The sequence below is a fragment of the Pseudoalteromonas sp. Ps84H-4 genome (genome assembly GCF_024124645.1).
In the GTDB taxonomy this organism is placed as follows: Bacteria; Pseudomonadota; Gammaproteobacteria; order Enterobacterales; family Alteromonadaceae; genus Pseudoalteromonas; species Pseudoalteromonas lipolytica_C.
Window position 1 is genome coordinate 57,672 of sequence record NZ_JAMXSK010000008.1, and the last position, 57,671, is coordinate 115,342.

Annotated in this window: 47 protein-coding genes, 7 tRNA genes and 1 other RNA gene (2 of these 55 cut by a window edge); 36 read left to right on the forward strand and 19 right to left on the reverse strand. The window is 41.5% G+C overall.

Annotation, left to right across the window (positions count from 1 at the left end):
- Positions 1-412, reverse strand: the 5' portion of a protein-coding gene (locus NH454_RS09245) for an energy transducer TonB (RefSeq protein WP_138558656.1). Its footprint begins 236 nt before the window's first position; 412 of the gene's 648 nt are visible here — the first part of the coding sequence; the start codon lies at positions 410-412; its stop codon lies beyond the left edge, outside the window.
- A gap of 117 nt (positions 413-529) precedes the next feature.
- On the opposite strand from NH454_RS09245, the gene NH454_RS09250 reads away from it, so the two are divergent.
- Complete coding sequence (locus tag NH454_RS09250) at positions 530-1,036, forward strand: DUF3087 domain-containing protein (protein WP_135925851.1); 507 nt, start codon at positions 530-532, stop codon at positions 1,034-1,036.
- Positions 1,037-1,045: 9 nt separating this feature from the next.
- Entirely contained in the window at positions 1,046-1,495 is a 450-nt protein-coding gene (locus NH454_RS09255) for a low molecular weight protein-tyrosine-phosphatase (RefSeq protein ID WP_253038834.1), read from the forward strand.
- Between the two features lie 29 nt (positions 1,496-1,524).
- Here NH454_RS09255 and NH454_RS09260 read toward each other — a convergent pair whose 3' ends face one another.
- Positions 1,525-2,595, reverse strand: a complete 1,071-nt coding sequence (locus NH454_RS09260; RefSeq protein ID WP_253038835.1) for an energy transducer TonB — start codon at positions 2,593-2,595, stop codon at positions 1,525-1,527.
- 331 nt (positions 2,596-2,926) lie between these two features.
- Between NH454_RS09260 and ribA the strand changes: the two genes are divergently transcribed.
- From ribA to csrA, 6 genes are all read left to right on the forward strand, one after another.
- The gene (gene ribA, locus NH454_RS09265; protein ID WP_135925848.1) at positions 2,927-3,553 is read left to right on the forward strand and encodes a GTP cyclohydrolase II; all 627 of its coding nucleotides are present in this window, start codon (positions 2,927-2,929) and stop codon (positions 3,551-3,553) included.
- A gap of 78 nt (positions 3,554-3,631) precedes the next feature.
- The gene (locus NH454_RS09270; RefSeq protein WP_138558654.1) at positions 3,632-4,426 is read left to right on the forward strand and encodes a BPSS1780 family membrane protein; all 795 of its coding nucleotides are present in this window, start codon (positions 3,632-3,634) and stop codon (positions 4,424-4,426) included.
- Complete coding sequence (locus tag NH454_RS09275) at positions 4,426-4,878, forward strand: regulatory protein RecX (RefSeq protein ID WP_135925846.1); 453 nt, start codon at positions 4,426-4,428, stop codon at positions 4,876-4,878. The genes NH454_RS09270 and NH454_RS09275 overlap by 1 nt, the downstream gene beginning before the upstream one ends.
- 17 nt (positions 4,879-4,895) lie before the next feature.
- A complete protein-coding gene (gene alaS, locus NH454_RS09280) occupies positions 4,896-7,496 on the forward strand; it encodes an alanine--tRNA ligase (RefSeq protein ID WP_135925845.1) in 2,601 nt (866 codons plus the stop codon).
- A 6-nt stretch (positions 7,497-7,502) separates the two neighbouring features.
- Positions 7,503-8,720 carry an aspartate kinase gene (locus NH454_RS09285; protein ID WP_253038836.1) on the forward strand — a complete coding sequence of 406 codons (1,218 nt, stop codon included), beginning with the start codon at positions 7,503-7,505 and terminating at the stop codon, positions 8,718-8,720.
- 93 nt (positions 8,721-8,813) lie between these two features.
- Entirely contained in the window at positions 8,814-9,005 is a 192-nt protein-coding gene (gene csrA, locus NH454_RS09290) for a carbon storage regulator CsrA (protein WP_036970495.1), read from the forward strand.
- Between the two features lie 26 nt (positions 9,006-9,031).
- Here the strand turns inward: csrA and NH454_RS09295 are convergent, their stop codons facing one another.
- The gene (locus NH454_RS09295; protein WP_199526247.1) at positions 9,032-9,499 is read right to left on the reverse strand and encodes a YcxB family protein; all 468 of its coding nucleotides are present in this window, start codon (positions 9,497-9,499) and stop codon (positions 9,032-9,034) included.
- Positions 9,500-9,623: 124 nt separating this feature from the next.
- Between NH454_RS09295 and NH454_RS09300 the strand changes: the two genes are divergently transcribed.
- Positions 9,624-10,547, forward strand: a complete 924-nt coding sequence (locus tag NH454_RS09300) for a hypothetical protein (RefSeq protein ID WP_253038838.1) — start codon at positions 9,624-9,626, stop codon at positions 10,545-10,547.
- 736 nt (positions 10,548-11,283) lie between these two features.
- Here NH454_RS09300 and NH454_RS09305 read toward each other — a convergent pair.
- Together NH454_RS09305 and NH454_RS09310 are read right to left on the reverse strand one after the other, a co-directional pair.
- Entirely contained in the window at positions 11,284-11,475 is a 192-nt protein-coding gene (locus NH454_RS09305) for a hypothetical protein (protein WP_135925841.1), read from the reverse strand.
- Positions 11,476-11,526: 51 nt separating this feature from the next.
- Entirely contained in the window at positions 11,527-11,700 is a 174-nt protein-coding gene (locus tag NH454_RS09310) for a DUF1328 family protein (protein WP_064485886.1), read from the reverse strand.
- A gap of 532 nt (positions 11,701-12,232) precedes the next feature.
- On the opposite strand from NH454_RS09310, the gene NH454_RS09315 reads away from it, so the two are divergent.
- The 4 genes from NH454_RS09315 to NH454_RS09330 all read left to right on the forward strand — a co-directional run bounded on the left by NH454_RS09315 (position 12,233) and on the right by NH454_RS09330 (position 15,702).
- The gene (locus NH454_RS09315; RefSeq protein ID WP_135925840.1) at positions 12,233-12,481 is read left to right on the forward strand and encodes an OadG family transporter subunit; all 249 of its coding nucleotides are present in this window, start codon (positions 12,233-12,235) and stop codon (positions 12,479-12,481) included.
- A gap of 15 nt (positions 12,482-12,496) precedes the next feature.
- Positions 12,497-14,269 carry a sodium-extruding oxaloacetate decarboxylase subunit alpha gene (gene oadA / locus NH454_RS09320; protein ID WP_138558651.1) on the forward strand — a complete coding sequence of 591 codons (1,773 nt, stop codon included), beginning with the start codon at positions 12,497-12,499 and terminating at the stop codon, positions 14,267-14,269.
- Between the two features lie 10 nt (positions 14,270-14,279).
- Entirely contained in the window at positions 14,280-15,410 is a 1,131-nt protein-coding gene (locus tag NH454_RS09325; protein WP_135925838.1) for a sodium ion-translocating decarboxylase subunit beta, read from the forward strand.
- Between the two features lie 115 nt (positions 15,411-15,525).
- Complete coding sequence (locus NH454_RS09330) at positions 15,526-15,702, forward strand: hypothetical protein (protein ID WP_165385086.1); 177 nt, start codon at positions 15,526-15,528, stop codon at positions 15,700-15,702.
- Between the two features lie 163 nt (positions 15,703-15,865).
- Here NH454_RS09330 and NH454_RS09335 read toward each other — a convergent pair whose 3' ends face one another.
- Positions 15,866-17,182, reverse strand: coding sequence for a peptidoglycan DD-metalloendopeptidase family protein (locus NH454_RS09335; protein ID WP_135925837.1), 1,317 nt, complete (start codon positions 17,180-17,182; stop codon positions 15,866-15,868).
- Positions 17,183-17,580: 398 nt separating this feature from the next.
- On the opposite strand from NH454_RS09335, the gene tyrS reads away from it, so the two are divergent.
- The gene (gene tyrS / locus NH454_RS09340; protein ID WP_135925836.1) at positions 17,581-18,780 is read left to right on the forward strand and encodes a tyrosine--tRNA ligase; all 1,200 of its coding nucleotides are present in this window, start codon (positions 17,581-17,583) and stop codon (positions 18,778-18,780) included.
- Positions 18,781-18,839: 59 nt separating this feature from the next.
- Here tyrS and ampE read toward each other — a convergent pair whose 3' ends face one another.
- The 4 genes from ampE to folE2 all read right to left on the reverse strand — a co-directional run bounded on the left by ampE (position 18,840) and on the right by folE2 (position 22,224).
- Positions 18,840-19,790, reverse strand: a complete 951-nt coding sequence (ampE, locus tag NH454_RS09345; protein WP_253038840.1) for a regulatory signaling modulator protein AmpE — start codon at positions 19,788-19,790, stop codon at positions 18,840-18,842.
- A gap of 1 nt (position 19,791) precedes the next feature.
- The gene (mtnN, locus tag NH454_RS09350; protein ID WP_135925834.1) at positions 19,792-20,499 is read right to left on the reverse strand and encodes a 5'-methylthioadenosine/S-adenosylhomocysteine nucleosidase; all 708 of its coding nucleotides are present in this window, start codon (positions 20,497-20,499) and stop codon (positions 19,792-19,794) included.
- 123 nt (positions 20,500-20,622) lie between these two features.
- The gene (locus NH454_RS09355) at positions 20,623-21,222 is read right to left on the reverse strand and encodes a DUF2726 domain-containing protein (RefSeq protein ID WP_135925833.1); all 600 of its coding nucleotides are present in this window, start codon (positions 21,220-21,222) and stop codon (positions 20,623-20,625) included.
- An 81-nt stretch (positions 21,223-21,303) separates the two neighbouring features.
- Entirely contained in the window at positions 21,304-22,224 is a 921-nt protein-coding gene (folE2, locus tag NH454_RS09360; protein ID WP_253038842.1) for a GTP cyclohydrolase FolE2, read from the reverse strand.
- Positions 22,225-22,399: 175 nt separating this feature from the next.
- On the opposite strand from folE2, the gene arcB reads away from it, so the two are divergent.
- Complete coding sequence (arcB, locus tag NH454_RS09365) at positions 22,400-24,727, forward strand: aerobic respiration two-component sensor histidine kinase ArcB (RefSeq protein WP_253038844.1); 2,328 nt, start codon at positions 22,400-22,402, stop codon at positions 24,725-24,727.
- Positions 24,728-24,733: 6 nt separating this feature from the next.
- Here arcB and arcA read toward each other — a convergent pair whose 3' ends face one another.
- The 5 genes from arcA to trmB form a co-directional block, all read right to left on the reverse strand.
- A complete protein-coding gene (gene arcA, locus NH454_RS09370) occupies positions 24,734-25,450 on the reverse strand; it encodes a two-component system response regulator ArcA (RefSeq protein ID WP_054551295.1) in 717 nt (238 codons plus the stop codon).
- 105 nt (positions 25,451-25,555) lie between these two features.
- Positions 25,556-26,077, reverse strand: coding sequence for a YfiR family protein (locus tag NH454_RS09375; protein ID WP_138558647.1), 522 nt, complete (start codon positions 26,075-26,077; stop codon positions 25,556-25,558).
- Positions 26,077-27,699: an ATP-binding protein gene (locus NH454_RS09380; RefSeq protein ID WP_135925829.1), complete on the reverse strand. Its 1,623-nt coding sequence runs from the start codon at positions 27,697-27,699 to the stop codon at positions 26,077-26,079. The genes NH454_RS09375 and NH454_RS09380 overlap by 1 nt, the downstream gene beginning before the upstream one ends.
- Before the next feature lie 119 nt (positions 27,700-27,818).
- Positions 27,819-28,847: a 16S rRNA (guanine(1207)-N(2))-methyltransferase RsmC gene (rsmC, locus tag NH454_RS09385; protein WP_253038845.1), complete on the reverse strand. Its 1,029-nt coding sequence runs from the start codon at positions 28,845-28,847 to the stop codon at positions 27,819-27,821.
- Positions 28,848-28,864: 17 nt separating this feature from the next.
- Positions 28,865-29,590: a tRNA (guanosine(46)-N7)-methyltransferase TrmB gene (gene trmB, locus NH454_RS09390; protein ID WP_135925827.1), complete on the reverse strand. Its 726-nt coding sequence runs from the start codon at positions 29,588-29,590 to the stop codon at positions 28,865-28,867.
- Positions 29,591-29,806: 216 nt separating this feature from the next.
- On the opposite strand from trmB, the gene mutY reads away from it, so the two are divergent.
- Positions 29,807-30,886, forward strand: coding sequence for an A/G-specific adenine glycosylase (gene mutY / locus NH454_RS09395; protein ID WP_253038879.1), 1,080 nt, complete (start codon positions 29,807-29,809; stop codon positions 30,884-30,886).
- 15 nt (positions 30,887-30,901) lie between these two features.
- Positions 30,902-31,174, forward strand: a complete 273-nt coding sequence (locus NH454_RS09400; RefSeq protein WP_036970432.1) for an oxidative damage protection protein — start codon at positions 30,902-30,904, stop codon at positions 31,172-31,174.
- Between the two features lie 50 nt (positions 31,175-31,224).
- On the opposite strand, the gene NH454_RS09405 is transcribed toward NH454_RS09400, so the two are convergent.
- On the reverse strand, positions 31,225-33,987 hold the full coding sequence (locus NH454_RS09405; RefSeq protein WP_253038846.1) for an ATP-binding protein: 2,763 nt from the start codon (positions 33,985-33,987) through the stop codon (positions 31,225-31,227).
- Between the two features lie 344 nt (positions 33,988-34,331).
- Here NH454_RS09405 and NH454_RS09410 point away from each other — a divergent pair.
- From NH454_RS09410 to NH454_RS09455, 10 genes are all read left to right on the forward strand, one after another.
- Positions 34,332-34,407, forward strand: a tRNA-Phe gene (locus NH454_RS09410).
- A 63-nt stretch (positions 34,408-34,470) separates the two neighbouring features.
- Positions 34,471-34,546: transfer RNA gene (locus tag NH454_RS09415), tRNA-Thr, on the forward strand.
- A 35-nt stretch (positions 34,547-34,581) separates the two neighbouring features.
- Positions 34,582-34,657 (forward strand) — tRNA-Phe (locus NH454_RS09420).
- Between the two features lie 57 nt (positions 34,658-34,714).
- Positions 34,715-34,790, forward strand: a tRNA-Thr gene (locus NH454_RS09425).
- A 106-nt stretch (positions 34,791-34,896) separates the two neighbouring features.
- A tRNA-Phe gene (locus NH454_RS09430) sits at positions 34,897-34,972 on the forward strand.
- Between the two features lie 51 nt (positions 34,973-35,023).
- Positions 35,024-35,099: transfer RNA gene (locus NH454_RS09435), tRNA-Thr, on the forward strand.
- Positions 35,100-35,125: 26 nt separating this feature from the next.
- Positions 35,126-35,201, forward strand: a tRNA-Phe gene (locus NH454_RS09440).
- A 426-nt stretch (positions 35,202-35,627) separates the two neighbouring features.
- Positions 35,628-37,034 carry an efflux transporter outer membrane subunit gene (locus NH454_RS09445; RefSeq protein WP_253038850.1) on the forward strand — a complete coding sequence of 469 codons (1,407 nt, stop codon included), beginning with the start codon at positions 35,628-35,630 and terminating at the stop codon, positions 37,032-37,034.
- A 2-nt stretch (positions 37,035-37,036) separates the two neighbouring features.
- The gene (locus NH454_RS09450) at positions 37,037-38,275 is read left to right on the forward strand and encodes an efflux RND transporter periplasmic adaptor subunit (protein WP_253038851.1); all 1,239 of its coding nucleotides are present in this window, start codon (positions 37,037-37,039) and stop codon (positions 38,273-38,275) included.
- The gene (locus NH454_RS09455; RefSeq protein ID WP_253038852.1) at positions 38,275-41,355 is read left to right on the forward strand and encodes an efflux RND transporter permease subunit; all 3,081 of its coding nucleotides are present in this window, start codon (positions 38,275-38,277) and stop codon (positions 41,353-41,355) included. Before NH454_RS09450 ends, NH454_RS09455 begins: the two co-directional genes overlap by 1 nt.
- Positions 41,356-41,871: 516 nt before the next feature.
- Here NH454_RS09455 and ssrS read toward each other — a convergent pair.
- Positions 41,872-42,055, reverse strand: a non-coding RNA gene (gene ssrS, locus NH454_RS09460) — 6S RNA.
- A gap of 194 nt (positions 42,056-42,249) precedes the next feature.
- Between ssrS and NH454_RS09465 the strand changes: the two genes are divergently transcribed.
- From NH454_RS09465 to nagP, 5 genes are all read left to right on the forward strand, one after another.
- Positions 42,250-42,813, forward strand: a complete 564-nt coding sequence (locus tag NH454_RS09465) for a UPF0149 family protein (RefSeq protein ID WP_135925810.1) — start codon at positions 42,250-42,252, stop codon at positions 42,811-42,813.
- 20 nt (positions 42,814-42,833) lie between these two features.
- Complete coding sequence (pepP, locus tag NH454_RS09470) at positions 42,834-44,159, forward strand: Xaa-Pro aminopeptidase (protein WP_138558705.1); 1,326 nt, start codon at positions 42,834-42,836, stop codon at positions 44,157-44,159.
- A gap of 8 nt (positions 44,160-44,167) precedes the next feature.
- Positions 44,168-45,349 carry a 2-octaprenyl-6-methoxyphenyl hydroxylase gene (gene ubiH, locus NH454_RS09475; protein ID WP_253038853.1) on the forward strand — a complete coding sequence of 394 codons (1,182 nt, stop codon included), beginning with the start codon at positions 44,168-44,170 and terminating at the stop codon, positions 45,347-45,349.
- Positions 45,346-46,512, forward strand: coding sequence for an FAD-dependent monooxygenase (locus NH454_RS09480; RefSeq protein ID WP_253038854.1), 1,167 nt, complete (start codon positions 45,346-45,348; stop codon positions 46,510-46,512). Before ubiH ends, NH454_RS09480 begins: the two co-directional genes overlap by 4 nt.
- Positions 46,513-46,720: 208 nt before the next feature.
- Entirely contained in the window at positions 46,721-48,025 is a 1,305-nt protein-coding gene (nagP, locus tag NH454_RS09485) for an N-acetylglucosamine MFS transporter NagP (RefSeq protein WP_055198117.1), read from the forward strand.
- 634 nt (positions 48,026-48,659) lie between these two features.
- On the opposite strand, the gene NH454_RS09490 is transcribed toward nagP, so the two are convergent.
- Positions 48,660-50,810: a TonB-dependent receptor gene (locus NH454_RS09490; RefSeq protein ID WP_253038855.1), complete on the reverse strand. Its 2,151-nt coding sequence runs from the start codon at positions 50,808-50,810 to the stop codon at positions 48,660-48,662.
- Between the two features lie 652 nt (positions 50,811-51,462).
- Positions 51,463-52,308, reverse strand: a complete 846-nt coding sequence (locus NH454_RS09495) for a LysR family transcriptional regulator (protein ID WP_054560757.1) — start codon at positions 52,306-52,308, stop codon at positions 51,463-51,465.
- Between the two features lie 124 nt (positions 52,309-52,432).
- Between NH454_RS09495 and NH454_RS09500 the strand changes: the two genes are divergently transcribed.
- The 4 genes from NH454_RS09500 to gcvP form a co-directional block, all read left to right on the forward strand.
- The gene (locus NH454_RS09500) at positions 52,433-53,032 is read left to right on the forward strand and encodes a hypothetical protein (protein WP_062570363.1); all 600 of its coding nucleotides are present in this window, start codon (positions 52,433-52,435) and stop codon (positions 53,030-53,032) included.
- Positions 53,033-53,212: 180 nt separating this feature from the next.
- The gene (gene gcvT / locus NH454_RS09505) at positions 53,213-54,295 is read left to right on the forward strand and encodes a glycine cleavage system aminomethyltransferase GcvT (protein WP_199526747.1); all 1,083 of its coding nucleotides are present in this window, start codon (positions 53,213-53,215) and stop codon (positions 54,293-54,295) included.
- Positions 54,296-54,346: 51 nt separating this feature from the next.
- A complete protein-coding gene (gcvH, locus tag NH454_RS09510; protein WP_062570365.1) occupies positions 54,347-54,736 on the forward strand; it encodes a glycine cleavage system protein GcvH in 390 nt (129 codons plus the stop codon).
- 164 nt (positions 54,737-54,900) lie between these two features.
- Positions 54,901-57,671 carry the 5' portion of an aminomethyl-transferring glycine dehydrogenase gene (gene gcvP, locus NH454_RS09515; protein ID WP_235382793.1) on the forward strand. The gene runs 118 nt beyond the window's last position, so the window shows 2,771 of its 2,889 coding nt (coding positions 1-2,771); it begins with the start codon at positions 54,901-54,903; its stop codon lies beyond the right edge, outside the window.

A 57,671-nucleotide genomic window follows, 5' to 3' on the forward strand; every position in this document is an offset into this window, starting at 1 on the left:
ATTTAGGATTTATGCGTACAATTGGCGTTGCATCTCCCGTTGGTTGGTTAATGCTTTTGCTAAGCGTGTCGCCAATGTTATCGAATGTCATCGTTGGTGTTAAATCTGCTACCACAACCGTATCTGGATTATCACTCGTTGGGCGTGGCGGCGTTTTTGGTGGCATTTTAGCAACTGGTGGTGGCGGCAGTGTTTGCTTTACTTGCACTTTTGAATCTTCTGGTACTTCATAAATTTCAACCGTAATATCTGGGCCTGTTTTTACATCGGCTCTTTGCTCAGCAGAAATTAAGTACTGCATAAATGCAAATGCTGCAAAGGTCATTACACCGCCACCAATAATTGCTGCGGTTGTCTTTAAAGCTGTATTGCTGTTATTCAAGCTTGCTGAGTTTAGTGGTAAAGTATGCATAGCCGTTCCTCTTTGGATAATTGCTTTCATAGCTAAAACGGCTGGCAAATAAAAATGGGGTGAAATTTTTTTCACTTTTTATTTTTCACTAATTTTAGTGTGACTTTTTAGGTTGTTATGAAACTTATTCAAATAGATAAAGCCCGTTACCGTAAACATTTAAACCAAGTAATTATTGCTTGTGTAATTGCTTTAGCCGTTGGCAGTTTAGCCATTTCACAAACGTTAATAGCGTTATTCCCTGACCCAAGCGGTAGCCATTTTCATTGGAACCTATTAGGTGTTGTTGTGTGTAGTTTGCTGGTGGGTTTTGTGCTTAATAAATACCGCAATCATGATTACATGACTGAAATTGTCTATGTGTGGGAGCTAAAAAAAGCGCTAAATAAAATTACTCGAAAAATGCCAAAGTTAAAAGCTGCAGGGCGCGAGGGCAATGCAGATGCTTTATTAGCAATTCATTACAGCTATGCCGGTTCGCGTTTGTTATGGCAGCTTGATGACAACACCATTACCATGGATGAGTTGGCAATTAAGCAGGCAGAGCTTGATAGTGTGGCAGAAAAATACAATCTGTCACTTGATGCAGAACGTTATGATGAGTCAATCTTAAAGCAATTTTAAGGACGAATAATGAAAAAGGTTTTGATTGTTTGCTTGGGCAATATTTGTCGCTCACCCACAGCTGAGGCGGTACTTCGTAGCCGTGCCAAGGCATTGGGTGTCAATGTTAAAGTTGATTCTGCTGGCACCATTGGCTATCACCAAGGCAATCCACCTGATTCACGTTCAAAAGCAGCAGCCGAAAAGCGCGGTTATAGCTTTAAAGGGATTTATTCACGGCCTGTGACTCAAGCTGATTTTTATGAGTTTGATTTAATCCTTGCGGCCGACAAGCAAAATCTTGCTGATTTACAAGCCCAGTGTCCAGAGCACTTACAATGTAAGTTGTCGCTGTTTTTAAGTCATGGTGATGCAGGGCAGAGCGAGATCCCTGATCCCTATTATGGTGGCGATCAAGGTTTCGAAAAGGTACTCGATTTAATTGAGGATGCAGCAGATAACTTGTTAAGCAGGTTATAAAAAGGGTCGCATTGCGACCCTTCATTTTATTAGTTGATTTTAAAATCTAATTGCACCCGAGAAGTCGCAGCAATAGCTTGACCATTTTCAAACTTAGGCGCATAACGCCATTTTTTCATTGCTTTAACCGCTTCTCTTTCAAACGCAGTACCACCTTCAGAATCAACCACAGTTATGTTGTCTACAAAGCCTGACGGGGTGACTTCAAATTCCATCACGACACTGCCATCCTCCATACGTTGAGCTTTTGACATTGGGTATTTAGGTGGCACACGGTATAACGGCTCTTGTTCTTGGCTTTCTTTCCAAGGCACCATTTTCGCAATCGCTATACAATGTTTGGTTGCTTCGTCACTTTTACCTGTTTTTTCGTATAAGTGAACCAGCTTGGAATGGGCATCGAGTTCCGTTTTGTGATCAAAGTCTAGCTCTTTATCAAACACGCTTACTACATGATTTAAACGTTCAATGGCTGTGCTGTATTTACGTTGGCTTTCTGCAAATGCGGCAACCAAGAAGTCAGCGCTAATACGATCGACAGCGTTATCAGGTAAGTTTTCTTGGTAGTACTTATCGGCTTCTTCAAGATATTCCTTTGCTGTGTAATAGCGCTCGCCAGTTCCTTTGTAAGCAAGGATACGAGCAGCGGTCATTTTTGCATCAGCAACAAGTTTGGCTGAGTTTTGTTTTTCAGCAATAGCAATGACATCATCAAGATACGTATCAGCGCGCTTAGCAGAGGGAGTTGATTCTGCCATGCCGATTAATGAATCATACACTTGCACACTTAGCTTGCCGTGGTTTTTTTCGAGTATTTCGTAGGCTGTGCGATATAACTCAAAGCGTTGTTCTTGTTCGCTTTTATCTAGGCTGTTTGCATAGTTAATGGCAAGATTTGCGGTGTTGTCGGCGCTTTCGCCATAAACCTCTTTACCTAACTCAAATGCTTTTTTAGCAAGTTCGCTGCTGTCTTGTTGGTTTTCTACAGCGGCGACATAAGCGCGATAGGTGTCGTTAAATTCTTGCGCGGTCGTTTCATTGGCAATGCCTTGCTGACTAAATAGTAATGCAATGCATAAGGCAAGTGAGCTCTTTTTCATAATAATCCTTATTATTTCTGCCCAGTCTTTGGATGATAACTGATACAAGTTAATGATAATGGTTATCATAACTAGGTACAAGGTATCAAATCGCTTTAGATGCATCAATGCTTGCTTTGTGTTTATGTTTTTAGATTATTTGTTGCAGTAAAAACCCCGGCTTTCATAGTGCAAAGCTCGTATCTTCAAGTGGTTTGAGTGTATAATACTTGAATTGCTGGTAACTGCCTCAATATTAGTTATCACTCGTCGTATGTTGCATTCTTACAACCTTCAAGCTGTTGTAATCACATTTGCAGTATCGCATTTATTTTTTAATTTTGGATTTGTCGTGGCGCAAGTAAGAGCAAGAGTCCAGCTAAATGTTGGCAAAAACAGTGATATTCCTGCAGAAATCGTATCTTTTAGTGGTTTAAAAGATGGTCAAGAGCATGTGGCATTAGTATTTAATCAAGCCGACACTGAGCAAGATGTGCCATTAATTCGCATGCATTCAGAGTGTTTAACTGGCGATGTATTTCACTCGTCACGTTGCGATTGTGGTGAACAATTAAATGAGTGTATCGAAATGATGCATCAGCAAGGCGGCATTTTACTGTACTTACGCCAAGAGGGCCGTGGCATTGGTTTATACAATAAGATAGATGCTTACGTATTGCAGTCACAAGGCATGAATACTTACGAGGCGAATAACCACTTGGGTTTTGCTGATGATTTACGTGACTTTTCAGATGCGGTTTTAATGTTAGAGGCTCTTGGGCAAAAGCACGTTAAGTTAATGACCAATAACCCAAATAAACTTAAAGCACTGCGTGATGCAGGCATTGAGGTTGACTCTGTTGTGGGCACGCACGCTCATATTAAAGCAGGTGTAGTAGGCAATCGTGCTTACCTCGAAACGAAAATCAAACATGGTTCGCACATGCTTGATATTAAAAAAATTAAAAAGCCTGAATAAATTTCACAACAGGTGACTATAAACAAGTAGCGCACCCAGTTATACTCGGTGCGTTTTGTCGTTATTGAATGAGAAATTATGTCAATCGAAGTTCGTGTTTTTAAAGCTGGTGCAGGCGTAAAGTGGTTTAAAGCAGGCTGGGAAATCTTTAAGCTGCAACCGTTTACTTTTATCTTAATGCATCTGCTAATAGTGGTAATTAGCTTTTTGGCGCTAGTACTGCCTCTATTGCAAGTTGTTGGTGCGTTTGTGACGCCGTTTTTAATGGCGGGGTTTTATCAAGCTGTGCTCACAAAACAACAAGGTGGCACTATCAGCCAAGCTGATATTTTTAAGCCATTTAGCAACAAAGGAAACCGTATTGGTTTAGTGCGAGTCGCTGTGTATCAGATGGCGGCGGGTATTTTATTGGCATTACTGTCTAATTTTATCTTTGCAGATGCTTACGCTGTTATCTCGAGTCAGACTTTTGACCCTCAAAATCAAGCTCATTTGGCTGATTTATTAGCGACCATTTCTATGGGGCAAGTTGCGGTATTTTTATTGGCTATCTGTGTGTATTTAACGGCTTTTGCCTACGCAGTACCTTTGGTCTACTTTCAAAAGCAAAGCAACATGTTTGCGGTGTTAAAAACCTCTTTTATGGTATTTTATAAAAATATGGCACCACTGAGTGTGTATGGCCTTATTTGTGCCGTGTTAATGGTGATCTGTATTCCTTTATCGTTTATTCCTCTATTGGTTTTAATGCCAATTTGTTACATTAGTTTCTTCGTGTCATTTCAGGCTATTTTTATGCCGGTTGTACCAAAAAGTGATGACCAAGCTAATGCGCCTGAATCACCGTCGCAATCAGGACGTTTTGACGCGTAATGGATGATAAAGAACAAAAGTTAAAGAATTACGTACTTTGGTTACTATCTCGACAAGATTATTCGCGTCGGGATCTAACCCGAAAGTTACAGCAAAAAGAGGCGACGCCAGAGTTCACAGAGCGTTTGTTAGATTGGTGTGAGTCACACAACTTTATTAACGAGCAGCGCTATTGTGAAGGGTTTGTACGCCGCCATTTAGCAAAGTATCATGGTGCAAAACGCATTCAGAGCGAAGCGATGGCAAAGGGGATAGACCGAGCATTATTAGATAAGACGCTCGAAGAGTTCGAAATCGATTGGTTTGAACTCGCACAGGACGCATATTTAAAGAAGTTTTCAAATTCAGGTAAAGAACTCGACCAGAAAGAAAAAGCGAAACGTGTTCGCTACTTGATGTATCGAGGCTTTAATTACGAACAAATTGATTTTGCAATGCAAGCACAGCAATAAACGGGTGAGATTTTCACATGCAGCATATGACTACCGCACAGATCAGGCAACAGTTCTTAGACTTTTTTGCCTCTAAACAACACCAAATTGTTCCTTCAAGCTCGCTGATCCCGGGTAACGATGCCACGTTATTATTCAATAATGCCGGTATGGTGCAATTTAAAGATGTATTTTTAGGTGCGGAAAGCCGCCCTTATTCACGTGCAACCAGCTCACAACGTTGTGTACGTGCCGGTGGTAAACATAACGACCTTGAAAACGTAGGTTACACAGCACGTCACCATACATTCTTTGAAATGTTAGGTAACTTCAGCTTTGGTGATTATTTCAAGCAAGACGCAATTAAGTTTGCTTGGGAATTTTTAACTGAAGTTGTAAAACTTCCGCAAGAAAAGCTACTTGTTACCATTTATCACGATGACGAAGATGCTTTCAACATTTGGCATAAAGAAGTAGGTCTGAGTGAAGACCGCATTATTCGCATTGCAACTAGCGATAACTTCTGGTCAATGGGCGATACGGGTCCGTGTGGTCCATGTTCTGAAATATTTTACGATCACGGTGAGCACATTTGGGGTGGTCCTCCAGGTTCACCAGAAGAAGACGGTGACCGTTTCATTGAGATCTGGAACCTAGTATTCATGCAGTTTAACCGCCATGCCGACGGTACAATGGAGCCGCTTCCTAAGCAGTCTGTTGATACAGGTATGGGTCTTGAGCGTATCTCTGCAATTTTACAAGGCGTGCACTCAAACTACGAAATCGATTTATTCCAAGCACTCATTGCAGCTGCGGCTAAAGTGACTAACGCACAAGACTTAGATGATAAATCGTTACGCGTTGTGGCTGACCACATTCGTTCATGTGCATTCTTAGTATCTGACGGCGTTATGCCATCTAATGAAGGCCGTGGTTATGTACTACGTCGTATTATTCGTCGTGCGGTTCGTCACGGTAACAAGTTAGGCGCGAAAGGCGCATTCTTCTATAAGCTAGTTGCTGCGTTAATTGAGCAAATGGGTCAAGCGTACCCAGAGCTTGCTAAGCAACAAGAAATTATCGAAAAAGTACTACGTATTGAAGAAGAGCAGTTTGGTAAAACACTTGAGCGTGGTCTGGCAATTCTTGAAGAAAGCCTAGCAGACATCAAAGGTGATGTGATCCCGGGTGATTTAGTATTCAAGCTTTACGACACTTATGGTTTCCCTGCTGATTTAACGGCAGACGTGGCGCGTGAGCGTTTTATGACCATTGATGAGCACGGCTTCCAAGAGTGCATGGCAGTGCAACGTAAGCAAGCACAGCAAGCTGGTAAGTTTGGTGCTGATTACAACCAACAACTTAAGTCTGAAAAACACACAGACTTTAAAGGTTACGATGCAGAGCATTACACAGGTACTGTGGTTGAGCTGTTCCATGAAGGTCAATCTGTTTCTGTACTTGAAGATGGTCAAGAAGGTATCGCAATCCTTGACCGCACACCGTTCTATGCTGAATCAGGTGGTCAGGTTGGTGATACCGGTGTGTTAAAAGTTGCTGGCGGTGAGTTTGTCGTTACTAACACCACTAAGCTTGGAAATGCATTTGCGCACCATGGTCGTGTACAAGGCCGCATTGGTACAAACGACAAAGCAGAGGCAACCATTGATGCAGCACGTCGCGATAGCATCAAGAAAAACCACACTGCAACACACATTTTACACGAAACGTTACGTCAAATTTTAGGTGAGCACGTAAATCAAAAAGGCTCACTTGTTGACCCAGAGCGTTTACGTTTTGACTTCTCACACTTTGAAGCAGTTACAAAAGACGAATTACGTCAAATTGAGCGCGCAGTGAACGACGAAATCCGTCGTAACTTTGCACTTGAGACTGAACTAATGGCTATCGAAGATGCTAAAGCGAAAGGTGCAATGGCATTATTCGGTGAAAAATACGACGACGAAGTTCGCGTAGTAACCATTGGTGATTACTCAATCGAGTTATGTGGTGGTACTCACGTTAAGCGTGCAGGTGATATCGGTTTATTTAAAATCGTATCAGAAAGCGGTATCGCTGCCGGTATCCGCCGTATTGAAGCAGTAACAGGTGCTGAAGCTGTTGCTTATGTAAGTGAGCAAGAGCAACAACTAAACGATGTTGCAGCGCTAGTAAAAGGTGATAGCAGCACAGTACTTGAAAAAGTAACGGCATTACTTGAGAAATCAAAAGGCCTTGAGAAGCAAATTGCACAGCTTAACGACAAGCTAGCAAGCGCGGCAGGTGCATCGTTACTTGACTCTGTTGTTGAAGTGAACGGTATTAAGCTACTGGTTGCTGATGTTGCTGGTACTGAGTCTAAAGCACTACGCGGCATGGTTGACGACCTGAAAACGAAGATTGGTTCAGGTGTTATTGCCCTTGGCGTAGCTAATGGCGACAAAGTAAGCCTAATTGCAGGCGTAACTAAAGACCTAACAGGTAAAGTGAAAGCCGGTGAGCTTGTAAATCACATGGCTGCACAAGTAGGCGGTAAGGGCGGTGGTCGTCCTGATATGGCACAAGCTGGTGGTACTCAGCCAGAGAACCTAGCTACAGCCTTAGAAAGTGTAACTGGTTGGTTATCTGAGCGTTCTTAACCACTAGTGGCACTTATCGTCCAAAAATTCGGTGGCACCTCAGTTGGCTCAATTGAGCGAATTGAGGCCGTCGCCGACCTTGTTGTAAAAACCAAGCAGCAAGGCCATCAAGTTGTGGTGGTGCTCTCGGCTATGTCGGGAGAAACTAACCGTCTTATTCAACTCGCTAAACAAATCGATTCTCGACCAAGCGCCCGTGAGCTTGATGTACTGCTTACCACAGGTGAGCAAGTGTCTGTTTCTTTACTGGCAATGGCTATTATTAAACGTGGCCACTCAGCGGTAAGTTTGCTGGCTGATCAGGTCAACATTCGCACCGACAATATGTTTGGTAAAGCGCGTATTGAAGAGGTTGCAGCGACTCGTTTAAAGCATGAGCTTGAGCACAACCGTATTGCTATAATCGCAGGCTTTCAGGGCCGAGATATTGAAGGTAATATCACCACACTTGGCCGAGGTGGTACTGATACTTCAGCAGTTGAGATTGCGGGAGCGATTAATGCTGACGAATGTCAGATCTATACCGATGTTGATGGCGTATATACAACTGATCCGCGTATTGAACCAAATGCTCGTCGAATGAGCCATGTTACTTTCGAAGAAATGCTCGAAATGGCGAGTTTAGGTGCTAAGGTATTGCATATTCGTAGTGTAGAAGCGGCAGGAAAATACAATATACCGCTCAGAGTACTATCGAGTTTTAACCCAGATCAAGGGACCTTGATCAGTTTTGAGGAACCGGAAGTGCAAGCAAATATTGTGTCAGGTATTGCTTTCAATCGTGATGAAAGTTTGATTTATATCAATCAAATGCAATATGGGATTGAAAACCTAGCTAAAATTACGAAACTTTTTGCAGAGTTTGGTATCGAAATTGATATGATTAATCAAGTTAATCATAACTTTGAAAAAATAGACTATGCTTTTACTGTGCACACCAATGATTTTGAACAAGCATTGGAAGTTTTAACCTTAAATCAGGCTGCGCTTGGCGCAGATTCTATTAAAGGAATAAACAATGTTGCTAAGGTGTCAGCAGTAGGAGTGGGGATGAAGTCACACTCTGGAGTAGCAAGTTTATTTTTTAATGCGCTTGCCGAAGAAAACATCAAAGTCATTTTGGTGTCGACATCTGAAATTAAGATTTCAGTTCTAATAGACGAAAAATATTTAGAGCTGGCAGTACGTGCGCTGCACAAAGTTTTTTTAACTGAAAATGAATAAGATTTAGAGTTTTTACTTACTTTTAAGTCTAGATTTCATTAGAATGTTTTTGACGCGGAATCTTTTAATTTTTTGGAATATGGGAGCAAGAGAATGCTAATACTAACTCGTAGAGTAGGTGAAACCCTTATGATCGGTGACGAAGTTACAGTTACTGTTCTTGGTGTTAAAGGAAATCAAGTTCGCATTGGTGTTAATGCGCCTAAAGATGTATCAGTACATCGTGAAGAAATCTACATGCGCATCCAAGCAGAGAAATCTAACCCAAATCCGGGCAACGTTTAATCAGCGAAAGATATTTTAAGAGCCACTCATTGAGTGGCTCTTTTATTTAGTTCTGCAATAATCTCTTCATTTAGCGCTTTTTTAGACAGGTATTGCATACCTCGACTAGCTTTCAAAATATAGCCTCGCTCAGTCTCAATTATGTCTGTGATTTGTTGCCATGTTAGTTGATAGTGTTTATAGGGATTTTCGGCTTTAACACCTTCATCATCAAACACGATAGTTACTTCACTACCTGAAGCACGACTCATCATTTGTCTGGCCACCCACCATGGACGTTTATAATAAAACGATAAGCACTCCACTACGGCAAGCATTATCATAAAACTACCTAAATAATGGTTTTCTAACTGGTAAAAGGCTAGTAGGCCTAATGTTATGAGCAATGCTAACAGAGGATATTTAGGTTTAGCCTGAGATGAGTAGGGTAAAGACTCATCAAAGCACTCGTAGTAATACGGTTTATCTAATGTGTAAGTTGTAGTTAATGTCATTCGTGGGCTCACTTAATTTGCTGGCGGCAGTTTAACATTGATAGAAAAAATCTGCCGCAGTTGGTTTTCATTTAGTTGTCATTGTGAGAGCTTAAGGTATGTGTATTTTAAAGGTGTAAGCTGTATGTTTGTTAGTTCAATGTCATTAGCACTTGCAATGACTACAAATACTTTTTTGGTTATGGGCGATATGCCATACACCCCGATAGATGAAATTAATCTCGCAGAAGGCGGAAAAATTGCCAAGGCAATCGCAGCGACACCTCATGAATTTTTGATGCACTTGGGCGATATGAAATCTGGCTCACTTGCATGCACGAATAAGCTTTTGCAAACTAACAAGGCGTTACTAACATCGTTGACCGAAAAACCTTTTATTTATACCCCAGGTGATAATGAATGGACCGATTGCGACCGAGAAAAGCTATCTGTGCGTTTTGATGAGCTTGAGCGGCTAAGTTTTATAAAAGGCTTAATGTTCGACGATGCCTATACACAAAAAGCAAAGCGGCTACAGGGTTATGCGACACAAAACGAGATGCCAGAAAATGCCCGATGGCAATTTAATGGCATTGAGTTTCGTACCTTGCATATACCGGGCACCTTTAATGGTCGCTCGCAAATCTTAAAAAGTGATAAAAACGTAGCACTGGATGCCGCCGATATGCGTGATAAATACAATCTCATTTGGCTAAAGCAAGCACATGTTCATCAGGATGCTAAGGCCTATGTGTTTGGCTTTCAGGCAGATATTTACCACCCAACCAGTAAATCCGCTTGCAGTGAGTCACAGCGCGCCGATTGTGATGCCTTTAAAGTATACCGAGATGCCATCAGCGATTTTGCAAAGCATATCAATAAGCCAGTGCTCGTGATGCATGGTGATACAGGGCCATACTGTACACAACAGTTAGCGAGTAACTTAACGCGCTTAAATGTCCCCGGTGATTTTGCCGTAAGTGATGTCGCAAAAGTGAGTTTTATCGACGGCCAGTGGCATATAGCGAGTGTAACGACAAACGTGCTCCTCACTAAGGAATGTGAGTGATAACGTTGGGTAGAACGGAGACGCACTCAGAGCCATCAGCTTTCAGCCGTCAGCTATCAGATTAAAACCCAACAAGTTAGCGAGTTTGAGGCTCACGTAGGCGTGGAATTTATTTCGCGCGATGTTTCTTAAATCTACGTGTAAGTCGTAGGTCGGGCTTCAGCCCGTCACTATATCAGTGATTAAGCATGTGTCGCCATAAATGACGACCTACGTGACGTAGGTTAGAGCGGAGTGAAACCCACAAGTTAGCGAGTTTCTATGGGAAAGAGTAAAGTTGCTAACTTGAGGCTCGCGTAGGCGTGAAATTTATTTCGCGCGATTTTCTCAAATAATGCAGCTTTAAGTCGGGCTTTAGCCCGTTATGTATGAGTGATAAAACATGTGTCGCCATAAATGACGACCTACGTGACGTAGGTTAGAGCGGAGTGAAACCCAACAAGTTAGCGAGTTTCTATGGGAAAGAGTAAAGTTGCTAACTTGAGGCTCGCGTAGGCGTGAAATTTATTTCGCGCGATTTTCTCAATTAATGCAGCTGTAAGTCGGGCTTTAGCCCGTTATGTATGAGTGATAAAACATGTGTAGCCATAAATGACGACCAATATGACATAGGTTAGAACGGAGTGAAACCCAACAAGTTAGCGAGTTTCTTGACACAAGCAGTAGGCAACCTAAAGTTGCTAACTTGCATACACAAAAAAGCGGCACTAGGCCGCTTTTTTCGTAAGGTGTGATATTAGCAGTTAGTTTCTTCTGCTTTAACACCTTCTTTAACTTCTTCACATGCATCTTCAACTGCATTTTGTGTATCAGTGATTGCTTCATCTATACGCTCACCGGCTTCCTCTGCTGAGTTGTCTTCACAACCCATAATGAATAAACCTGAAAATAGGGCGATAGTAGCGGCTTTTAAAGTTGAATTTTTCATAACTAAATTCCTTGTAAATTAAATATAGGGTTAATTAAATTTTAACTTGCTTTACTTAGGTACGTTGCCTCTAAGAGCACCTGACACTAACGAAATAACAAGCAATACTAAAAAAATGAAAAAGATAATCTTAGCAATGCCTGCTGCGGCTCCAGCAATACCGCCAAAACCTAACACTGCAGCGATTAATGCAATAACTAAAAAAGTAATGGTCCAGCGTAACATAGTGGTCTCCTTGCCTAATTAATTTTTCAAATGGTCGAGTTAATTAAAGCGAGTTTTATGCCAATCATTATTGTCATTATATTTCAGTTGCTTAGCGGTTTTTGTGGGCGGGGCATGGTTATTCTTTTGGTAACTTTTACGATCAAGCGTGTAACTTATTCATAGTGATATTTTTTCATATTAATTAAATTCATTTTATATTTAGTTTTGTCTTTATTGGTAAGACCAATTTCACTCTTTGTCATGAGTTGTTACTGTAACACCTTGTTAAGCAGGGTTTTTGAACAGAACTTGCTTTTCGTCGGTTTGTTTTAATATAACTGATGGCTATATTCATTATTTTTATCATCTATAACGTAAGGTTAATTGCTGAAATAGTATGGTGTTAATTAGTTGTGCTCTATGTTATTTTGAGTTTAATTGGTTTTACCAATTTACAATAGGCTATACAAATTATTTTTGTTTGTTATTATTGCTGAATAAATATTTAACAAAAATGATTTTTTATTTTTAATCATCGAAGGGGAGTTGTATGGATATTGGTGAATTGCTCACAACTGCAGGCAGCTTAATGGTAACAGGCATGGTTGGCGTGTTTGTTTTTCTGAGCATTTTAATATCTGCGGTTATTTTAATGTCGAAAGTTGTAAGCCGATTCGATGATCCTACAAGTGTAGAGCCAACACGAACAGCAAAAATTCAACCTCAACAGGGTGTGCCTCAGGCACATATTGCCGCGATCAGCGCTGCAATTGCACAATTTCGAAATAAACAAAAATAATGGGGCAGCTTAAACATGGCTAAATTAAAACTTACAGAATTAGTATTGCGTGACGCTCATCAGTCTTTATTGGCCACGCGTATGCGCTTAGACGACATGCTACCCATGGCTGAAAAACTTGATAATGCAGGTTATTGGTCTATTGAATCATGGGGTGGAGCAACCTTTGACTCATGTATCCGTTATTTAGGTGAAGATCCTTGGCAACGTATTCGCGAATTAAAAGCGGCAATGCCAAATACTAAACAGCAAATGCTATTGCGCGGACAAAACCTTTTAGGCTACCGCCATTATGCAGACGATGTTGTCGAAAAGTTTGTAGAGCGAGCCCATAAAAATGGTGTAGATGTGTTCCGAATTTTCGATGCTATGAACGATGTACGTAATCTTGAAACTGCAATTAAAGCAGCGGTTAAAGTAGGCGCACACGCTCAAGGTACTATTTCGTACACCGTAAGCCCAGTACACACACTTGATATGTGGCTTAAACTTGCGAAACAGCTCGAAGAACTAGGCTGTCATTCTATTTGTATTAAAGATATGGCTGGTTTATTGAAGCCATATGATTGTGAGCAGTTAATCAAAGGTTTAAAAGAAACCGTCTCTATTCCTATCGCGATGCAATGTCACGCGACGACAGGATTAAGTACTGCAACTTACCAAAAAGCTATAGATGCAGGTATCGATATGCTTGATACCGCAATTTCATCTATGAGTATGACTTATGGTCATAGCGCCACAGAAACAATCGTGTCGATTGTTGAAGGCACAGAGCGAGATACCGGCCTAGATTTAAACCAACTAGAAGAAATTGCCGCTTACTTCCGTGATGTTCGTAAAAAATATGCTGCTTTTGAAGGTAGCCTAAAAGGTGTTGATGGCCGTATCTTATTAGCACAAGTGCCAGGTGGTATGTTAACTAACATGGAAAACCAGCTTAAAGAGCAAGGTGCTGCCGATAAGCTTGATCAAGTATTACTTGAGATCCCACGTGTTCGTGAAGACTTAGGCTATATTCCACTGGTTACTCCAACGTCTCAAATTGTCGGTACGCAAGCGGTACTTAATGTATTGACTGGTGAGCGCTATAAAACGATTACCAAAGAAACCGCAGGTGTACTTAAAGGTGAGTACGGTGCAACGCCGGCGCCTATGAATAAAGAGCTACAAGAACGTGTTCTAGATGGCGCAGAAGCAATTACTTGTCGTCCTGCAGATAAACTTGAACCTGAACTTGAGAAGCTAGAAGCTGAATTATTAAAAGAAGCTAAAGAGCAAGGTTTAGAGCTTGCTGATGATGTGATTGATGATGTGCTCACCTATGCATTGTTTCCTCAAATTGGTCTTAAGTTTATTAAAAACCGAAATAATCCTGATGCATTTGAAGCTATTCCTACAGGTGAAGTTGCTAAGCCAGAAAGCAAACCAGCTGCTGCAAACTCAGTAAAAGCTGAGCAATACAGCGTTAAAGTTGATGGCAAAGTTTACGATGTCGTTGTAGCACAAGGTGGTGAGCTTAAAGAGGTGACTTTAAAAGACAGTGAGTTAATTCCTCAGTCTGCTTCAGCATCTGCTGGCGAAACTTTAAACGCGCCATTGGCGGGTAATATTTTCAAAGTGAAAGTAAAGCCAGGCCAAACAGTAAACCAAGGTGATGTAGTTATCATTATGGAAGCGATGAAAATGGAAACTGAAATTCGCGCTGCACATACCGGCACGGTTGCTGAAGTTTTAGTTGCCGAAGGTGATTCTGTTGCCACTGGCGATGCATTAATCGCACTGGCGTAGGAGACAGAGAATGGATGGTCTTTTAAATCTCTGGCATGCAACAGGTATCGCTAACTTTACCTTTCCTGCCTTGATCATGATTGCGGTTGGTTGCTTATTGTTATATCTAGCAATTGCTCGTAATTTTGAACCCTTGCTATTGTTACCAATAGGCTTCGGGGCGATCTTAACGAATATTCCTGCTGCAGGCTTATCTGAACCGGGTGGACTGCTTTATTATGTGTATCACATAGGGATTGATTCTGGGGTGTTTCCACTTCTGATCTTCATGGGGGTTGGCGCGCTGACAGACTTTAGTGCCTTGATAGCAAATCCGCGTATGTTGCTGTTAGGTGCAGCTGCGCAGTTTGGTATTTTTGCTACTTTATTTGGTGCAATTCTACTTAACTTTATTCCTGGCTTTGAATTTACGCTACAAGATGCATCGGCAATTGCCATTATTGGTGGTGCGGATGGTCCAACGGCTATTTTCTTAGCATCTAAATTGGCACCAGACTTACTTGGGGCTATTGCAGTAGCGGCTTATTCATATATGGCACTAGTGCCAATTATTCAGCCACCAATTATGCGTGCACTAACAACGCAAGCAGAACGCGAAATTCAAATGCCACAACTTCGTACTGTATCGAAAAAAGAGAAGATTATTTTTCCTTTAATGGTGCTTAGTTTAACTATCTTGTTTTTACCAGCTGCAACACCGCTTGTAGGTATGTTCTGCTTAGGTAACTTGATGCGCGAATCGGGTGTGGTCGATCGTTTAAGTAACAGTGCACAAAATGAAATCATCAATATTACCACGATTTTCTTAGGCTTAGCGGTAGGTTCAAAGCTTGCTGCTGATAAGTTCTTAACTGTAGAAACTATCGGTATTTTGGTGTTAGGTGCATTAGCGTTTGCGATTGGTACAGCTTCAGGGGTGTTTATGGCAAAAGGTCTTAATAAGATCTCTAAATCGCCAATAAACCCATTAGTAGGCGCTGCAGGTGTTTCAGCGGTACCAATGGCAGCACGTGTGGTGAATAAAGTAGGTCTTGAAAGCAATCCGCATAACTTCTTGTTAATGCATGCTATGGGACCAAACGTTGCAGGGGTATTAGGAAGTGCCGTTGCAGCAGGTATTTTGTTAGCGATTGTTGGCTAAGTCGATTTACTTCCAACCGACTGGCGCAGTAATTTTACTGCGCTTTTTTTTGCCTATAGACTAGGGTCACCCTAAAGAAATTGTAGTTAAATGATAGTTGTGTAAGGAAGCCACCATGAATATCTTTATTATCTTACTATGCCTTTTTGTTGCCTTGGTTATTCTAATACCGCTACTTGAAAAGTATCAGTCTAAAATGGGGCTTGATGGTGCGACAAAATACGCAAAGTACATTTGGCCACTGGTGATGATTTCGCTAATTATTCAACTTATTTATGTTTTATTAAGGTGATAATAGCTTCTGTGTTGTGTTTTATTTCAGGCATGAATCGCGCCTGCGCAAGCTCATACTTGCTTTCAATTATTGAAGAGAATAAAGGTCATTAAGGCTGATTTTGTGGCAGGCACTAAAAAGCCGCTTCATCATTGAAGCGGCTTTTTTAATGTTTACTCAATTACTTATTTAACGCTAATTGTAACTCTCGGTTACGTTGTAATTGCGCTAAGAAGTTATCAGCAATCGGTTTAAACTTAGCTAGCTCATCACGCGGTAAAGGCTCTGATTTAGGTAGTTTGACCGTTTTCGGATTACGGTGTACACCGTTTACTAAGAATTCATAGTGTAAGTGTGGGCCAGTTACACGGCCAGTCGCACCAACCGTACCAATTTTTTGACCCTGCTTCACTTTTTGACCTGTTTTTACCAGACGTTTGTTCAAGTGAAGGTATTTAGTTACATATTGAGTGCCGTGGCTAATAAATACGTAGTTACCATTGTATTTGCTGTAACCCGCTTTAATCACTTTACCATTACCCGATGAAACTACCGGTGTACCTGTGCGAGCAGCATAATCAATACCATTATGCGGCTTAACAGTTTTAGTTACAGGGTGTAAACGGCGAGGGTTGAAGCTTGAGCTAATATATTTAAAGTTAACAGGCGCGCGTAAGAAAGCTTTCTTCATACTACGGCCTTCAGGCGTATAGAAGTTACCATCAGTATGGCGAATCGCTGTATAACGTTCACCTTGGTTTATGAATTCTGCTGCAATGATTTTGCCATCACCAATGTATTCACCATCAACATAGTGTGTTTCGTAGATTAGACCGAATTGGTCACCCTTACGAATATCATTTGCAAAGTCGACATCCCAACCAAAAATATCGGCAAAGTTCATTATTTGACGCTCGCTTAAACCAGCGGCAATACCCGATGTCCAGAAGCTGTTGCTGATTTCACCACCGGCAGACTTGCTGAGAGTTTCAATTTCTTTGCTGTCGATTGATGTATCGTAGTTACCTTCGTCATTTAATGTAACGTATAAGGTATCTGTTTTTGAAATTACATAACGAAGCTGCGCTAATGAGCCATCTTCGGCGGTTGCAAAACTTAAAATTTCACCCGGATGAATTTTTGTTAACTTGCGCGTTTCAGCGTTTGTGTTAACTAGTTTGTGCAGAGTTTGCGCTGAGAAGCCCGCGCGCTTAAAAATAAGAGCTAAATTATCGCCATTGCGAACTTCATGATCAACAAGCTCGTATTCTGGAAGTTTTGCTGCTGCTTGCTCCGAATTTAGTTCAGTTAGTTTTTCGTTATCATCAACTTTAACTTGTAATTCGTAGCGTTTACCAATTTCAAGTGCGTTTGCACTGTTATCCTTTGAGGCGGTGGCTTTTTCAGAAGGCAAAAGTGCCAAGCCGGCAATAGCAGAAACCAAACCTAGAATGAGCAGTTTGTGTTTTTTGGGGAGTTTGTGCACTACATGAACCATAACGTGCCTTTTCTGCTGTCAAGAAAATTAATTACTAATATTGCAGGATATACCTAAAATAGCGCAAATACCAGTGTTTTGTAGATTTAAACTGGCGCTAATTTGCGCTAGAATTGGCCTGCGCGTTAAACTTTTTTGGTTGAATTTGCAGCATGTGTCGTCAGTTAAACTAATTTGCTGTTAGTTAACTAAAGTACCTTCAATAAAATGCAATAACGCGGTATAAAGAACAATCATGCGCGCTGCCTGCAGGGCTGTTTCTTAAACTATTTAAGTTAGGCTTTTTTTAGTGTCACTCTTTTGATGCTAACTAGCTAAATTTTAAAGTTTTTAGCTCTATAATTATAACCCTGACAGGCCACCACGCCCCGGTAGCTGAATTTTTGGAGTAATACACAGTGGATTTACAAACCGCTCTAGCTGAGATAAAACGCGGTGCAGAAGAGATATTAATTGAAGACGAATTAGTTGAAAAACTAAAGTCAGGTAAGAAACTTAAGATCAAAGCGGGTTTCGATCCAACTGCGCCTGATCTGCATTTAGGTCATACAGTTCTTATCAACAAAATGAAAACCTTCCAAGACTTAGGTCACGAAGTGATTTTCTTAATCGGTGATTTCACCGGTATGATTGGTGATCCAACGGGTAAAAACGTGACACGTAAACCGTTAACTCGTGAAGATGTTTTAGCCAACGCTGAAACATATAAAGAGCAAGTATTTAAGATCCTCGATCCTGCTAAAACAACTGTTGCATTTAACTCTACTTGGATGGAGAACTTAGGTGCTGCAGGTATGATTAAACTGGCTGCGCGTCAAACAGTAGCACGTATGCTAGAACGTGATGACTTTAAAAAGCGTTATGCCAATGGTCAATCAATTGCTATCCACGAATTTTTATATCCACTGGTACAAGGTTGGGACTCAGTTGCATTAGAAGCTGATGTTGAGCTTGGCGGTACAGACCAACGCTTTAACTTACTAATGGGTCGTGAACTACAAAAAGACGAAGGCCAAAAGCCACAAACAGTGCTTATGATGCCACTGCTTGAAGGTACCGATGGCGTTCAAAAGATGTCTAAGTCATTAGGTAACTATATTGGTATTACTGATGAGCCGAACGATATGTTTGGTAAAGTGATGTCTATTAGCGATGAGCTAATGTGGCGTTACTATGACTTATTAAGTGCATTATCAATCGAAGAAATTGCAGCTCTTAAGCAGCGTGTTGCTGATGGTGCAAACCCGCGCGACATCAAGATTGAATTAGCAAAAGAACTGATTGCACGTTTCCACAGTGAAGAAGCAGCCGAAGGTGCTCATCAAGATTTCATCAAGCGTTTCCAAAAGAATGCATTACCAGATGAGATCCCTGAAGTGACAGTTACTATCGCTGAAGACACAGTGTTTATCACTAACTTACTAAAAGAAGCTAATCTTGTTGCAAGTACCTCAGAAGCGATGCGTATGATCAAGCAAGGTGCAGTTAAATTAAATGGTGAAGAAAAAGTAACGGATACTAAGCTTGAAGTTGCAAAAGGCACTACTCAGATTTACCAAGTAGGTAAGCGTAAGTTTGCTAAAATCACCTTAGCTTAATCAAGCTAATAGAAATAAAAAAACCAGCTACGGCTGGTTTTTTTGTGCTTATATTTTGATTAGTTTGTGAATAGGCTAATTACTTCAATCCCGACTATCAGTAGTAACCAAAATGCTTTCGCTTGGTTTAAACGATTCACTAAAGCGGCAATATCATCAGCATTTGGTAAACGGTCGGTACCTACACGCATCTTATTAAATCGCTCTTCTTGGTATAGCGCCGGACCGCCTAATTGCACTTGTAATGCCGCAGAGGTCACACTTAATAGCCAGCCTGTATTAGTTTGATAAAAGTGTCTTCCATAGTGCTTAATATAATGAATACTCTGCTTGCTGGCATTGCTTGCAGCAATCGTTAAAGCCAATAATCGAATGGGTAACCACTCTAATACAAACAGTAGTTTAGCTATGGTAGTTAAAAACGGGTTATTTGGCTTACGATTCTTACGCCATGCTTGATGTATTAAAGTGAGTAAGCGATAAACCAAAGCAAAGATAGCGCCGCCAATTATATAAAAGAAAATAACGGCAAAATAATGCCGCGCACTTTGCAGCACCAGTGACTCCATGGTGGCTTTACAAATTCCAGGAGCCGATAAACGTGAAACATCACGAGCAACAAGGCTTGTAAGTAGCTCTCTTGCTGTCGCTTTTTGATTTAGCTTAACTAATCTTGCTATCCGCAGTGATTTTTTCTCTTGGGCACGACTACTTAGTAATAAATACAAAATTAAGCCGTTTAATAGCTCAGGATAAAAAGCAAATTCTAAAAAAAGTACAACCAGTGTCACTATAACTAACACAGTGAAGGTGAATGCCAAGGTTGATGCTAAATACTGATAACTTTTGGGGTTAGAAGGGCTGTATAAACGCTCACCAAGAGCAGAAAAAATAACGCTTAAAAAGGTATTAGGATGATACCAACTAACCAAAGGAAAAAAGCGCTCAGCAATGAGCGCCACAAAAAATACAATAATGTCCAAATGGTTTTGAACAATATTTGTAATCACCTTATAAACTCACCGACGTCAGCTTCTCTAAAAGAGCAACAACCATTTTTGATGAGTTGATAGATGCAGTTTCGATATACTCTTCAAATGATTGCGGTGATTCTTTGCCTGCTATGTCAGACATTGAACGAATAACAACAAATGGTGTTTCTAATACGTGGCAAGCCTGTGCAATTGCTGCGCCTTCCATTTCAACTGCAAGCATAGTTGGGAATTCAGCGCGAGTTTTTTCAATTCGTACTGGGTCACACATGAATGAGTCACCTGTACAGATTAGACCAATCATGGTCTTAACATCACTAATTTGACTTACGCTTTGCTCAGCCGCTTCAATCAGTTTAGGGTGTGCAGCAAAGCCTGCTGGCATTTGTGGCACCTGACCGATTTCGTAGCCAAATGCAGTAACGTCTACGTCATGATGACGTACTTCTGATGAGATAACTACATCGCCAACGTTTAATGATGGCTCAAAACCACCTGCAGAGCCTGTGTTGATCACACAATCAGGGCTAAAATTATCGATAAGCAGTGTTGTTGCAACAGCAGATGCAACTTTACCAATACCTGACTGTACTAAAGTAACTTTATTACCCGCTAATTCACCAGTGTAAAATGTAAAGCCAGCCTTAGTCATAGTGCTTGGGTTTGCCATTGCTTCGCGTAAAATTTTTACTTCTGGCTCCATCGCGCCAATAATACCAACGTGCATAATATTTGATTCCTTAGATTGAATACCGAGATTATATACGCAACCAGGTATGGTTACGAGAATCAGCTAGCGGAAAAACAAAAAAGCAGACCTAAAGTCTGCTTTCGCCAAATTTATGACAGCTTATATTTCAGCAAGTGCTGTAGCTGTTGAATGTGCTTTTGCTTGTGATGGTGATAATACAGCTGGCTTAGTTACGCGATTTCGCGTTGGTCTAATTGGTGCTGCCGCAGGCTTACCAAGCTTGAACATGATTGCATCACGTACTTCTCTTGGTTGATATCCTGATTTTACTTTCATACGAATATGAGGAATACCCGCAGCTTCTAATGCGCCACTTACAAACCAATCACGCTGAGCTTTATGGCCATCGCGGTTAGTGTTGTTAACTAAATCAACAGCGGCAACAATGGTAAGTTTGTCTTTGTCGATTAGTACATAATCTAGTTGCTTATTTTTGGCTTTGGCAATAGCTGCGCGTTTAGCTTTAACAGACAAGCCTTGTTTGCAGTCAATTAAATCAATGAGTTTAACGCGACTCACGATTTTGTATTGATCGCCAACGGCACGTTCAAGAAGATGTAAAAATGCACTCTCTACTTGCGTAAAAACACTTTGCTTACGAGTGAAAGGATAAGGGTTTCCGCCTTCATCGGTAAACTTTGACGCAACAACAGAGGCTACTACGACTAAAACTAAAATTGATAATAAAGCGAATTCCATATGGTAACTCCACAACAACAAATTGACACTCAAAATAATTAGCAATTAGTGTGCCTAAGTGTGCGGAGTCACCTGAATTTTTTAAGCCGTGTAGCCGCCATCAATTCCTTTAACAGCAATTGCCACTGCATCGTGGGCATGAAGTGATTCGTAGTGGTTTATTTGTAGCCAGTAATCTGCGTAATCTTGCTCTTCGAGTAAGCCTTTAATTTTACGTGCAGCGTCTTCGCAGAACATTAGGTTTTGACCATTTAAGCGGGCAAACTCTTGCTCGTCTTCACGTTTAACGGCTGCTTGCACAGGCGTTTTAAGCTCTGCTTCTAAAGCATCAATCAAGCCAACCACATCAAAACTATCAATTTCGCTGTCGAGCTTTACTTTGACGTTTGCAATTGAGCGCTGTGAGTGTGGTGTAGCCACAATTCCATCTGTTGTGCCCAGCCATTCTAAAACAGTCTGCTTATCAATATCTTGCTCTGCAAACTTTTCGCTAAATGCATTTTGAATTAATTGTCGTGCAAGGGCCGCTGAGCATGGGCATGTTGACGAGTAGGTCACATCAACCATTAATTCAAAGCTTAATACACCTTGGTTTATTTTAGCGATTAAGTGGATAGGGTAGTTTTTCCAGCCCACTTTACCACTTAATAGTGATTTGCGGCGCAAAGGCAACTCAAATTTAAACTCGATCTGTGCTTGGTCACTTAGGTCATCATGACTACTGATAAAGGCATCAAGTGCTTGAGCAAGGGTTTGGGGATTAACTTGTTGCTCGGTTGATAAGGTATCAAGCGCCAAAAATAAACGCGACATATGAATGCCTTTGGCATCTTCTTTATGTAAATTAACAAAGGCGCGTGCTTTAGCAATTACATTTACTGGGGCTTGGTTACGAGTTTCAAAAATGAAAGGTAGTTCAATTTCACCCATGCCAACCCAGTCTAACTTACCCGTTTTTAACGCTGGGGCCGTATCAGCAATATCTGGCATTGTGGTTTGCATGGTAATACTCATTCTTTGCAATTAATAAAGCGCGATATTTTACATGAAAAAATATAAAAAGAAGTGCCATACGCGAAAAAATTATATGTTTATCGCACAATGTGAATATTTCTAAAGGATTAGTGATAAAATTAGCTATGCTGTTTTTTTCGATTATGTGCCTAAGCTTTAATATATGATTGATTCTTCTATGAGTCCGTGGGCTCGCACACTCTCAAGCTTTATTTCTAAATACGGTGAATTTAAGACCGCTGCGGCTTGCTATGCCTTATTATTAGTGATGTCGCTGATTTTATCTTGCATGTTTTATTATGTTGCAGTGGGTACTGTCACCTTGGTGGATGTTTTAGCGGTGATGTTTTTTACCGCAGTTGTATCGCCTATTTTGATTTCGGTACTGCTAAATTCAATTCGCCAGCTCGAAGCATCATATAGCTATTTAGATAGTGCCACTAAGCAAGAAAAACTATTAAACCAAACGTTAAAAGACAATATCAGTCGCTTAAATGAAGAGATTGATGAGCGTAAAATGGCGTTTCACGCTAAGCACAGAGCAATTGAAGAGCTCAGACGTGAAATCGCTGAGCGCAAGAAAACTCAACAAGAATTAGCCCAACAAGGTATGTTATTGCGCTCAATTGTCGACTCCTCTCCTGATTTATTTTATTACCGTGATAACAACGGCGTCTTTGCTGGCTGTAATAAAATGTTTGAGCAAGTGATTGGAAAAAGTGGCGAAGAGTTAATTGGCAAAAGTGTAGAGGAAATCTACCCAAGTAATTACTTACCTGAAGTACTGCGCACCGACAAAAAAGTATCCCAAACGCACCAAGCCCTAACGCTTGATGTTGAATATCCCGTTAATGGTGAAAAGCGCTGGTTTGAGATGCGTAAGTTACCGTTTATTAACGAAAAAGGGGAATATATTGGTTTGCTCGCTTTCGGTCGTGATATCACCAGCCGTAAAGAAGCCGCACAAGCGCTTGAAGCAGCTTATAAAGACAAAGGGAAGTTTATTGCCACATTGAGTCATGAACTTAGAACGCCTTTGAATGGCATTGTAGGCTTAACACGCATGTTGCTTGATACCGAGCTAGATAAACAGCAGCGTAGTTGGTGTAACACAGTGTTTTCGAGTGCTGAAACCCTTGGTAATATTTTTAACGATATTATTGATTTAGATAAAATTGACCGTGAGCAGCTAGATATCGTTACTGACTCAGTAAATGTAGCTGACTTTATAAATGATGTTGTTAACTTTGCTGGCCTAATTGCTGAACAAAAGAGTCTTGATTTTAACATCAAACGAAAAGGCACGCTGGATGTGTATGCATCGCTTGACCCAACTCGGTTACGTCAGGTTGTATGGAACTTAATAAATAATGCCGTTAAGTTTACACAGCAAGGTCATGTTGAGCTTGAATGTATTCGTGAAAATCGCCCAGATGGTCCTTGGTTAGTGATGCGTGTTAGTGATACCGGTCAGGGGATCCCGCAAGAACAACTACACCGTATTTTTGACATGTACTACAAAGCACCAGACATCAATGGCACCAATGCTATTGGCTCAGGTATTGGGCTTGCAGTAACAAAAGCACTGGTTACTGCGATGAAAGGTGAAATACATGTAAGCAGCACAGAAGGTGAGGGCAGCGTTTTTGTGGTAGAGATCCCACTTAAACTCTGTATTGCGCCTACAGAGCAAAATTATGCGGTTCGTAGTTTAAACATTCTACTTGTTGAAGATGTCCCGCTTAACGCTGAAATTGCCACAAATTTACTTGAGCAGCGTGGTCACGAAGTTATTTGGGCTGAAACCGGTGAAGATGCGCTGTCGTTTGTCTACACAGAAGATGACTTAGACCTCGTATTACTTGATATGCAATTGCCAGATATCAACGGTGATGAAGTTGCTCGCCAAATTCGTGACGATGAGCACTTTGATAACCTACCAATCGTTGCCTTAACTGCTAACGTGCGTAGTGCTGAAGAAGAGCTTGCTGGTATTAGCATTCAAGGCGCGCTTGCGAAGCCTATTAATACAACCAAGCTTGATAAAATGCTTGGTGAGCTGTTTGATATTAAACAACAAAAAAGTTGTCAGTCAGAAACAATCAAGCCAGTGTCAGTCAAAGATTTGTCAGGTATCCGCGTTGAGTTACTTGATATTGAAACCATTGAAGACTTTGTTGGTTCAATGGGGTTAACTATCTTCAACCGTAGTTGTGAGCTGTTTAATAAGCTAAACCCACAATATCAAACTGAGCTTGCAGATGCGTTAGCAGCAGATGATAGAGAAGAGTACAAATCGGTGGCGCATAAATTAAAAGGCGCAGCTGGCTCTGTAGGCTTAAACGATGTTCAGTTACACGCTAAGAAGATGGAGCATGGAGCGCTTGAAGAAAGTAGTGAAGAGTTACAACAGTGGCTTGATGAACTAGCAGTTAAAATAAATGAAGGGCGCGAAGCCCTCCAATTATTTTTACAACAACTAGAAAATTAATTCTAATTAGCTGTCGATTTTACCGATGAAACGATAGCCTTCACCATGGATGGTGCTGATTAGTTCAGATGTGCTGTTATCGCTTTCAAAGTGTTTTCTGATACGACGAATTGTTACGTCTACAGTACGGTCGTTAGCGCGAAGCTCACGGCCAGTCATATGCTTGATTAATTGCTCACGGCTGAAAATACGGCCCGGTGAGTCAAGCATTAAGCGTAGCGCGCGGTATTCACCTTTAGGTAAACGTTTAGCGTCACCACTTGGAGATGTTAAACAACGGCTGTTTTCATCAAGTTCCCAACCGTTAAATGTAATAACACCGTTTGTTTCGATATTTGCTTCTTCGCCGCCTAAAGCTGTGCGCGAAATTAGGTTACGAGCACGGATAGTTAGCTCGCGCGGGTTAAATGGTTTTGTGATGTAATCATCAGCACCAATTTCTAGACCTAAAATGCGATCAACGTCGTTGTCACGACCTGTTAAGAAAATTAAACCCACGTTTCGTTTTTGACGAAGTTCACGTGCTAAGATTAGCCCGTTTTTACCTGGTAGGTTGATGTCCATAACTACAAGGTTCACATCATCATTATTTGTAAGCTTGTCATGCATATCATCGCCATCAATGGCTTCAATAACTTTGTAACCTTCAGCTTCAAATAAACTAACGAGGTTTAGTCGAGTTACGTCTTCATCCTCTACGATCAGAATGACTGGCGTTTGCATTGTATATTAACCTTTTCGGAAATTTTATTTACAAAAATTCGGTATTATCAAGCAAAACCGAATACTAGAGATTATAGGATTAGATCCAATTGTTAACAAGTAAAATCAATTTGGATAAAACTTAGCCATAGCTAACAATCGAGATTGCACTTTAAAGTTATGCTGCAATACGTGCTGCTTATTGATATACAGTCGGATTTTATTTCCTTCTTGAACCAGAGAGGCTATACCGCCATTTTCTAAAAAACTAATACTTTCGCCTATTGTTAAAGTATTTAATGAAATTGTATCGGTCCAAAGTGGAAGTATATCATTTTCTAATGTTTCATCAATGTATGTGATATCACAAACTTGAGAAAGTTCAGAAATTTGCTGAGTTTTTTTCACTAAAATTACTTTGATTGGTTTTTTGTTAATTTGCAGTTCATTTTTCTCTTTAAGATACGAGCCCGGACCATTTTCTAAATCGTAAAAACAAAATGTAACAGGGGGAGGATCTACTTGATCATCAAACTTGGTGAACTTGGCAATCTGATATAAAAATGCAGACTTAACTTGCTCTGGTGACTTTGCGAAAGCAGAGTTCACACTAAGCAAAAGAACGACTAAATAACACATCCAACGCATCACATGTCACCTTCATGCAAAGGTAGTGTGATTATAAAGTGCACGCCTTCTTGATTAAGCTCATCATATACAATTGTTCCTCCAAGTGCTTGGGTTACAAGGTTGTAAACTAGGTGCATACCTAAACCGCTTCCGCCTTCACCTCGCTTAGTGGTGACAAAAGGATCAAAAATACGCTTCTTAATTGATTTATCAACACCAATACCATTGTCATAGTAATCGATAATAAGGCTGCTCTCATTACGTTCAACGTCAAATCTAACTTCGTTGCCAATATCATCAGTAAAGCCGTGAATAACAGAATTGCTTAACAGTTGCTGTAATACTTGTTGTAACGGTCCAGATTTAGTTTCGATGCTAAAGTTACTATTACAATTGATGATGATTTTTGGGTTGCGGTATTGTATTTCTGATCGCATCGACATAATTACATCACTTAATAAGTCATGCAGATTTATTTTGGTACTCATTTCTACATCTTGATTCACAGCTACTTTTTTAAAGCTAGAAACCAATTCTGCTGCACGGTTAAGGTTTCGATAAATTAAGTCGAGGTTTTCAATACCATCATCTATGAAACGCTTTAGGTGTGATGAGGTTAAGGTTTTTTGCTCAAATAAACTGTTTATTTCTGCAAGTTTATCGCGAAGTAATGTTGAACCTGTGATACCTAAACCAATCGGCGTGTTAACTTCATGGGCAACGCCTGCGACCATTTGGCCAAGAGAGGCCATTTTTTCATTTTCTACAATTTGGTTTTGATATTGATGCATTCGCTCAAGGGTATTGAGTAGCTCTTGATTCGCTTCTCGTAGGGCGATTGTGCGCTGATTTACTTTTTCTTCAAGGCTTTGGTTCAGTTGCTTAATTTCTTGCTTGTCATTTTCATGGCGTTCAATCTGCTTTTGAGTACGGGCAAGCATGATATTTAAGCTATTAGCTAGTTGATTGATCTCGTCAACATTGGTTTTTTGCGCACGTGTTTCGTAGTTGTGGTTTCTAGATACGTCTTGCAGCAGGTTACTCAAATTATCGATTGGGTTTGCTATGCGTTTTTGAATGCGTCTAGAAACAAAATACACAATAACCAAGACAAAAAGAGTCAACAAAATATCGATAAAAATCTTCTTGTTAATATATTGGTTTAGTCTTTCTAAGTCACCACGGACATAGGCATAGCCAATCGTATTACCTTCATAAACAATAGGTTTTATTAGCTCTATCGCTTTGTTTTTAAATTGAGGTTCTAATAGCTCATCAATATTATTAACTTTAATTGGTACTGGAGGGGTTCTTATTGCGTTAAAGCTACTAAAGAATTTAGGCTTATTTGATAACTCATCAATAGCATAAATGTGCACATTTTTGATCATAGGCACAGATTCAAATAGTTTTAAACGCTCTGCTTCTGTTTCATTATCATCAAAAAGCACTGTTACTTGCGCATTGTAGGCAATGATTTCTGCAAGTAGGGTGATTTTGTCAACGATTAACGCTTTTTGTTCTTTAACGTCAAGGTAAGTCGATATCGAAATCGACAAAGACAGGCATAGCGCAGTGACGAGCATGACCGCATTTGCCAACGCTTTACGAATACTTGTTTGTGCCGAAAATAGTGACATGCGCGATAGAAGGCCAATCTTTTTATATTGTTATTAAAAATTAAGTCTAGCAAAAACAGAAAAAGTAACTAAATATTTAATAAAATATTTTTGTTATGAATAAGCTATTTTACAAATTGTTATGAAGCTGAGTAAACGGCAAATTTAGTATTTTTAAAATCGGTGCTGTACTGGCCAAATTGCGCTTCTAAAATGGGTGGATATTTTAAGAAGCTGTTAGCAACAATGGTCAATTTTCCTTGCTTACTCAAGTGCTGCTTTGCAGAGCTTAGAAAGGCCTCGGCAATGGTGTAGTCTGTGGCAATACCCGTGTGGAAAGGCGGGTTACTGATAATTAAATCAAATTTACCCTCAATGCTTGCTAAACCATCACTTAATATGGCTTCACCTTTGAGATTATTTAGTGCCAGTGTTTGTTCTGTGGCGTAAGTTGCAAGGGCACTTACATCGCTACAAACAAATTCTAGCTCAGGCTGCTTTAAACCTAAGTAGGTGGCAATTATGCCTGCCCCACAAGCAAAATCGAGCACTTTTCCCTTGTTAATAGAAGGGGCATGGTTAAGTAGTACCGCGGTACCAACATCAAGAGCACCGTGGTTAAATACCCCTGGTACACTGATAGCAGTGAATTCAACATCACCAGCTTTAACTTGGAATTGTTTGTGATAGCGGCTGATATCGAAGTTATCATTTAACTTAAGCTCAGAGAACATATACAAAATACAATGCTTAGCACTATCGATTTTGTTACTAAAGCCACAGTGGTCCTTTAGTTGTTTCTCTGCTGATTTAACGCCGCTTTTATTTTCACCAACCACAAAAAGCTGAGCATCTTGCTGGCAAACAGCACGGATATTATCAAGGCACATTAGTGCCTCTGGCTTAGCTTTTGGGTAGTAATAGATAACTAAATCGTAGTTACCATTTGGAATAGTGTGATCAACCACAGCATGTACACCTGCAATTTTGCTGGCATACATGGCATTAGCGTGGTTATAACTGAACGCAGTAATTTTTGCGTCTGGGTTTAGCGTTTTAAGTTCGCGTAAAAAGCCATCTTGCTCAAAGTTAACCACTAAAATCGACTGGCCAACAAGTTCGTCTTCATTTCGAAGCAATAATAAACTTGGGTTGGTTAACTTACTCATGCTGCTTTTACCTTTTATTACTTAGTACGCTCAAACATCAAGTCCCATACGCCGTGACCTAAGCGATGACCGCGTTGCTCAAATTTTGTCAATGGACGTGAATCTGGGCGAGGAACGTAATCATTGGTTTCTGATTGGTTTTTGTAACCTTCAGCAACTTGCATTACTTCAAGCATATGCTCGGCATAGTTTTCCCAGTCAGTCGCCATGTGAAAAACACCACCAATTTTTAATTTGCTACGTAGTTTTTGCGCAAACTCAGGCTGCACGATACGACGCTTGTGGTGACGCTTTTTATGCCATGGATCAGGGAAAAATAATTGCAGTTTAGATAAACTCTCATCAGCAATACAATCAGCAAGCACTTCAACTGCATCATGCTCGAATACACGTAAGTTGGTGATCCCTGCTTCGTCAGCGTCCATTAAACAAGCGCCAACACCAGGGCGATGAACTTCAATACCAATAAAGTTAAGTTCTGGTGCGTTTTTAGCCATTTCAACCAGTGATTTACCCATACCAAAGCCGATTTCTAGTACGACATCGTTATCGTTACCGAATACTTCTTTTAGATCGAGCATACCATTTTTATGCTCAAGGCCCATTGTTGGCCAACACTTTTCGATGGCGGCTGCTTGGCCCTTTGTTAGGCGACCTTCGCGCTTAACGAAACTACGAATCGTGCGGATATATTTACCCTCTTGCTTTGCTTGCTCGAGGTTTGGGTTACTTGAGTCATTCATATAATTTGGCCTGATAAAAAACACTGACTATAGAAAAAGGTTGCGTATTATCCCTGACCTGCGCCTTGAGTACAATAGTAAGAACCTGTTTATCTTTCGAGATTAATTTTGCAGCCATATGTGGGCTATTTAGGCAAGGCGGAGTCGGTTCGACTTGCTTGGCCTAACTAACTGCAATAGACTTGGCCGCAATGAGCTTCAGCAAGTAAAGATGTTATTTTGAATTTAAGCAATAAGGAGTCAACTTGGTTTGCAAACCAAGTGGTTGACTGGTATCACCTTCACGGCCGTAAAACTCTTCCATGGCAGTTAAATAAAACCCCTTATAAGGTATGGATCTCTGAGGTCATGCTACAGCAGACTCAAGTCGTAACTGTTATTCCTTACTTTGAAAAGTTTATGCAAAGCTTTCCTGACATCATTGCGCTTGCTAATGCGGATGAAGATCAGGTGTTGCACCACTGGACTGGCCTTGGCTATTACGCTCGTGCACGCAACTTACATAAAACAGCAAAAATAGTTCGTGATAAATACCAAGGGCAATTTCCAACCACACTTGAAGAGGTGATGGACTTGCCTGGCATTGGTCGCTCTACTGCAGGGGCTATCTTGTCTTTATCGCTTGGCCAACATCACCCAATTCTAGACGGTAATGTAAAACGAGTACTGGCGCGCTTTTTTATGATTGAAGGCTGGTATGGGGTGAAAAAGGTCGAAAACCAGCTTTGGTCATTATCATCGCAATTAACCCCTAAAGAGTCGGTCACTGAGTTTAATCAGGCAATGATGGATTTAGGTGCAAGCCTTTGTTCGCGTAGTAAATTTGATTGTGAGCCGTGCCCTTTAAATAGTAAATGCCTTGCTTTTAATGAAGGCAAAGTTAAAGAGTTCCCACATTCAAAACCGAAAAAGGCAGTGCCTAAAAAGTCATGTCATCAGCTGATCCTAGCCTGTGACAATAAAGTACTTATGGAAAAACGTCCGAGCTCTGGAATATGGGGCGGCTTGTTTGGCTTTTTTGAGTTTGGCGAATTAACTGAACTAGAAACATTTTTAGCTCAGCACGGTTTAACTGCAAATACGCAGGCACTTGAAGCCTTTACCCATGTGTTTTCACATTTTGAACTGACTATTAATCCGCATGTTTTAACATTGCCAAATATTCCAGATCTCATCAATGAGCGACAACTGGTTTGGTATCCGCTTGATGAGTCAGTTGAAGTTGGCCTTGCAGCGCCAACGAAAAAGCTGGTTAAACAATTAAGCACAATAGATTACAATAGCATCACGCAATAAGAGTAGAGAGCAATTATGGCACGTACAGTATTTTGTCAAAAGTTACAAAAAGAAGCTGAAGGCTTAGGCTTCCAACTATACCCAGGTGAGCTTGGTGAAAAGATTTTCAACAACATCAGTAAAGAAGCGTGGGGCCAATGGCAACACAAGCAAACGATGTTGATTAACGAAAAGCATTTAAACATGATGGACCCAGAGCACCGTGCTTTTTTAGAAGAGCAAATGGTCGGTTTCTTATTTGAAGGTAAAGACGTAGAAATCGAAGGCTACCGTCCACCAGAAAAATAAACCAAGAAAATAAAGTAAAAAGGGCCGTTATGGCCCTTTTTTGATAAGTACTATTTGTTTTCTTGTTCGGCTTTTTGTATTTGCTCTTTTATATATTGAGCGACTTTAGAGTATTCAATTTCATAATTATCTCTAAGCTCAATTAATTCATCACTTGTAGGGTCTTCATTTTTACAGCGATGTTCAAATTGTTCAGCCAACTCAGCGACTTTCATTGCACCTATCGTTTTTGAGATAGATTTTAACTGGTGGCATGAGTTTATTATTTTCTCAAGATCAAGCTCGATAACCCCTGCATTTACTTCACGGCTAAGTTGATTACTTTGCTCTAAATACATTTTATAAAAGCGTAGCTTTTTAGCTTCATCATTATTTACGTATTTAGATAATACGCTCATATCAATAGGGATTGCAGGTTTAGGTGGGGCCAGTTTCACCTCTTCAGGGTTAGCTTTATAAGCACATTTATGAAGTGCGGCTTCAAGTACGTTTAACTCAACAGGCTTTGTTATATAGTCATTCATTCCTACATTTAAACAGCGCTCTTTTTCGCCTTTAAGAGCGTTTGCTGTGATAGCAATTATGTAAGGTTGAGCATTAATGTCTTCGAGTTGAGATGCTTCATTGCGGATCTTTTCAACCATGTCATACCCTGACATTTTTGGCATGTGCAAATCAGTTAAAATAATTGAGTGATGGCCTGCTCGCCATATATTAAGACCTTTTTCGCCATTTTCAGCAAGCTCAACACCATAGCCTAACAAGTGAAGTTGATCTGTTAACACTTGCTGGTTTAGCACATTATCTTCTACTAAAAGCACGAGTTTGTTTTCGTCACGAGCTTGGTCAACGCTCAAGTAATCATTGAAAGATTTGGTTGAGACAACTTGTTTAGGTGTGTGTAAACCCGCAGCCACTAACAGCGACATCATGAAGTTTGACTTACAAAATGGTGACGCATTTAAGTAGAAGATATTTTTATGATTTACCGCCGCTTCATCTAATTTACTCAACACGATAACTTGCTGGTTATTATCTTCTAGTGTGTAGAGTAAACGGCGCAAGATATAGTTAATATCCTCCATTCCCTCTATACCATCGAGGATCCAGATAATGTTTTCGTTATCTTGTTCCGCCTCTATTAAATCATTGCTATCGGCAAAAACATGAGTCGCTCCCATAAAAGATAAATAACGGGCAAGCAAAGCTTTACGGCCGCTATGTTGTGTTACCACAACAACACGATGGCCTTTCATTGTATGTCTGTGGGCGAGATCTACTTTACCTTCGGTGCTAAATGGTAAATTGACAACAAATTCACTACCAATACCTAAGTCACTACTAACAGAAATACTGCCCAACATAAGTTCTGTTAAGCTTTTACAAATTGATAATCCTAAACCGGTACCACCATATTCTCGAGTAATAGAGCCTTCGGCTTGAATAAAGGGGTTAAAAATTTCACGAAGCTGGGCTTGCGTCATTCCTTTACCATTATCAGAAACAGTAAAACGCAATGTGTAATGATCGGTTGTGTTCTGAGCAACCTCAACAGATATTTTTACATGACCTTTTTTGTTTTCATCTGTGCTTGTGAACTTAATAGCATTACTACATAGGTTATAGAGTACCTGACGAACTCGAACGGTATCGCCGATTAAGTTTGTGGGAATATCGGGTGCTATAGCAAGTTCAAGTTCAAGGTTTCGTTTTTTTGCAACTGATGACAGAACGCGAGCTACTTCTTCAACAGTATCCGAAACAGAAAATGGAATATTATCTATATTAAGCTTACCTGCCTCAATTTTCGAGAAATCGAGAATATCGTCTAAAATACCTAATAAAGAAAACGCAGAATCACGGATAATAGTACTTAGCCTGTGCTGGGCACCATCAAGCTCAGTTTGGCGAAGTAAATCAATGGTACCAATCACACCATTCATCGGTGTGCGAATTTCGTGACTCATGGTTGCCAAGAAGGTTGTTTTGGTCTCATTCGCTTGTTCTGCTTTTAAAGTTGCTTGTTCAAGCGCGAGAGTTCTGTTGTGTACTTCTGTTTCTAGGCTGCTTTGTAGTTTTTGCAGATCGGCTTGCGCTGCTTTGTTTTCTTTAATTGCGGATTGAACCTTTCTCAGCAATTGATTGATATTTTCAGCAACAATATCTAATCCGAACTCAAGATTCTCTGTAACATGCGTGTTGTAGTCTGCATTATTCGTGATCGCAATTAACTCTTGGCTTAAAGAGCCGCTACTTTTAGTAAAACGCTTATTGATAAATATACTCATCGCAATTGACAAAATTATCAGCGCTAATACAGCTAAAGCGGCTAAAGCATATGAAATCCCAGCTGACTGAACTACAGGCTGTTCAGTTGGATGCTGTTTAACTATAAGCTCGCCGACTGGTTGGTCGTTAAACTCAAGTACAGTATGAACAAGCATGTTTTGTTCGAGTTGCTGATTAACTTTACTTGCATCAATTCGCTCTTGATTACTTGCAAACACCAGTGAGACATCACCATTTACTTCATATCGGTATAAGTAGTAATCAAAATTATTGTTTAGCAACAAACTAACATCTAATACCTCTTTTACTTTATCTTGTCCTGGCATTGTTAATGCGCTTACCAAAGGAGCTGATAACTGAGATGCAACTTGTGATGCGGTGAGTTTGGGTTGTGATGTTTGTTTTTCAGAATTGTTGGAAGGGTAAAAAGCTAGAGCAGTAACTGCTAAAAGTGTGATAACAAGATTCGTAATAATAAAAAGCGGTAACAGGCCTTTTACAGGAGAAGTTGATTTACTTCGCATAGCTTTAATCCAACAATTTATACTGCAATAGTAGGTATATTCTTGATAATTAGATAATCCTACCATCAATGAAGAAAAATTCACCACGTTTTTAGACTAGGAAATTGATTAAAAACATAAGACGTTGTAAAAGCGCATAAGTTTGTTGAATAAATAGTCTAAAAACCATTAAAAACAGCAATCTTGATTGAAAACTGTGCAAACAGATAGAATCCTCAAAAAATAGTTGACTTGAGAAGGCAAAACCCGTTTAATACGCCGCACGCCCAGATAGCTCAGTCGGTAGAGCACTGTGGAAGTTGTATTGAAAATCCGTTGAGGTTTTCCTGTTAAAACCGAAGTTTGCCCAGATAGCTCAGTCGGTAGAGCAGAGGATTGAAAATCCTCGTGTCGGTGGTTCGATTCCGCCTCTGGGCACCATTATTTATATATTGGTGCTTAAGACTAAGCATCAGTATCGTGCATAGCACACAGATTTAGTGTGCCGACTTAGCTCAGTTGGTAGAGCAACTGACTTGTAATCAGTAGGTCATCCGTTCAACTCGGATAGTCGGCACCATTTATTTAAACATCAAGCTTCTAGCTTTTTGTTATGCCCAGATAGCTCAGTCGGTAGAGCAGAGGATTGAAAATCCTCGTGTCGGTGGTTCGATTCCGCCTCTGGGCACCATTATTTGATAATCTCTTTTAAAGTGATTATAGTGCACAGCGCACACGATTTTAGTATGCCGACTTAGCTCAGTTGGTAGAGCAACTGACTTGTAATCAGTAGGTCATCCGTTCAACTCGGATAGTCGGCACCATTTATTTTTAAACGAAAGTTTAAAATGCCCAGATAGCTCAGTCGGTAGAGCCATCGGGAATTGCATTGAAAATCCTTGTTGATATTCTGCATAAAATTAAATTTTTGCCCAGATAGCTCAGTCGGTAGAGCAGAGGATTGAAAATCCTCGTGTCGGTGGTTCGATTCCGCCTCTGGGCACCATTATTTATAATCACAATGTGATTAAGTGCTAAACGCACACAGATTTAGTGTGCCGACTTAGCTCAGTTGGTAGAGCAACTGACTTGTAATCAGTAGGTCATCCGTTCAACTCGGATAGTCGGCACCATTTATTTTTAAACGAAAGTTTAAAATGCCCAGATAGCTCAGTCGGTAGAGCAGAGGATTGAAAATCCTCGTGTCGGTGGTTCGATTCCGCCTCTGGGCACCATTGATTCAAAGCCTCGCAATCGCGAGGCTTTTTTGTTTCTGTTTCCTTGTAGGTTGGGTAGAACGGAGTGAAACCCAACGAACTCAGAGTTATCAGCCATCAGATTTAAAAAATACGAGTTAGCAAGGAGAAAGAGTAAAGTTAGCAAGTTACAAGGAACTAGACTCGAGAAATTGGAGGCGTTTCAACACCAAACTCGTAGCAGCGGGTTTCCCCCGTGTTATCAAACTAAATTCTTCACCATTTAAACCATTTCTATGCGGTATAAAATCGCTACAATTTTGTAAACTCGCAGCTTATCCCTATTTTTCTACAGTTCATCCTTACCAAATACCAGACTGTGTAATGTTATGTAAAGTCAGTTGAGCAAAACTTAAGGTAGTGCTTGAATTACAATCATAAATAGATGTTTTTCAGGTTTTTAGAATGAATTGGCAATATAAGCCGAGTTTATTGGCTTTAAGTGTAATTTTGCTAAGTGCATGTGCAAGCCAGACGACTCATAATGAACGAGTCGCTGAGCTTGAGACCTTACCAAGTGCATGGCAGCAATTACCTACGGACAACAAATTTCTTGCTGTTGAAGATAATTGGTTGCAGCAGTTACAGGACCCTCAAGTTTTTAATTTAGTTGAGCAAGCATTAGCCCATAACCAAGCAATTTTACAAGCAGGTTATGATGTGGCGATTAAAGAGCAACAGCTTATTGCTGCTGGGGCCGATTTATGGCCAAGCCTTGATTTATCAACACGAGCGAGCCGTAGTAAAGATAATCGCCCTGTTAGTTATAACAACGCTAGTTCAGCATCATTAGAATTAAGCTACGAAGTTGATTTATGGGGTAAATTATCGGCCTCTGAACGGCAAGCAAACCTTGAATATTTAGCTGAAAAAGCCACATTTTCGCAAAGTAAACAACAATTAGTAGCTGATGTGGTTTCGGGTTGGTTTGATGTAATTACTAACCACAAATTACTTGAACTATATAAGCAGCGCGAACAAAACGCCGAGAAAAACTTAGATATTATTGAGTCGGGTTATCGTCAAGGTTTAAATGAAGCGCTTGACGTTTACCTTGCCCGTAATGAGCTAAATACTGAGCGCTCGAATATTGCTGCACAGCAAGCTACCTTAACTAAATCAATTCGTGATTTAGAGCGTTTAACAGGCCAATATCCTGCTGGGGCATTATCGGTTAGTGCCGATTTGCCACTACTTGAGAACACAATTCCTTTGGGTTTACCTTCAGAGCTTATCACCCGCAAACCAGCGTTAATGGCAAGCTGGTATCAGTTGTTAAGTACTGATGCAGGACTTGCTTACGCGCACAAACAACGTTTTCCGAGTTTGAATCTTTCAGCATCTATCAGTGATAGCACAGATAGAGTGAGTGATTTATTTTCGCCTTCAAGCTTAGCTTGGTCACTGATAGGTAGTATTTCAATGCCGCTTTTTGAAGGTGGTCGCTTAAAAGCCAATGAAGAGCAGGCAAGGCTTAGCGTTAAACGTCAGGAGCAAGCTTACCTTGCCACACTCTATGATGCATTTAATGAAGTTGAAACTGCAATCAGTCAAGAGCAAGCCTTGAAAGTGCGTTATGAAAAAACCTTAGAAGCACAAGAAAATGCGATTGCCGCAGAGCGTTTGTCTTTTGAGCAATATCAAAGTGGTTTAGTAACATACACGACAGTGCTTGATGCGCAAGATCGCTCTTTTAACGCGCAAAGCTCTGTTATCGAACTCAAAAACCAACTTATTAAAAATAGAATCAACTTACACATTGCCCTTGGCGGTGACTTTAGTGAAGCAAATAGCGAAGTAGCAGAGCAATAATCATGAATACTAAGACACGTAAAATATTAATTCCAGTTATTGTCATTGTTGTGACAGTATTACTCGTCATGTTTATTAAAGGTAACCCGCCGCAAGCAAATCGTTTTTCTTCACCACCGAAAGCGAAAGTAAATGTGGCTGTTAAAACCTTAACGCCAGAAACTTATCAAGTGATGATTGATAGTTTTGGTACCGTAAAACCGCGAACGCAAAGTATGTTAGTCGCGCAAGCATCAGGGCAAATTATTGAAATAAGTGAGCAATTTCGCGAAGGTGGCTTTTTTGAAAAAGGCGATGTGTTGTTGCGATTAGATGATAGAGATCACCGTGCCGAAGTAAAATCAGCGCAAGCGGCCTTATTAACAGCCGAGCAGGGTTTACTTGAAGAACAGGCTCGTGGTCGGCAGGCCGAAACTGACTGGAAGCGCTTAGGTAAAGGTGAGCAAGCAAGTAGCTTGGTACTTCGTAAACCACAATTAGCAGCAGCCGAAGCCAGTGTGTTGTCTGCGCAAGCGACACTTGAAAAAGCGAAACTTGATTTAGAGCGTACAAAGATCACAGCACCATATGCGGGTCGTGTTTTAAGTCGTAGCGTTGATTTAGGCCAAGTGGTGAGTAATAACATGGAGCTTGCCAGTATTTATGCTATCGATAGAGTTGAGATCCGTTTACCAATCAAAAATAAAGACTTACCGTTTATTAATTTGCCAGAGCAATTTCGTGATGGGGCTAAAAATAGCGCGGGTTCATTAGTTGAATTCAGCTCAGACCTTGTTGGTAAACAGCATTGGCAAGGTCAAGTTATTCGTACTGAAGGCGCTATAGATGAAAATGCGCAGCAGCTTTATGTGGTTGCGCAAATTAACGACCCTTATAAAGCCACGACTGTGAATCAGTATCCAATTAAAATTGGTCAGTACATCAAAGCACAAATTACTGGTAAAGCTATTGAAAATGCCATTGTGATCCCAAATAGCGCAATTTACCAAGGCACCTATGTTTACGTAGAAGAGCAGGGTGTACTGCGTCGTAAAAATATTGCACTTGCTTGGCAAAACGCTAACCAAGCTGTTGTCGCTGATGGTTTGTCTGCAGGCGATAACTTGGTGATTACACTGCTTGGTCAAGTGAGTTCTGGTACGCAAGTTACCGTTATGGGTAGCGAAGAGTATCAGGCAACCAGAGGAAAAGCTAAGCGTTCAAGCAATCAACAGCCGCCTAAAGAGCAAGGAGCGCAATAATGATTGCTTGGTTTACAAAGAATCATGTTGCAGCAAACTTATTGCTGATCAGCATTTTATTAGCGGGTTTATTTAGCGTTTCGACGCAAATACCACTTGAAGTGTTTCCATCGTTTGAGTCTGACCGAATTAGTGTCAGTGTATCACTTCGAGGATCAACTCCTGAAGATGTTGAAAAAGGGGTATCAATTCGCATAGAAGAAGCGGTGCAAGATCTTGAGGGAGTTAAGCGTATCACTAGCCGCTCTTCTGAAGGTTCTTCTTCGGTAAGTATTGAAGTTGAGACTGGGTATGATCCTAGGGAGCTTTTGGCTGACATTAAAAGCCGAGTAGATGCAATTAACACCTTTCCCGTCGATGCTGAAAAACCAATAGTTTCGCTTGCTGAATGGAAGCGAGAAGTAATTGCCGTTTCTGTTTCAAGTATTTATGGCGAAAAAGAAACCCTTGAATACGCAGAAACCGTGCGTGATGAACTACTGCGTTTACCAAGTGTAACTCAAGTTGAGCTAAGTGGGGTTCGTGATTACGAAATAGCAATAGAGGTGAGCCAAGATACCTTACGCCAGTATGATTTAAGCTTAGCTGACATATCATCAGCAATTCGCAATTCTAGTACTGATGTTTCTGCCGGTAACTTAAAAACAGAAGGGGGTGATGTACTCATCCGCTCGAAAGGCCAAGCTTATCGCAAAGATGAATTTGCTAATATAGTGGTAAAAAACCAAGCTGATGGCACAATTATTCGTTTAGGTGACATTGCTCGTATTAGCGATGATTTTGAAGAAACCCCTGTTCGCACTCGCTTTAATGGTAAGCAAGCTGCATTTATTGATGTGTATCGTATTGGCCCGCAAAGTGCGATTGAAGTTGCTGATGCGGTAAAAAATTACATAATTGAGCATCAAAGCCAGCTTCCTGAAGGGTTTGAGTTAAGTTATTGGGATGATGACTCAGAAGTTGTAAAAAGCCGAATAGCAACGCTTACCAGTAACGCAATTCAGGGCGGAATTTTAGTCCTTGCACTACTCACCTTATTCTTGCGTCCAGCCATTGCATTTTGGGTATTTATTGGTATCCCAGTGTCGTTCATGGGCGCGTTTTTAATGATGCCGATATTTGGTATCACACTTAACGTTATCAGTTTATTTGGTTTTATTTTGGTACTCGGTATTGTTGTTGACGATGCCATAGTTACCGGTGAAAACGTCTATACCCACTTAAAAACAGCAGAAAGTGGTGAGCAAGCCGCTATTCGTGGAACGCAAGAGGTGGCAACTCCAGTCACCTTTGGTGTACTTACAACCGTTGCGGCATTTTTACCTCTCGCTTTTATTGAAGGTGCTCGAGGCGCCATTTTTGCACAAATTCCTGTCGTGGTTATTCCGGTTTTACTGTTCTCTTTGATTGAGTCTAAGTTTGTATTACCAGCACACTTAAAATACTTAAAGCTACGTCATGAAAAGGGCGAGCCATCGAGACTAGAGCGCCTTCAACAGCGTTTTGCTGATGGTTTTGAACACGCAATAATGAAGTATTACCAACCATTATTGAATCTAGCTTTAAAGAATAAAATGGCTACGGTTAGCTTATTTGTGGGGATTTTTGTAATTATTGTTACCTTGATCACAAGTGGTTGGACTAAATTTACCTTTTTCCCGCGTATTCCTAGTGAAACTGTACGTGCATCCGTAACTTTCCCTGCGGGAACACCGTTTGAAGTGACCAATAAATACGTCATTAAAATGTCAGACAAGGCAAAAGAATTACAAGATAAATACCGCGATGAAGACGGCCAAAGTGTAATTCTAAATATTTTGGCAACCACAGGTGGCCGTGGTGGTTCGTCAAATACCGGTAGTGTTAGATTTGAGATCATGCCAGCAGAAAAGCGTGAATCAGATATAGGCTCACGAGAACTTGCCAGCGAATGGCGTGATCTTATCGGTATTATACCGGGAGCAGAGAGTGTCACTTTCCGTGCTGAGTTTGGCCGAACATCTAGCCCGATTGATGTACAGCTAAGCGGTAGCTCAATCGACACCCTCGAAGCAGTTGCTGAAAAAGTTAAAGTGCGTTTATCGACGTATCCAACTGTGTACGAAATAGCCGATAGCATGTCAGATGGTAAAGAAGAGTTGCAAATTGAGCTGACAGAGCAAGGTTTAGCGCTTGGATTAAACCGTGTTGATGTATCGCAGCAAGTGCGTAACTCGTTTTTTGGTGCGCAGGTACAGCGCATTCAACGTGGGCGTGACGATGTGCGGGTAATGGTACGCTTACCGATTGAAGAGCGTCGCTCGGTTGCAGACTTAAAAGACATACTTATTAAAACACCTGCTGGTGGGACTGTGCCGCTTTCGCATGTGGCTACTTTAGTGCCGGGGCAAAGCCCATCGTCTATTTACCGTATTGACCGCTATCGAACATTGAATGTCACAGCTGATGTTGAAAAATCAAATACCAATATGACGGTACTACAAGCAGACTTAAAAACTTACTTAGATGAGCTAATGGTGCAATACCCAGGTGTTGATTACACACTCGAAGGTGAGGCCAAAGAGCAGCGTGAGTCATTTGGTTCACTGGCTTGGGGCCTCGTGTTTGTATTCTTTATTATTTATGCGTTATTAGCGATACCGTTTAAGTCGTATACCCAGCCATTGATCGTGATGAGTGTTATTCCGTTTGGCATGATAGGTGCGGTAATGGGCCACTGGGTAATGGGTATGGAGTTAACCATTATGAGCTTACTTGGCATGTTAGCCTTGATAGGCGTGGTAGTGAATGACTCACTGGTACTGGTTGATTTTATCAATAAGAAGCGTGAAGAAGGCGGTGACTTACTTGAAACTGTTAAGGTTGCAGGGGCAGCACGTTTCCGCCCAGTTATGTTAACCAGTTTAACCACCTTTATTGGTTTAATGCCATTGCTATTTGAAAAAGCAACGCAAGCACAATTCCTTATTCCTATGGCGGTAAGCCTTGGCTTTGGGATTATCTTCGCAACGCTTATCACCTTGCTATTAGTGCCAGTTAATTACCTATTAATGGAGCGCTTTCAGGGATGGTTTAAGTAGGGGCGATAGATTGAAAACATGTGTGTTGGGTAGAGTGAAATGAAACCCAACACACAGGAGCTATCAGCTTTAAGCCGTCAGCTATCAGAAAAACATACAAGTTAGCGAGTTAGCGAGGGGAAAGAGTAAAGTTAGATTGTGCCTGGACATTGCTATGGCTAAACCCGATACCGTAGGCGTGAAATTTATTTCGCGCGATATTTCTTAAATAACGGGTAAGTAGTAGGTCGGGCTTTAGCCCGTCAATGTTAGTGATTATGTGTCGCCATAAATGACGACCTACAGTGCTTGACTCATTAGCTCGTAGGTTAGTTAGAGTAGAGCGAAACCCAACGTTTGAAGCCGTCAGCTATCAGATAAAAACAAATAAGTTAGCGAGTTAGCAAGGGGAAAGAGTAAAGTTAACGAGTTTCGAGATGTAGGAGGCGTTTCAACGCCGAAAACTAAAAGGGAAATATAGGGAAAGTATTGATAACTTGAAACTTGAAACTTGAAACTTGAAACTAAATAGAAATGGTGTTCCCCAAGTATGCGGTGCCCGGTGTCAGTCCTGAAACCTTGAGGTTTCAGGGCGGGGATCTGCGGTCTACCGTAGGCTTCTCGGTACATGCCGAGCTTGCACAATAGTAAACGAACAGAAACCCTAACATAAAATTTATCGGCTCAGGGACTTAACCAAGCTCCTGCACCCTAGGGAACACCTTCAGTATATAAGACAAGTTTCAATCCTTAAACCATAGAAGCAAAAAAAGCGGATCGTTCGCGTAGTTTTTCCCCACCTTTAACTGCTTATTTACTTTTCAGATTGCTTTTTGACCTCAATCATACAATTAATTGGAGTTGCGATTTATCGAGTGGTAGCATGACGTTACTTAGCCGAACAAAGAAAAAGTTATGAGCACGTTACCTGATTACCAACAAGCCCAATTGTTATTAGAAAAAAATGAAATTTTTGTCGCACCGTCAGAAGCCCATGGTGTGATAAGTGGTTTATTAGCCTGTGGCATCAATATTGAAGCCGATGAATACTTAGGTTTATTAAGTGATGTATTCAACGATGGCCAAGCTTTTAGTAAAGATTTAAAAGCATTTTTTGCTGATGTATATTCTCAGGTTGTTGCCAGTTTTAGTGATGAAGAATTTCAGTTTGACCTATTTTTACCAAGCGATGATGAAACACTGATCGATTTAGCCAATGGCTTAGTATCTTGGGTATCGGGTTTTATGCTTGGTTTTGGTTTAAAACAAAAAGATTACGGCAAGTTATCAGCTGATGTGAAAGAAGTGATCAGCGACTTTAGTGAAATTACCCGCCTAGACACCATGTTTGAAGAGACCGAAGAAGACAGCCAAGCACTGCACGAAGTGATTGAGTATGTGCGTGTTTCTGCATTGCTATGTTTTGCTGAGCTAGGTAAAGAGCCAGTAGGAAAAAGCACTAAAAAGACCCTTCACTAATCAAATTACAGAGGTTTAGCATGTCGTCTATTGCTATCGATAAAGCTGAATTTAAAGCCCGTCGTGAGCGCTTGCTTGCGATGATGGATAAAAACAGCGTGGCTATTATTCCAGCTGCTGGAGAAGTAACACGCAGCCGTGATACTGAATATGCATTTCGCCAAGACAGTGACTTTTTCTATCTTACTGGGTTTAACGAACCAGATGCGGTTTTAGTGCTTTGCCCGTCGAGCGATACACCAAGTACGCTTATTTGCCGTAACAAAGACAAACTAGCTGAAATTTGGCACGGCCGTCGAATTGGCTTCGAAAAAGCTAAATCTGAGTACTTATTCGACGCAACTTGCCCACTAAGTGAACTAGATGAACAATTATTAGATTTGGTGAACGGCCAGCAGATTTTATTTTATGCACAAGGCACTTACGCAAATTTCGATGCAAAAATTTGGGATTTATTAAGCACACTTCGCAGCGCACCTAAAAAAGGCTACAAAGCCCCACACACCATTAAAGATATTCGTGGTTTAGTGCATGAAATGCGGTTGTTTAAATCTGACGCAGAATTAAACATTATGCGCACAGCGTGCGAAATTAGTGCACAAGGGCATATTCGCGCTATGCAGTTTGCCAAACCAGGCGCAACTGAATACCAATTAGAAGCAGAGCTTCATCATCATTATGCAATGAATGGTGCTCGTCACCCTGCTTATGGCACGATTGTCGGCAGTGGCGACAACGCCAACATTTTGCACTACACACAAAATGATGCTGAGCTAAAAGATGGCGATTTAGTATTAATTGATTCTGGCTGTGAACTTGAAGGTTATGCGGCAGATATCACACGCACCTTCCCAGTCAATGGCAAGTTTAGCGAACCACAAGCGGCGCTTTACAACATTGTATTAGCAGCCCAAGAAGCAGCATTTAGCCAAGTTAAGCCGGGCGGTAGTTTATCGAAAGCCAATGAATTAGCCTCAACGGTACTGACGCAAGGGCTTATTGATTTAGGCATTTTAACCGGCGAGCTTGATGAGCTAATGGCAAACCAAGCGTGCAAAGCATTTTACATGCATGGTCTTGGTCACTGGCTTGGGTTAGATGTGCACGATGTTGGCGAATATAAGCTTGATGAAAAAGAGCGCGTATTTGAGCCGGGCATGGTGCTAACTATCGAACCGGGTTTATATATTAGCGAAGATGCAAAAGCACCAGAGCAATATAAAGGCATCGGTATTCGTATTGAAGATAACTTACTTGTCACTGAAGATGGCCATGAAAACCTGACCATTTCGGTTCCTAAAACCATTAGTGACATTGAAGCAGTGATGCAAGCAAATAAAGGCTAGGAGCAAGCGTGGCAAAGCAGTTTGATGTTGTCATTATCGGCGGTGGAATGGCGGGAGCAAGTTGTGCTCTGGGTCTAAAACAGAGCAATAAACAGTTATCAATCGCTGTAATTGAAGCAAGTGAAGTAAGCGCAGACTATCACCCAAGCTTTGATGATAGAAGCATTGCGCTGGCTCAGCAGTCTGTTCAGTACTTAAAATCAATCAATGCTTTTGATTGCCATGCGCCATTTGCAGCAGCGATTGAAAAAGTAACCGTATCTGATCGTGGTCATTTTGGTAAAACGCATATTGATTGCCAAGAATATGGTCATGATGCTCTTGGCTATGTGGTTGAAGTGAATCCATTTGGGCGTAGTCTTCACCAGCAACTTACTCGTACTGATGTTAGTTTGTATTGCCCAGATACGGTTGCCAAGCTTGAATACCAAAGCGACTGTGCCATCATCACGCTAAACTCGGGTGAGCAGTTAAGCGCAAAACTTGTGGTGATTGCCGATGGCGCTCATTCGCAAAGTCGTAAACTGGCTAATATTGAGTTTAATACTCGCGCTTATCAGCAAGCGGCGATTATTGCCAACATCGAAGTGGCTGGTGGTCATCATCATCATGCCTTTGAGCGTTTTACCGAGCACGGCCCAATGGCACTGTTGCCAATGAGTAACAACCGATACTCACTGGTATGGTGTATGGAGCCTGAGCAAATTGAGCACCATATGGCACTTGAAGACGATGCCTTTTTAGCTGAGTTGCAAAAAGCATTTGGTTACTGCGGCGGCTCATTTAGTAAAGTGGGTATGCGTGCAAGTTATCCGCTTGTCTATGGTAAAGCAGAATCACTGAGCAGCCACCGTACGGTATTAATTGGTAATGCAGGCCATGCAATCCACCCAATTGCCGGACAGGGCTTTAATTTAGGTCTGCGTGATGTGCAACTACTGTGTGATATGGCAAACCGAAGCGACCTTGGTGATTACGCCTTTACCCGTTATTACAGCCAAACTCGCAGTAAAGATATTACGACCGTGATGACACTCACAGACAGCCTAGTGCGTTTGTTCTCAAACTCATCGCGATTGCTTGCGCTTGGTCGCAGCATTGGTCTTTTCTCAATGGATTTATTCTCCTCGTTAAAAACCCCGCTGGCAAAACAGCTTATGGGTCAGGTTAAGCAAGGTAAACGGATATGAAACAAGCACAAGTTTGTATTGTCGGTGGTGGCTGTGTTGGCCTTACGCTAGCACTAGGTTTAGCAAAAGCAGATATCAGCGTTGTGGTGATTGATGCGAGTAAAAATCAAACCTTACCGGGTGATGATTATGCACTTCGCGTGAGCGCATTAAGCTTGGCTAGTCAGGGCTTATTCGAGTCTTTAAATGTATGGCCAGAGATCATTAAACAACGTGCTACACCCTATACCTCGATGGATGTACGTGATCAAGACAGCTTTGGTAAGATTCATTTTGATCATAACGATCTCGACTTACCGCAGCTCGGTCATATCGTCGAAAACGACATTATTCGCTACGCTTTAATTAGCGAACTTGAAAAGCAAAGTAATGCCACTTTATTGTTCGAAACTCGCTATCAGCAAATTCATCAAACCGACTCTGATGTGTTTATTACTCTTGAAAGCGGCGAGCCTGTTATTGCTAAGTTATTAGTGGCGGCTGATGGGGCTAACTCGGCTATTCGCAAGCAGTTCAATATGCCAATTACTTTTAAAGATTATGACCATCACGCCATTGTTGCCACGGTTAAAACCGCTGATGAGCATAACAACACAGCACGCCAAGTGTTTTTGCCAACCGGGCCGCTGGCGTTTTTACCCTTGCCAGATAAACATACGCACTCAATTGTTTGGTCAACAAGCCCAGAGCATTGCGACACACTTTTAGCGCTTGATGATAGCCACTTTAATAAAGCGGTTATGGCAGCCCTCGATGGCCAATGTGGTTTATGTGAAGTGCAAAGTGAGCGCATGGCGTTTCCACTTAAAATGCGTTATGCCCAGCAGTGGCTGTCGGGCAAAGTAGTATTAATGGGCGATGCAGCGCATACCATTCATCCATTAGCTGGTTTAGGTATGAACCTTGGCCTAAAAGACGCCGCTTATTTAATTGAGCTATTAAGTAATGATCAAGGCGAGTTTGCAAGTGCACGCACGCTGCGTGATTATGAACGTACTCGTAAGCTTGATGCACAAAAACATATTGCCATGATGCAAGGCTTAAAAGAGCTATTTGCGGGCGCTAATCCATTGAAAAAGCTTGTACGTGGTGTTGGTTTAAGCCTTGTAGACAACCTTGGCCCCATTAAACATTTGTTCGCCAAAGAAGCAATTGGTAAATAACACCTAACTAGTTGTTACTATTTAGTTTAAGCCGCAGCTAAGCAATTAGCTGCGGCTTTTTTGCACTTATATGAACGTAAAATGATAGCGCTGTCATTTTTGTTAGTGTATGATTAAATTTTTGTGATTGGTATGGAAATTAAACAGCTCTGTTGAGTTGTATACTAGTTTTCAACCAAATAAAAATAATTAAACTAAGAGAACAATTATGGAAGCAACGGTTGAGTGTGACAACAACACAAAACAAAGCATCTGGCTGCCAATGGTATTGGCCGGCTCAATGTTTTTTATCTTAGGGTGTATAACGTGGCTTAATGGTGCAATTACACCATTTTTGCAGCAAATGCTTGAGCTTTCGCCGTTACAAGCTTCGTTTATCATCTCTTCTTTTTATATTGCGGTAACAGTTGCCGGCATACCATCAGCTATGCTGATCAAGCGCGTTGGTTATAAGAATGGCATGGCGATTGGCTGTGCGATTATGGCTTTATCGGCGCTGATGTATATTCCGGCTGCGAAACTGCAAATGATCGAAATTTTCTTGTTTGCACAATTAATGATAGGTGTTGGACAAACCGTACTACAAACCGCTGTTAACCCATACGTGGTTAAAATGGGCTCTGAGAAATCAGCCGCTGTGCGGGTGTGTATCATGGGCTTATTAAACAAATTTGCGGGTGTTATAGTGCCTGTTATTTTTGCCGCTGTAGTTGTAAGCGGTGTTGTTGATGGCGCAGGTAAATTATCGCAAGAACAAAAAGACATTATGGCAAATAGCCTTATCATGCCTTATGTGTTGATTGCCGCTTTAATTATGTTATTTGCAGCATTTGCCAAATTTGCACCATTGCCTGATTTAGTATTTGATGAAGACGAAACATCAAACGGCAAAGGCGAAATTAAAGAAACCCTAGCACACCCTCACTTAGTTTTAGGTGTAGTGGGGATTGCGCTATACGTTGCTGTTGAAGTTATTGCAGCAGACACCATTGGCTCGTACGCATTACAAATTGGCGTTGCTGACTACTCAGTTATGACCTCTTATACCATGGCATGTATGTTGATTGGTTACGCGATTGGTATTTTAACTATTCCACGCTTTATGAGCCAACAAACGGCGTTATTAATGTCGGGTATTGCCGGTATTATTACCGTGTTGTTAGTGGTACTTGGTAGCAATGACTCGTTTATTATTTCAAACCTATTATTAGTGCCATTTGGTGGCCCACAATTACCAGACCCATTGTTATGCATTGCGTTACTAGGCTTTGCTAATGCTATGGTTTGGCCTGCAATTTGGCCACTGGCTTTAGCTGGCTTAGGTCGCTTAACAGGCACCGCATCAGGCTTATTGATCATGGGTATTGCTGGTGGTGCACTAGGCCCATTATTAATTGGTTTAGGAAACGTAGCAGGCCTAGGCGCACAAGGCGCTTACATTGTGATGATCCCAAGTTATGTATTCATTTTATTCTACGCCTTAAAAGGCCATAAGATGAGAAGCTGGAAGTAATCCAGTAGATTATTTTCAAGTTAGGCAAAGCCGCGGTACGCCCATCACCGCGGCTTTTTTTGATCTTAAACTAAAGCTAACAGCTTTCAGATTCAAAGTTAGCGAGTTAGAAAGAGTAGAGGGGAAAGTTTGCGATGTGCGAGTTGTAGGAGGCGTTTTAACGCCGAAAAAATGGAGATATTAGATATCAGTGGTTAGAAGTTAGATTAGATTGTGCCTGCGCATAGTTAAATTGAACTGCTCATCCGTAGGCGTGAAATTTATTTCGCGCGATGCTTATTTAACCACAAAAGCAACACGTAGGTCGGGCTTTAGCCCGTCAATGTTAGCGGTTATGTGTCGCCATAAATGACGACTTACAGTGCTTGATTCATTAGCTCGTAGGTTGGGAAGAGCGGAGCGAAACCCAACGTTTCAATATTTTTTTCACAAAGAGAAGACAATGAGAAGAGAATGAGAAAGACCATAAGATTATGCAGTTTTTCCTCTAAAGCGCAGCGCCTCTTATCCTCTTTGTGAGCATCCATTGAGTCACGCGATATAAAATCGCGGCTACAATCTCGCTAACTCTCACCCACAAAAAAGCCGTGGGATTTTCATCACACGGCTTTTGATATTTCGCTAAGTCGTTTTATTAGAACGAGTAGCTGTAACCTAGTTGTAGGGTACGTGGTTTACCTGGTTGAATACCGCCATTTGCACGGTTTGCAACGTAGGTTTTGTCAAACAGGTTGTCTACTGTTAGGTATACTCTTTGTTTGTCGTCGATTAGGTATTTAGCCGCTAAATCCCACACAACTCGGCTGTCGATTGCATTGCGACCTGAGCTAGTTAAGTCTGCGTGTGCATCAGACACATAACGCATTTGCGTATCGAATACAAAGCTTGAGAACTCAGCACCCACTGAAAGCGCTAATTGGTTTTCAGGCACGTATGGCATTGCATCGCCTTTTTCTACGCTACCCCAAAGATCTGATTCAAACGCGTTGTCGAACTCAGAATCCGTGTAAGTGTAAGTTAAGCGAACTGGGAACGAAGCTGCATTAGTAGCAAATACTTTACCTGCACTTAGCTCAAAGCCAGACACAGATACTTCACCGTAGTTGTATTGGTCGCCAATGTTGTCATCGCTACAACCTACAGCCGCAGTACAGTTACCGTGCATGTTTGTGTAGTCAGAGTTAAAGTAAATTACTTCACCTTGAATACCCGCGTAATCGTAACGACCACCTAGCTCAATGTTAACACTCTCTTCTTCTTCTTGATCCGCATTACCCGGTGCTGCTGGTGCGTAACCTTTTTGAATACCAGCAAGAAGCGTTAGGTTATCGCTTACAGTGTAAGTCGCACCTAGTGATGGTACTAAGATCTCAGTGTCGTTGCTGATGTCTTTTGTTAGGCCATTTTCACGGTTTGGATCAGACTTAGCCCATTCAACACGTTTGATTGTGATGTCTTCGTAGCGAAGACCTGCGCTAATAACTAATGCATCAAGTGACCACTCATCTTGAATGAATAGGGTAGTCGCTTCTGCGCTATCTAAACGGTTGCTGTTTGAACCTGGAACGCCTTTTTCTGTAAGCGTCATTGATAGGTCTTGGTTAAGCGTGTACTTGTCTTCCCATTGGAAACGATCCATTTCATCTTCATGGTAACGTGCACCCACAGTGATGTAGTGGTTGCCCGCTGGGATATGGAATTCAGTTTGTAAGCCTTTCGCTTGGTAATCACGGTTATTCGCTTTTACGCCAACACCTTCAATACCTTCGCTCGTTGGGTTTGCTTCAAACTCGCTGTATTGCTCAAGGTAGCTGCTGCTTACTTTGCTTGCTTTATACCAGTTACGGTGGAAATCGTTTAGGTAAGCTGTAGCAAGTAACTCGTAACCTTTACCAAAGCGGTATGCATAGTTGATTTGGTATGCATTGTGTTGTGTGTTCATCTCATCGTTTTGTGATGCAGCATAACGACGGTAAGGATTTTCTTGGTAATCAGCGTCAGTTAAACCCATGTACGTTTCGTCAGATCGCTCGTCTGAGTACTTTAACTTCATTTCTAGGCTGTGTGCTTCGTTATCACCAAAGTCAAAGCCAAACTTTAATAAGAAATCGTTCTTTTCGAAGCCTGTGTTGTCACTACCAACTGGTAAATCCTTAAAGCCATCTGCACCGTAAGTGAATACTTCTACAAGGCCGGCAGCATTGTTTTTCTTTTTACCGAAGTAAGCATGACCTTTGTAGAAACCGTCGCTACCAAGTTCAGCGTTAAGTAAACCTTTTGAACCTTCAGTTGGTAAGCTACGAGAAACTAAGTTTAAAACACCGCCTGTTGTACGAGGGCCATACTTAACAGATGCCGCACCTTTAAGTACTTCGATTGACTCCATACGACCCATAGTAGGGAAGTAGTAAGCAGAAGGCGCTGAGTAAGGTGCTGGTGCTACAAGTACACCATCTTCCATTACTGAGATTTTGTCGTTACGACCCGTACCCGTACCACGCATACCGATGTTAGGACGAAGGCCATAGCCGTCTTCTTCTTGTACATATACACCTGGTACAGCACTTAAAACACGAGAGATATCAGTATATTCAAACTTTTCTAGTTCTTGCTCATCAATAAAAGTAGCAGAGCCAGGAATATCGTTAATTGCAGATGCAGAGCCAATTACAGTGATTTGCTCGAAGTTTTTCTCTTCTTTAGTTACATCTTTTGCAAAAGCATTAGCGCTTAAAGATAAAGCGACCGCAGTCGAAAGCGTAGAAACAATAAACTTAGGTGTCATTGTGTGTCCTGTGTATGTTTAGATTTTTTTAACCGGCGCAATTAAAACATGTAAAATAATGCGAATCAATCCTATTTGTAATAAAACAGGTATGAACTGTAAGTTTATGAATTAAATCGCTTATAAGAAATACAGTAGTATTGTATTACGATATCGGGTTTGGGGTGGTGTTAAGTAAAACTTAATAGGTGGAGCGAAACACAACGTCTCGAGTCGTCTGCTATCAGATTCAAAAGTTAGCAAGTTAGAAAGAGTAAAGGAGAAAGAAGCTATAACCTTTAGTTAGATTGTGCCTGCGCATAGTTAAATTGAAATGCTCACCTGTAGGCGTGAAATTTATTTCGCGCGATGCTTATCTAAACCACAGAAACAAGATGTAGGTCGGGCTTTAGCCCGTCAATTTTAACTATTATGTGTCGCCATAAATGACGACTTACATTGCTTGATTTATTAGCTCGTAGGTTGGGAAGAGCGGAGCGAAACCCAACGTTTCACTATTTTTTGCACAAAGAGAGGACAATGAGAAGTGAATGAGTAACCCAATAAAACTATTAGTTACTTTCCTCTAAAGCGCAGCGTCTCTATACCTCTTTGTGAGTATTTATTGAATTACGAGATATAAAATCGTTTTTACAATTTTGAAAACTCACACCTACGTCAAACGCAAGGCGATAAATTCGGCGAGTTTATCTACGGCGGTGCCGGGGTCGTCGGTGCGTTTAATTAAACTAATACCTATTTGACCAAGCTCGGGGAGGTCTTTGGTTTGTAGTTGGTAGTTAAGCTCATTCGGTACGGTGCTTTTTGCGAGTACCGTAATGCCTAAGCCTTCTTTTAACGCCGCAGTTAGGCCGGTTAAGTCGGCATTACTGTAGGCAATGCGGTATTTAATACCCGCACTTTGTAGTGCTTCGATTGCGCGGCGACGATAAATACATCCCTCTGGGGCGGTTACAAGCGTGACCACATCGTTCTGTGCAAGGTTTAAATCACCTACCCATACTAGTTGGTCTTGCATAAAAATAGGGAATTTGGCAGATTCTAGCTCTTCGTTTAATGCCAGCACTAAATCGAATTGATCTTGGCGCGAGACCGACAACAAATGTTTACTCAATCGAGAACGCACTTCGAGTGATACGTCAGGGTAGAGGGCCACGAAGTCACCAATAATTGAAGGTAGAATACGTGCGGCAAATTCACTGGGGATCCCCAAGCGCACTTTACCGGTCACGTTTTCGCTGGTGAACTGCTGCAAAATAGCATCGTTTTGTTGCAGCATTTGCTTAGCTAATGGCATGAGCAGTTCGCCATATTGATTAAGCACTTGGCGCTGGCCTTGCTTTTTAAACAGCTTATGGCCCAGCATGTCTTCTAGGCGCTTTATTTGTAAGCTCACAGCTGGTTGCGATAGCCCCAATAATTCACCTGCTTTGGCAAATCCGCCAACTTCAACAACGGTGACTAAAGTACGTAAACTATCGGTAGAAATGTTTTTCATTAAAAAATTCTATTTATAGGGCTATATATATAAGCATTATTTATCAATTGATAAATAATTACAATTTGTTGTTGCTAGCACGGCGCAATATACTTCAGCCATTAATGATTGATAGGTGTCACATATGACTTTTACGCCAATAATGTTTGCTCGCCACAGCCAAGCTGAGACCCCAGCAGACAACGTGCTACAAGCTAATAACGATACTGCCATTATGGATTTTAGTGGCACTGAAGCAATCCCATTTTTAACGGCTATTTTAGGTCTTGATATTAATAAGCTAACCGCCAGTGGGTTAGGCTTACGTAGTTCATTAGACGATGACCTAACAAGCAGCTACGCTTATGCCCTGTATTACTTTAACGAAACTGCATTTCGTTTTGTGTTAGGTAAAGATGCCAGCGTGCAATTACAGTCGCTTATTAATGAGCAACAACTTCGTTACGACATTGATTATGTAATGCGTGACGATTTAAGCGCGCTAACCCTCAGTGGTGAGCAAGCGTTTGACGCCTTGGTCGACAGCTTTAAGCTAACGCCAGGACTGCGTTTATCAGACATGCGCAGCTGCTATGGTGCACAAAGCGGTGAGGTATTTATTACCGCCATAGATAACCAAGCAACACAGCAATTTCAGCTGGTGGCGCGCCAAGCAGAGCTTGATAAATGGCAAACGCACTTACAGCAGCTCGGCTTTGATTTAGCCTTAGCCAACGTTGCTTAAAAGATAAAATTTTTAAAACAGCTACGCACTTGGGTGTTTAGCTGTTTTTTAGTTACAAAATCGCAATTTGGGTGTGACAACTGTGCAACTAATGTATAATCGCCGCCCATGTTATTCCCCCTCATTAAATTGAGGCCACGCCCCACAACTTGTGGGTTAATTTAAAAGTGAAGGAATATTATGACTTCTAAAACAGTTTTACATGCTAAGCACCTTGAAGCTGGCGCAAAAATGGTTGATTTTCACGGCTGGGAAATGCCAATCAACTACGGCTCACAAATCGAAGAGCATAATGCGGTTCGCACAGATGCAGGTATGTTTGACGTATCTCACATGACAATTGTTGATGTTCAAGGCGATCAAGCGCAAGCGTTCTTACGTAAGCTAGTGGCAAACGACGTTGCTAAGTTAACTGTACCGGGTAAAGCACTTTACACAGGTATGCTTAACGAAGAAGGCGGCGTAATCGACGACCTTATCATCTATTTCTTCTCAGAAACGAACTACCGTTTAGTTGTTAACTCAGCAACACGTGAAAAAGATCTAGCGCATTTAGCTAAAGTTTCGGCTGATTTCGCCGTAACGGTTACTGAGCGTCCTGAGTTTGCAATGATTGCCGTTCAAGGCCCTAACGCACGTGCCAAAACAGCAACAGTACTTAACGCAGAGCAACAAGCTGCTGTTGAAGGTATGAAGCCTTTCTTTGGTGTGCAAGCAGGTGATTTATTTATTGCGACAACAGGCTATACTGGCGAAGATGGTTATGAAATCGTAGTACCTAACGATCAAGCTGCTGATTTATGGCAACAACTTCTAGACGCAGGCGTAGCGCCAGCGGGTCTAGGTGCACGTGATACGTTACGTCTTGAAGCAGGTATGAACCTTTACGGCCTAGATATGGACGAAAGTGTTTCTCCACTTGCTGCAAACATGGCGTGGACAATCGCATGGGAGCCAGAAGATCGTAAGTTTATCGGTCGTGAAGTATTAGAACAGCAACGCGCTGACAAGAGCACAGACAAACTAGTTGGTTTAGTGCTTGAAGAAAAAGGCGTATTGCGTAGCGGTTTAAAAGTCATCGTTGAAGGTGGTGAAGGGGTGATTACCTCTGGTACATTCTCACCAACTCTTGGTCACAGTGTTGCGCTAGCACGCGTTCCGCGTTCAACTGGCGAAACAGCCCAAGTAGAGATGCGTAAGAAACTGGTTAACGTTAAGGTTGTTAAACCTTGCTTTGTACGTAACGGCAAATCAGTTATCTAAACTAAAAAAAATTTGGTGTTATCACCCAATATAAACCAAAGGAACAAAAAGATGAGCAATATCCCAAGCGAATTAAAATATGCTACTTCACACGAGTGGGTTCGCGACGAAGGTGACGGTACGTTTACTGTAGGTATCACTGAGCACGCACAAGAACTTCTTGGCGACATGGTATTCGTTGAATTACCAGAAGTTGGTGATGAAGTTGACGCGGGTGAAGACTGCGCAGTAGCTGAGTCTGTAAAAGCAGCATCAGACATCTACGCACCAATCGGTGGTGAAATCGTTGCAATCAACGAAGATCTTGAAGATTCGCCTGAAACAGTAAATAACGACCCGTACACTGACGGTTGGTTATTCCGTATCAAAGCATCTGACACATCAGAGCTTGATAACCTGTTAGACGCTGAAGGCTACGCTAACACAATCGACGAAGACTAATTAATTAGTCACGCCGACTAAAAGCCCCTCATAAGTGGGGCTTTTATGATTTTATAGCTTACCTTTCCATACGCTGTAAGTTACTAAATCAACACGTTTTTAAGTTATTGCCAGTTACCCATTGGCAGTAACCACTTTTTTTTGGATCATAGGAATCTGGACAAATGTCAAACGCCAAATCTCTTGAACAATTAGAGCAAAAGCAAGATTTTATTCGCCGTCACATTGGGCCAAGCCCAGCGCAAGTAAGCGACATGCTGAGCGCTCTTGGAGTATCGAGTGTTGAAGAGCTGATCGGTCAAACGGTACCTGCAAGCATTCGCTTAGAGCAAGGTTTATCAATTGGCGAAAGCCGCACTGAAGTTGAAACACTAAGCTACTTAAAATCAGTAGCAAGCAAAAATAAAGTGTTCAAATCATACATCGGTCAAGGCTACCACCCAACTCACGTACCACACGTAATTTTACGTAACGTACTTGAGAACCCAGGCTGGTACACTGCGTATACACCATACCAACCAGAGATTGCACAAGGTCGTTTAGAATCATTATTAAACTTCCAGACTATGACCCTAGACCTAACTGGTCTTGATTTAGCAAGCGCGTCATTACTTGACGAGTCAACGGCTGCGGCAGAAGCAATGGGCCTTGCAAAGCGTGTTGCTAAGTCTAAAGCAAATGCATTCTTCATCGCTGATGACGTGCACACACAAACAATCGACGTTGTTGCAACACGTGCAGAGCAGTTCGGTTTTGACGTTATCGTTGGTAAAGCAGCTGAAGCACTAGACCACGACATTTTTGGTGCGTTATTCCAATACCCATCAACAACCGGTGAAATCACTGACGTAACCGATTTAATCGCTGGCGTACAAAGCAAAAAAGCGATTGCCTGTGTTGCTGCAGACATCATGAGCTTATTACTGCTTAAAGCACCAGGTAAACTAGGTGCAGACGTAGTGCTTGGTTCAGCACAGCGTTTTGGTGTACCTATGGGTTACGGTGGTCCACACGCTGCATTCTTCGCAACACGCGACAAGTACAAGCGTTCACTACCAGGTCGTATTATCGGTGTTTCTAAAGACCGTTTAGGTAACGACGCACTGCGTATGGCAATGCAAACACGTGAACAACACATTCGTCGTGAAAAAGCCAACTCAAATATTTGTACAGCGCAAGTACTACTAGCGAACATGGCAGCGTTCTACGCGGTTTACCACGGTCCACAAGGCCTTAAAACTATCGCTGAGCGTATCCACCGTTTTGCAGATATCTTAGCGGCAGGCTTAAAATCAAAAGGCTTAAACCTTAAGCACGATACATGGTTTGATACGCTAACTGTTGTTGCAGATAACAAAGACGAAATCGTTGCACGTGCAGTAGCAAACGGCGTTAACTTTGCGTCTAACCGCGCAGGTGAATACTCAATTTCTGTATCAGAAACAACAACTCGTGCAGACGTAGCTGAGTTATTCGACATCATCTTAGGTGAAGATCACGGCCTAAGCGTTGACGCACTAGCAAACGAAATCGAAGTAAACGGCAGCAACTCAATTCCTGCAAGCCTAGTACGCGATGACGAAATTTTAACGCACCCTAACTTCAACTCGTACCACAGCGAGACTGAAATGTTGCGTTACATCAAGCGCTTAGAGAACAAAGACTTAGCGCTTAACCACTCAATGATCTCATTAGGTTCATGTACAATGAAACTTAATGCGACAGCTGAGATGATCCCAATCACTTGGCCTGAGTTTGCAAACTTACACCCATTCTGCCCACTTGATCAGGCAGCGGGTTACCAAATCATGATGACTGAGTTACATGATTGGTTAGTAAACATCACAGGTTACGATGCAGTTTCACTACAACCTAACTCAGGTGCACAAGGTGAATACGCAGGCTTAATCGCGATTCGTAAATACCACGAGTCACGCGGTGAAGGTCACCGTAACGTATGTTTAATCCCAAGTTCAGCGCACGGTACAAACCCAGCGTCTGCACAAATGGCAAGCATGAAAATCGTGGTTGTTGACTGTGATAAAAACGGTAACGTTGATATGGCAGACCTTAAAGCGAAAGCTGAAGAGGTATCTGAAAACCTATCTTGTATCATGATCACTTACCCATCTACACACGGTGTTTACGAAGAAACAATTCGTGAAATCTGTGACATCGTGCACCAGCACGGCGGTCAAGTGTACATGGACGGCGCAAACATGAACGCGCAAGTTGGTGTTACAAGCCCAGGTTCAATCGGTTCTGATGTATCGCACCTTAACCTACACAAAACATTCTGTATTCCACACGGTGGTGGTGGTCCAGGTGTTGGCCCAATCGGTGTTAAATCTCACCTAGCGCCATTTATGCCTAACCACAGCGTAATTAATGTTGCTGGCACAAACATCGGTAACGGTGCGGTTTCTGCTGCCCCTTACGGCTCAGCAGCTATTTTACCAATCTCGTGGGCATACATTGCCATGATGGGCTCTGAAGGCTTAAAACAAGCAACAGAAATGGCTATCGTGAACGCTAACTACTTATCTGAGAAGCTAAGCGAGCACTACCCAATTTTATACCGTGGCCGTAACAACCGCGTTGCGCACGAGTGTATTGTTGACCTACGCCCACTTAAAGAACAAACAGGCATCTCTGAAATGGACGTAGCTAAACGTCTACAAGACTACGGCTTCCATTCACCAACGATGTCATTCCCAGTAGCTGGCACACTAATGATTGAGCCAACTGAGTCTGAGTCTAAAGTTGAGATCGACCGTTTCATCGAAGCAATGGTGTCAATCAAGTCAGAAATTGACCGTATTGCATCTGGCGAATGGTCAATTGAAAACAACCCGCTAGTGTTTGCACCGCACACACAAGCAGACGTACTAGGCAATGAGTGGGATCGTGCATACGACCGTTTCTACGCAGCATT

What these genes read in the sequence shown, in the direction of transcription:
- NH454_RS09250 (WP_135925851.1), top strand. Translation starts at nt 530, where the DNA reads ATGAAACTTATTCAAATAGATAAAGCCCGTTACCGTAAACATTTAAAC.
- NH454_RS09255 (WP_253038834.1), top strand. Translation starts at nt 1,046, where the DNA reads ATGAAAAAGGTTTTGATTGTTTGCTTGGGCAATATTTGTCGCTCACCC.
- NH454_RS09260 (WP_253038835.1), bottom strand. Translation starts at nt 2,595, where the DNA reads ATGAAAAAGAGCTCACTTGCCTTATGCATTGCATTACTATTTAGTCAG.
- NH454_RS09270 (WP_138558654.1), top strand. Translation starts at nt 3,632, where the DNA reads ATGTCAATCGAAGTTCGTGTTTTTAAAGCTGGTGCAGGCGTAAAGTGG.
- NH454_RS09275 (WP_135925846.1), top strand. Translation starts at nt 4,426, where the DNA reads ATGGATGATAAAGAACAAAAGTTAAAGAATTACGTACTTTGGTTACTA.
- alaS (WP_135925845.1), top strand. Translation starts at nt 4,896, where the DNA reads ATGCAGCATATGACTACCGCACAGATCAGGCAACAGTTCTTAGACTTT.
- csrA (WP_036970495.1), top strand. Translation starts at nt 8,814, where the DNA reads ATGCTAATACTAACTCGTAGAGTAGGTGAAACCCTTATGATCGGTGAC.
- NH454_RS09295 (WP_199526247.1), bottom strand. Translation starts at nt 9,499, where the DNA reads ATGACATTAACTACAACTTACACATTAGATAAACCGTATTACTACGAG.
- NH454_RS09300 (WP_253038838.1), top strand. Translation starts at nt 9,624, where the DNA reads ATGTTTGTTAGTTCAATGTCATTAGCACTTGCAATGACTACAAATACT.
- NH454_RS09305 (WP_135925841.1), bottom strand. Translation starts at nt 11,475, where the DNA reads ATGAAAAATTCAACTTTAAAAGCCGCTACTATCGCCCTATTTTCAGGT.
- NH454_RS09310 (WP_064485886.1), bottom strand. Translation starts at nt 11,700, where the DNA reads ATGTTACGCTGGACCATTACTTTTTTAGTTATTGCATTAATCGCTGCA.
- NH454_RS09315 (WP_135925840.1), top strand. Translation starts at nt 12,233, where the DNA reads ATGGATATTGGTGAATTGCTCACAACTGCAGGCAGCTTAATGGTAACA.
- oadA (WP_138558651.1), top strand. Translation starts at nt 12,497, where the DNA reads ATGGCTAAATTAAAACTTACAGAATTAGTATTGCGTGACGCTCATCAG.
- NH454_RS09325 (WP_135925838.1), top strand. Translation starts at nt 14,280, where the DNA reads ATGGATGGTCTTTTAAATCTCTGGCATGCAACAGGTATCGCTAACTTT.
- NH454_RS09330 (WP_165385086.1), top strand. Translation starts at nt 15,526, where the DNA reads ATGAATATCTTTATTATCTTACTATGCCTTTTTGTTGCCTTGGTTATT.
- NH454_RS09335 (WP_135925837.1), bottom strand. Translation starts at nt 17,182, where the DNA reads ATGGTTCATGTAGTGCACAAACTCCCCAAAAAACACAAACTGCTCATT.
- mtnN (WP_135925834.1), bottom strand. Translation starts at nt 20,499, where the DNA reads ATGCACGTTGGTATTATTGGCGCGATGGAGCCAGAAGTAAAAATTTTA.
- NH454_RS09355 (WP_135925833.1), bottom strand. Translation starts at nt 21,222, where the DNA reads ATGGAATTCGCTTTATTATCAATTTTAGTTTTAGTCGTAGTAGCCTCT.
- folE2 (WP_253038842.1), bottom strand. Translation starts at nt 22,224, where the DNA reads ATGCAAACCACAATGCCAGATATTGCTGATACGGCCCCAGCGTTAAAA.
- arcB (WP_253038844.1), top strand. Translation starts at nt 22,400, where the DNA reads ATGATTGATTCTTCTATGAGTCCGTGGGCTCGCACACTCTCAAGCTTT.
- arcA (WP_054551295.1), bottom strand. Translation starts at nt 25,450, where the DNA reads ATGCAAACGCCAGTCATTCTGATCGTAGAGGATGAAGACGTAACTCGA.
- NH454_RS09375 (WP_138558647.1), bottom strand. Translation starts at nt 26,077, where the DNA reads ATGCGTTGGATGTGTTATTTAGTCGTTCTTTTGCTTAGTGTGAACTCT.
- NH454_RS09380 (WP_135925829.1), bottom strand. Translation starts at nt 27,699, where the DNA reads ATGTCACTATTTTCGGCACAAACAAGTATTCGTAAAGCGTTGGCAAAT.
- rsmC (WP_253038845.1), bottom strand. Translation starts at nt 28,847, where the DNA reads ATGAGTAAGTTAACCAACCCAAGTTTATTATTGCTTCGAAATGAAGAC.
- trmB (WP_135925827.1), bottom strand. Translation starts at nt 29,590, where the DNA reads ATGAATGACTCAAGTAACCCAAACCTCGAGCAAGCAAAGCAAGAGGGT.
- NH454_RS09400 (WP_036970432.1), top strand. Translation starts at nt 30,902, where the DNA reads ATGGCACGTACAGTATTTTGTCAAAAGTTACAAAAAGAAGCTGAAGGC.
- NH454_RS09405 (WP_253038846.1), bottom strand. Translation starts at nt 33,987, where the DNA reads ATGCGAAGTAAATCAACTTCTCCTGTAAAAGGCCTGTTACCGCTTTTT.
- NH454_RS09445 (WP_253038850.1), top strand. Translation starts at nt 35,628, where the DNA reads ATGAATTGGCAATATAAGCCGAGTTTATTGGCTTTAAGTGTAATTTTG.
- NH454_RS09450 (WP_253038851.1), top strand. Translation starts at nt 37,037, where the DNA reads ATGAATACTAAGACACGTAAAATATTAATTCCAGTTATTGTCATTGTT.
- NH454_RS09455 (WP_253038852.1), top strand. Translation starts at nt 38,275, where the DNA reads ATGATTGCTTGGTTTACAAAGAATCATGTTGCAGCAAACTTATTGCTG.
- NH454_RS09465 (WP_135925810.1), top strand. Translation starts at nt 42,250, where the DNA reads ATGAGCACGTTACCTGATTACCAACAAGCCCAATTGTTATTAGAAAAA.
- pepP (WP_138558705.1), top strand. Translation starts at nt 42,834, where the DNA reads ATGTCGTCTATTGCTATCGATAAAGCTGAATTTAAAGCCCGTCGTGAG.
- NH454_RS09480 (WP_253038854.1), top strand. Translation starts at nt 45,346, where the DNA reads ATGAAACAAGCACAAGTTTGTATTGTCGGTGGTGGCTGTGTTGGCCTT.
- nagP (WP_055198117.1), top strand. Translation starts at nt 46,721, where the DNA reads ATGGAAGCAACGGTTGAGTGTGACAACAACACAAAACAAAGCATCTGG.
- NH454_RS09490 (WP_253038855.1), bottom strand. Translation starts at nt 50,810, where the DNA reads ATGACACCTAAGTTTATTGTTTCTACGCTTTCGACTGCGGTCGCTTTA.
- NH454_RS09495 (WP_054560757.1), bottom strand. Translation starts at nt 52,308, where the DNA reads ATGAAAAACATTTCTACCGATAGTTTACGTACTTTAGTCACCGTTGTT.
- NH454_RS09500 (WP_062570363.1), top strand. Translation starts at nt 52,433, where the DNA reads ATGACTTTTACGCCAATAATGTTTGCTCGCCACAGCCAAGCTGAGACC.
- gcvT (WP_199526747.1), top strand. Translation starts at nt 53,213, where the DNA reads ATGACTTCTAAAACAGTTTTACATGCTAAGCACCTTGAAGCTGGCGCA.
- gcvH (WP_062570365.1), top strand. Translation starts at nt 54,347, where the DNA reads ATGAGCAATATCCCAAGCGAATTAAAATATGCTACTTCACACGAGTGG.